Annotated in this window: 57 protein-coding genes (2 of these 57 only partly in view); 38 read left to right on the plus strand and 19 right to left on the minus strand. The window is 57.3% G+C overall.

Annotation, left to right across the window (positions count from 1 at the left end; translation table 11 throughout):
• From BHD07_RS15350 to hutU, 5 genes are all read left to right on the plus strand, one after another.
• Nucleotides 1-578, plus strand: partial view of an MFS transporter gene (locus BHD07_RS15350; RefSeq protein ID WP_100670162.1) — the end only. It extends 607 nt beyond the left edge of the window; only the last 578 of its 1,185 coding nucleotides appear in the window; its start codon lies off the left edge, out of view; it ends in the stop codon at nt 576-578.
• A gap of 233 nt (nt 579-811) precedes the next feature.
• Nucleotides 812-2,059 carry an imidazolonepropionase gene (hutI, locus tag BHD07_RS15355; RefSeq protein WP_338281371.1) on the plus strand — a complete coding sequence of 416 codons (1,248 nt, stop codon included), beginning with the start codon at nt 812-814 and terminating at the stop codon, nt 2,057-2,059.
• The gene (gene hutH, locus BHD07_RS15360; RefSeq protein WP_338281373.1) at nt 2,056-3,591 is read left to right on the plus strand and encodes a histidine ammonia-lyase; all 1,536 of its coding nucleotides are present in this window, start codon (nt 2,056-2,058) and stop codon (nt 3,589-3,591) included. The genes hutI and hutH overlap by 4 nt, the downstream gene beginning before the upstream one ends.
• A 1-nt stretch (nt 3,592) precedes the next feature.
• Nucleotides 3,593-4,408: an N-formylglutamate deformylase gene (gene hutG, locus BHD07_RS15365; protein WP_338281375.1), complete on the plus strand. Its 816-nt coding sequence runs from the start codon at nt 3,593-3,595 to the stop codon at nt 4,406-4,408.
• 2 nt (nt 4,409-4,410) lie between these two features.
• Entirely contained in the window at nt 4,411-6,084 is a 1,674-nt protein-coding gene (gene hutU / locus BHD07_RS15370; RefSeq protein WP_338282290.1) for a urocanate hydratase, read from the plus strand.
• A gap of 42 nt (nt 6,085-6,126) precedes the next feature.
• Here hutU and BHD07_RS15375 read toward each other — a convergent pair whose 3' ends face one another.
• The 6 genes from BHD07_RS15375 to BHD07_RS15400 form a co-directional block, all read right to left on the minus strand.
• Entirely contained in the window at nt 6,127-7,341 is a 1,215-nt protein-coding gene (locus BHD07_RS15375; protein ID WP_338281377.1) for an MFS transporter, read from the minus strand.
• Between the two features lie 71 nt (nt 7,342-7,412).
• Nucleotides 7,413-8,846, minus strand: coding sequence for a M81 family metallopeptidase (locus BHD07_RS15380; protein WP_338281378.1), 1,434 nt, complete (start codon nt 8,844-8,846; stop codon nt 7,413-7,415).
• 8 nt (nt 8,847-8,854) lie between these two features.
• Nucleotides 8,855-10,774 carry a beta-N-acetylhexosaminidase gene (locus BHD07_RS15385; RefSeq protein WP_338281380.1) on the minus strand — a complete coding sequence of 640 codons (1,920 nt, stop codon included), beginning with the start codon at nt 10,772-10,774 and terminating at the stop codon, nt 8,855-8,857.
• Nucleotides 10,775-10,798: 24 nt separating this feature from the next.
• Nucleotides 10,799-11,575 (minus strand): SDR family oxidoreductase, encoded by a 777-nt coding sequence (locus tag BHD07_RS15390; protein ID WP_338281382.1) that lies wholly within the window; start codon nt 11,573-11,575, stop codon nt 10,799-10,801.
• A gap of 19 nt (nt 11,576-11,594) precedes the next feature.
• Complete coding sequence (locus BHD07_RS15395; RefSeq protein ID WP_275599217.1) at nt 11,595-12,458, minus strand: MurR/RpiR family transcriptional regulator; 864 nt, start codon at nt 12,456-12,458, stop codon at nt 11,595-11,597.
• Between the two features lie 20 nt (nt 12,459-12,478).
• Entirely contained in the window at nt 12,479-12,868 is a 390-nt protein-coding gene (locus BHD07_RS15400; RefSeq protein ID WP_003534336.1) for a RidA family protein, read from the minus strand.
• Nucleotides 12,869-12,984: 116 nt separating this feature from the next.
• Here BHD07_RS15400 and BHD07_RS15405 point away from each other — a divergent pair, with 116 nt between their 5' ends.
• The 11 genes from BHD07_RS15405 to exoP all read left to right on the plus strand — a co-directional run bounded on the left by BHD07_RS15405 (nt 12,985) and on the right by exoP (nt 25,001).
• Nucleotides 12,985-13,476: a hypothetical protein gene (locus tag BHD07_RS15405; protein ID WP_338281384.1), complete on the plus strand. Its 492-nt coding sequence runs from the start codon at nt 12,985-12,987 to the stop codon at nt 13,474-13,476.
• A gap of 22 nt (nt 13,477-13,498) precedes the next feature.
• Entirely contained in the window at nt 13,499-14,971 is a 1,473-nt protein-coding gene (locus BHD07_RS15410) for a M81 family metallopeptidase (protein ID WP_338281386.1), read from the plus strand.
• A 40-nt stretch (nt 14,972-15,011) separates the two neighbouring features.
• Nucleotides 15,012-15,416 carry a hypothetical protein gene (locus BHD07_RS15415; RefSeq protein WP_338281387.1) on the plus strand — a complete coding sequence of 135 codons (405 nt, stop codon included), beginning with the start codon at nt 15,012-15,014 and terminating at the stop codon, nt 15,414-15,416.
• Nucleotides 15,417-15,481: 65 nt separating this feature from the next.
• Nucleotides 15,482-16,594 carry a succinoglycan biosynthesis protein ExoH gene (gene exoH, locus BHD07_RS15420; protein ID WP_338282293.1) on the plus strand — a complete coding sequence of 371 codons (1,113 nt, stop codon included), beginning with the start codon at nt 15,482-15,484 and terminating at the stop codon, nt 16,592-16,594.
• 5 nt (nt 16,595-16,599) lie between these two features.
• Nucleotides 16,600-17,409 (plus strand): endo-1,3-1,4-beta-glycanase ExoK, encoded by an 810-nt coding sequence (gene exoK / locus BHD07_RS15425; protein WP_275599220.1) that lies wholly within the window; start codon nt 16,600-16,602, stop codon nt 17,407-17,409.
• Between the two features lie 95 nt (nt 17,410-17,504).
• Complete coding sequence (gene exoL, locus BHD07_RS15430) at nt 17,505-18,716, plus strand: succinoglycan biosynthesis glycosyltransferase ExoL (RefSeq protein WP_338281389.1); 1,212 nt, start codon at nt 17,505-17,507, stop codon at nt 18,714-18,716.
• Entirely contained in the window at nt 18,713-19,705 is a 993-nt protein-coding gene (gene exoA / locus BHD07_RS15435) for a succinoglycan biosynthesis glycosyltransferase ExoA (RefSeq protein WP_324763611.1), read from the plus strand. The genes exoL and exoA overlap by 4 nt, the downstream gene beginning before the upstream one ends.
• Nucleotides 19,705-20,634, plus strand: a complete 930-nt coding sequence (exoM, locus tag BHD07_RS15440) for a succinoglycan biosynthesis glycosyltransferase ExoM (RefSeq protein ID WP_338281393.1) — start codon at nt 19,705-19,707, stop codon at nt 20,632-20,634. The genes exoA and exoM overlap by 1 nt, the downstream gene beginning before the upstream one ends.
• Complete coding sequence (exoO, locus tag BHD07_RS15445; protein WP_338281395.1) at nt 20,631-21,665, plus strand: succinoglycan biosynthesis glycosyltransferase ExoO; 1,035 nt, start codon at nt 20,631-20,633, stop codon at nt 21,663-21,665. Before exoM ends, exoO begins: the two co-directional genes overlap by 4 nt.
• Before the next feature lie 15 nt (nt 21,666-21,680).
• Entirely contained in the window at nt 21,681-22,586 is a 906-nt protein-coding gene (locus BHD07_RS15450) for a UTP--glucose-1-phosphate uridylyltransferase (RefSeq protein WP_004434891.1), read from the plus strand.
• A gap of 54 nt (nt 22,587-22,640) precedes the next feature.
• Nucleotides 22,641-25,001: a succinoglycan biosynthesis transport protein ExoP gene (exoP, locus tag BHD07_RS15455; protein WP_100670144.1), complete on the plus strand. Its 2,361-nt coding sequence runs from the start codon at nt 22,641-22,643 to the stop codon at nt 24,999-25,001.
• A gap of 48 nt (nt 25,002-25,049) precedes the next feature.
• On the opposite strand, the gene BHD07_RS15460 is transcribed toward exoP, so the two are convergent.
• Entirely contained in the window at nt 25,050-25,256 is a 207-nt protein-coding gene (locus BHD07_RS15460) for a hypothetical protein (protein ID WP_338281397.1), read from the minus strand.
• Between the two features lie 104 nt (nt 25,257-25,360).
• Nucleotides 25,361-26,161 carry a bifunctional hydroxymethylpyrimidine kinase/phosphomethylpyrimidine kinase gene (gene thiD, locus BHD07_RS15465; RefSeq protein ID WP_275599227.1) on the minus strand — a complete coding sequence of 267 codons (801 nt, stop codon included), beginning with the start codon at nt 26,159-26,161 and terminating at the stop codon, nt 25,361-25,363.
• Nucleotides 26,162-26,527: 366 nt separating this feature from the next.
• On the opposite strand from thiD, the gene BHD07_RS15470 reads away from it, so the two are divergent.
• Both BHD07_RS15470 and BHD07_RS15475 read left to right on the plus strand, forming a co-directional pair.
• On the plus strand, nt 26,528-27,865 hold the full coding sequence (locus BHD07_RS15470) for a DUF6538 domain-containing protein (protein WP_338281399.1): 1,338 nt from the start codon (nt 26,528-26,530) through the stop codon (nt 27,863-27,865).
• 279 nt (nt 27,866-28,144) lie between these two features.
• Nucleotides 28,145-28,570 carry a hypothetical protein gene (locus BHD07_RS15475; protein ID WP_128171576.1) on the plus strand — a complete coding sequence of 142 codons (426 nt, stop codon included), beginning with the start codon at nt 28,145-28,147 and terminating at the stop codon, nt 28,568-28,570.
• A gap of 49 nt (nt 28,571-28,619) precedes the next feature.
• On the opposite strand, the gene BHD07_RS15480 is transcribed toward BHD07_RS15475, so the two are convergent.
• The 3 genes from BHD07_RS15480 to BHD07_RS15490 all read right to left on the minus strand — a co-directional run bounded on the left by BHD07_RS15480 (nt 28,620) and on the right by BHD07_RS15490 (nt 29,405).
• Nucleotides 28,620-28,898, minus strand: coding sequence for a hypothetical protein (locus BHD07_RS15480; RefSeq protein WP_318940240.1), 279 nt, complete (start codon nt 28,896-28,898; stop codon nt 28,620-28,622).
• A gap of 82 nt (nt 28,899-28,980) precedes the next feature.
• Nucleotides 28,981-29,187: a hypothetical protein gene (locus BHD07_RS15485; RefSeq protein ID WP_338281404.1), complete on the minus strand. Its 207-nt coding sequence runs from the start codon at nt 29,185-29,187 to the stop codon at nt 28,981-28,983.
• 11 nt (nt 29,188-29,198) lie between these two features.
• The gene (locus BHD07_RS15490) at nt 29,199-29,405 is read right to left on the minus strand and encodes a hypothetical protein (RefSeq protein ID WP_338281405.1); all 207 of its coding nucleotides are present in this window, start codon (nt 29,403-29,405) and stop codon (nt 29,199-29,201) included.
• Between the two features lie 259 nt (nt 29,406-29,664).
• On the opposite strand from BHD07_RS15490, the gene BHD07_RS15495 reads away from it, so the two are divergent.
• Nucleotides 29,665-30,048 carry a hypothetical protein gene (locus BHD07_RS15495; RefSeq protein ID WP_338281407.1) on the plus strand — a complete coding sequence of 128 codons (384 nt, stop codon included), beginning with the start codon at nt 29,665-29,667 and terminating at the stop codon, nt 30,046-30,048.
• Nucleotides 30,049-30,102: 54 nt separating this feature from the next.
• Here the strand turns inward: BHD07_RS15495 and BHD07_RS15500 are convergent, their stop codons facing one another.
• The 6 genes from BHD07_RS15500 to BHD07_RS15525 all read right to left on the minus strand — a co-directional run bounded on the left by BHD07_RS15500 (nt 30,103) and on the right by BHD07_RS15525 (nt 35,241).
• Nucleotides 30,103-30,387: a hypothetical protein gene (locus BHD07_RS15500; protein WP_338281409.1), complete on the minus strand. Its 285-nt coding sequence runs from the start codon at nt 30,385-30,387 to the stop codon at nt 30,103-30,105.
• A 50-nt stretch (nt 30,388-30,437) separates the two neighbouring features.
• The gene (locus BHD07_RS15505) at nt 30,438-30,656 is read right to left on the minus strand and encodes an Acb2/Tad1 domain-containing protein (protein ID WP_338281411.1); all 219 of its coding nucleotides are present in this window, start codon (nt 30,654-30,656) and stop codon (nt 30,438-30,440) included.
• Between the two features lie 5 nt (nt 30,657-30,661).
• Nucleotides 30,662-31,132, minus strand: a complete 471-nt coding sequence (locus BHD07_RS15510; protein WP_338281413.1) for a hypothetical protein — start codon at nt 31,130-31,132, stop codon at nt 30,662-30,664.
• 26 nt (nt 31,133-31,158) lie between these two features.
• Nucleotides 31,159-31,803 carry a GIY-YIG nuclease family protein gene (locus tag BHD07_RS15515; protein ID WP_338281414.1) on the minus strand — a complete coding sequence of 215 codons (645 nt, stop codon included), beginning with the start codon at nt 31,801-31,803 and terminating at the stop codon, nt 31,159-31,161.
• Nucleotides 31,804-31,839: 36 nt separating this feature from the next.
• Nucleotides 31,840-34,188 (minus strand): hypothetical protein, encoded by a 2,349-nt coding sequence (locus BHD07_RS15520; RefSeq protein WP_338281417.1) that lies wholly within the window; start codon nt 34,186-34,188, stop codon nt 31,840-31,842.
• An 870-nt stretch (nt 34,189-35,058) separates the two neighbouring features.
• Complete coding sequence (locus BHD07_RS15525; RefSeq protein WP_338281419.1) at nt 35,059-35,241, minus strand: hypothetical protein; 183 nt, start codon at nt 35,239-35,241, stop codon at nt 35,059-35,061.
• A gap of 358 nt (nt 35,242-35,599) precedes the next feature.
• Here BHD07_RS15525 and BHD07_RS15530 point away from each other — a divergent pair, with 358 nt between their 5' ends.
• On the plus strand, nt 35,600-36,253 hold the full coding sequence (locus tag BHD07_RS15530) for a recombinase family protein (RefSeq protein ID WP_338281421.1): 654 nt from the start codon (nt 35,600-35,602) through the stop codon (nt 36,251-36,253).
• Nucleotides 36,254-36,450: 197 nt separating this feature from the next.
• Here the strand turns inward: BHD07_RS15530 and BHD07_RS15535 are convergent, their stop codons facing one another.
• A complete protein-coding gene (locus BHD07_RS15535) occupies nt 36,451-36,774 on the minus strand; it encodes a hypothetical protein (protein ID WP_318940224.1) in 324 nt (107 codons plus the stop codon).
• A 68-nt stretch (nt 36,775-36,842) separates the two neighbouring features.
• Between BHD07_RS15535 and BHD07_RS15540 the strand changes: the two genes are divergently transcribed.
• From BHD07_RS15540 to BHD07_RS15625, 18 genes are all read left to right on the plus strand, one after another.
• The gene (locus BHD07_RS15540) at nt 36,843-37,073 is read left to right on the plus strand and encodes a hypothetical protein (protein ID WP_088198522.1); all 231 of its coding nucleotides are present in this window, start codon (nt 36,843-36,845) and stop codon (nt 37,071-37,073) included.
• Nucleotides 37,066-37,548, plus strand: coding sequence for a hypothetical protein (locus BHD07_RS15545; RefSeq protein WP_127640840.1), 483 nt, complete (start codon nt 37,066-37,068; stop codon nt 37,546-37,548). Before BHD07_RS15540 ends, BHD07_RS15545 begins: the two co-directional genes overlap by 8 nt.
• Nucleotides 37,541-37,909, plus strand: coding sequence for a hypothetical protein (locus tag BHD07_RS15550; protein ID WP_338281428.1), 369 nt, complete (start codon nt 37,541-37,543; stop codon nt 37,907-37,909). Before BHD07_RS15545 ends, BHD07_RS15550 begins: the two co-directional genes overlap by 8 nt.
• Nucleotides 37,910-37,938: 29 nt before the next feature.
• Nucleotides 37,939-39,369 carry a hypothetical protein gene (locus BHD07_RS15555; protein ID WP_338281430.1) on the plus strand — a complete coding sequence of 477 codons (1,431 nt, stop codon included), beginning with the start codon at nt 37,939-37,941 and terminating at the stop codon, nt 39,367-39,369.
• Nucleotides 39,370-39,420: 51 nt separating this feature from the next.
• Nucleotides 39,421-41,466 (plus strand): portal protein, encoded by a 2,046-nt coding sequence (locus BHD07_RS15560; protein WP_338281432.1) that lies wholly within the window; start codon nt 39,421-39,423, stop codon nt 41,464-41,466.
• A complete protein-coding gene (locus tag BHD07_RS15565) occupies nt 41,463-41,717 on the plus strand; it encodes a hypothetical protein (protein ID WP_318940214.1) in 255 nt (84 codons plus the stop codon). Before BHD07_RS15560 ends, BHD07_RS15565 begins: the two co-directional genes overlap by 4 nt.
• Before the next feature lie 73 nt (nt 41,718-41,790).
• Nucleotides 41,791-42,711: a hypothetical protein gene (locus BHD07_RS15570; protein ID WP_338281434.1), complete on the plus strand. Its 921-nt coding sequence runs from the start codon at nt 41,791-41,793 to the stop codon at nt 42,709-42,711.
• Nucleotides 42,712-42,756: 45 nt separating this feature from the next.
• A complete protein-coding gene (locus BHD07_RS15575) occupies nt 42,757-43,683 on the plus strand; it encodes an SU10 major capsid protein (protein WP_338281436.1) in 927 nt (308 codons plus the stop codon).
• 152 nt (nt 43,684-43,835) lie between these two features.
• On the plus strand, nt 43,836-44,183 hold the full coding sequence (locus tag BHD07_RS15580; RefSeq protein WP_338281438.1) for a hypothetical protein: 348 nt from the start codon (nt 43,836-43,838) through the stop codon (nt 44,181-44,183).
• Between the two features lie 2 nt (nt 44,184-44,185).
• Nucleotides 44,186-44,764, plus strand: coding sequence for a phage adaptor protein (locus BHD07_RS15585; protein WP_338281440.1), 579 nt, complete (start codon nt 44,186-44,188; stop codon nt 44,762-44,764).
• Nucleotides 44,755-46,272: a hypothetical protein gene (locus BHD07_RS15590; RefSeq protein ID WP_338281441.1), complete on the plus strand. Its 1,518-nt coding sequence runs from the start codon at nt 44,755-44,757 to the stop codon at nt 46,270-46,272. The genes BHD07_RS15585 and BHD07_RS15590 overlap by 10 nt, the downstream gene beginning before the upstream one ends.
• Nucleotides 46,273-46,591: 319 nt before the next feature.
• Entirely contained in the window at nt 46,592-46,984 is a 393-nt protein-coding gene (locus BHD07_RS15595) for a hypothetical protein (RefSeq protein ID WP_338281443.1), read from the plus strand.
• Nucleotides 46,984-48,768: a hypothetical protein gene (locus BHD07_RS15600; protein WP_338281445.1), complete on the plus strand. Its 1,785-nt coding sequence runs from the start codon at nt 46,984-46,986 to the stop codon at nt 48,766-48,768. Before BHD07_RS15595 ends, BHD07_RS15600 begins: the two co-directional genes overlap by 1 nt.
• Before the next feature lies 1 nt (nt 48,769).
• A complete protein-coding gene (locus BHD07_RS15605) occupies nt 48,770-50,134 on the plus strand; it encodes a hypothetical protein (protein WP_338281447.1) in 1,365 nt (454 codons plus the stop codon).
• Between the two features lie 5 nt (nt 50,135-50,139).
• Complete coding sequence (locus tag BHD07_RS15610; RefSeq protein WP_338281448.1) at nt 50,140-51,009, plus strand: hypothetical protein; 870 nt, start codon at nt 50,140-50,142, stop codon at nt 51,007-51,009.
• Between the two features lies 1 nt (nt 51,010).
• Nucleotides 51,011-53,167 carry a hypothetical protein gene (locus tag BHD07_RS15615; RefSeq protein WP_338281450.1) on the plus strand — a complete coding sequence of 719 codons (2,157 nt, stop codon included), beginning with the start codon at nt 51,011-51,013 and terminating at the stop codon, nt 53,165-53,167.
• Nucleotides 53,168-53,212: 45 nt separating this feature from the next.
• Nucleotides 53,213-55,000: a hypothetical protein gene (locus tag BHD07_RS15620; protein WP_338281452.1), complete on the plus strand. Its 1,788-nt coding sequence runs from the start codon at nt 53,213-53,215 to the stop codon at nt 54,998-55,000.
• Entirely contained in the window at nt 55,000-55,443 is a 444-nt protein-coding gene (locus BHD07_RS15625; protein ID WP_234843608.1) for a hypothetical protein, read from the plus strand. The genes BHD07_RS15620 and BHD07_RS15625 overlap by 1 nt, the downstream gene beginning before the upstream one ends.
• An 81-nt stretch (nt 55,444-55,524) precedes the next feature.
• Here BHD07_RS15625 and BHD07_RS15630 read toward each other — a convergent pair whose 3' ends face one another.
• Nucleotides 55,525-57,130 carry the 3' portion of a hypothetical protein gene (locus BHD07_RS15630; protein ID WP_338281455.1) on the minus strand. Its footprint extends 8 nt past the window's final position, so the window shows 1,606 of its 1,614 coding nt (coding positions 9-1,614); its start codon lies off the right edge, out of view; its stop codon occupies nt 55,525-55,527.

Here is a 57,130-nt window from a genome sequence, read left to right on the forward strand (position 1 = left end):
CGTCGCTCATGGTGACGTTTCTCTATCTTACCGGCGGCTTCATAATCATTTCCTATCTCGCGCCGCTGGCGATCGACGGAGCCGGGCTTTCGCAGTTGGCGCTGCCGGGGCTGCTGCTCGCCTTCGGGGTCGGCGCGGTGATCGGCAATCTCTCCAGCGGCTATCTGGCCGACCGGCTCGGCGCCACGCGCGTGGTGACAGCTTCGCTCATCGCCGCGCTCGCGGTCTCGCTGATGATCGCCTTCGGCCTGCACTTCCTCACGCGCGATCTCGCCGGCCTGCTGCTGATCGGCATAATGGTGCCATGGGGGATCGTAGGGTGGGCGTTCCCGCCGGCCCAGGCGAGCCGTATCGTCGGCTTCGCGCCGGAGGTCGCCCATCTGACCCTGTCGCTCAACGCCTCGGCGATCTATCTCGGCATCGCGACCGGCACGGCGATCGGCGGACGGGTGCTCGAGAATACGGCTGCCGCCGATCTCGGCTTCTTCGCGGCACTGTTTCCGGTGGCTTCGCTCGCCGTCCTGTATGCGGGGCTAAGATCCCATCGGCGCCGCCTGGCGACTGCGGCGGCGGAATAGACGCACATGGTACGCGGGCCCGCCGCGAAACAGCTTCCCGCTTCCGCATAGTCGCCGACGCGGGCCAGCCTCAGTTCTCTCGATAGGCCCCGGACGGAAGTTTCGGGGCTTTTCTGCGCTTCTTTCCATGCTTCTGGCCGGCAGCTCCCACCGCGTTATCTCACGGACCATATTCCCACTTGTCATCGCCGGTATTATGTATATACATTAACAGCGAAGAAAGGGCGGTATAGATGGACGGAAACGACAACCCAAATTCTGCCGGAACCAGTCTCTGGCACAATGCACGCCTTGCCACACTTCGCGAGGACCTGGGGCCACTCGGGGTCATCGAAAACGGCGCAATCGCCGTGCGCGGCGAGCGGATCGTCTATGCCGGCCCCGAAGCCGGTCTGCCATCGGAGCTTGCGCGCGCCGACCAGGTCTTCGATTGCGAAGGCCGCTGGGTCACCCCGGCGCTGATCGACTGCCACACGCATATCGTTCATGGCGGCAACCGCGCTCGGGAGTTCCAGCTCCGCCTTGAAGGCGCGACCTATGAGGAGATCGCCCGTGCCGGGGGCGGCATCGCTTCGACCGTAGCGGCAACCAACGCCCTTTCCGTCGACGCACTCGTGGAGGCCGCACTTCCACGGCTCGACGCCCTTCTCGCCGAAGGCGTGTCCACTGTCGAGGTCAAGTCGGGCTATGGCCTCAACGTCGAGGCCGAACTCAAGATGCTGCGCGCCGCCCGCCGGCTGGAAAGCCTGCGCCCGGTGCGCATCGTCACCACTTATCTCGCAGCCCATGCGACCCCGCCGGAATATCGCGGACGCAACGGCGACTACATCGCCGAGGTCGTCCTGCCGGGCCTGGTTGCGGCTCACGCCGAAGGGCTAGCCGACGCCGTCGACGGCTTCTGTGAAGGCATAGCCTTTTCGCCGGCAGAGATCGCTTCGGTCTTCGACAAGGCGAAGTCGCTCGGCCTCCCCGTGAAGCTTCACGCCGAACAGCTTTCGGATCTTGGCGGCGCGAAGCTCGCTGCTTCCTATGGCGCTCTGTCGGCCGACCACCTCGAATATCTCGACGCTGCGGGAGCCGCCGCCATGGCAAAGGCCGGCACGGTCGCCGTCCTCCTACCCGGGGCTTTCTACACCCTCCGAGAAAAACAGCTTCCGCCTGTCGAAGCACTCCGAGAAAACGCAACGCGCATCGCCATCGCCACCGATTGCAATCCCGGCACTTCGCCGCTGACCTCGCTGCTCCTCACCTTGAATATGTCCGCGACGCTTTTCCGCCTGACGCTGGAGGAATGCCTCGCTGGCGTTACCCGCGAAGCCGCCCGTGCGCTCGGCATCCTCGAAGAGACCGGCACGATTGAATCCGGCAAGTCTGCGGATCTTGCCATCTGGAACATCGATCAGCCGGCGGAATTGATCTACCGCATCGGTTTCAATCCCCTTCGGGAGCGGATCTTCAAGGGTGAAAGGATTCTCCGATGACCGTTATTCTCAGTCCCGGCTCCGTTTCGCTCAACGACCTCGAAACGATCTACTGGACCGGCGCGCCGGCGCGCCTCGACCCCGCCTTCGATGCCGGCATTGCCAAGGCCGCAGCGCGGATCGCGGAGATCGTGGCGGGTAATGCGCCCGTCTACGGCATCAATACCGGCTTCGGCAAACTGGCCTCGATCAAGATCGACAGCGCCGACGTGGCGACGTTGCAGCGCAATCTGATCCTCTCGCATTGCTGCGGCGTGGGCCAGCCGCTCACGGAAAACATCGTGCGCCTGATCATGGCGCTTAAGCTGATCTCGCTCGGCCGCGGCGCCTCCGGCGTGCGGCTGGAGCTCGTCCGGCTGGTCGAAGCGATGCTGGATAAGGGCGTGATCCCGCTCATTCCCGAAAAAGGCTCGGTCGGCGCTTCCGGCGACCTGGCGCCGCTTGCCCATATGGCTGCGGTCATGATGGGCCATGGCGAAGCCTTCTTTGCAGGCGAGCGCATGAAAGGCGACGCTGCCTTGAAGGCGGCGGGGCTCTCGCCGGTAACGCTTGCCGCCAAGGAAGGCCTGGCGCTGATCAACGGCACGCAGGTCTCTACGGCTCTCGCGCTTGCCGGACTCTTCCGCGCGCACCGCGCCGGCCAGGCCGCTCTCATCACCGGCGCCCTTTCGACCGATGCGGCCATGGGCTCTTCCGCCCCCTTCCATCCGGATATTCACACGCTGCGCGGCCATAAGGGCCAGATCGACACGGCCGCCGCCTTACGGCAGCTGCTGACCGGCTCCCCAATTCGCCAGAGCCATATCGAGGGCGACGAGCGGGTTCAGGACCCCTATTGCATTCGCTGCCAGCCGCAGGTCGACGGCGCCTGCCTCGATCTCCTGCGCTCCGTCGCAGCCACGTTGACGATCGAAGCCAATGCCGTCACCGACAATCCGCTGGTGCTTTCGGACAATTCCGTTGTTTCCGGGGGCAACTTCCATGCCGAGCCGGTCGCATTTGCCGCCGACCAGATCGCGCTCGCGGTGTGCGAAATCGGCGCCATCTCCCAGCGCCGCATCGCCCTTCTGGTCGACCCCGCGCTCAGCTACGGCCTGCCGGCCTTTCTGGCCAGGAAGCCGGGCCTCAACTCCGGACTGATGATCGCCGAGGTCACTTCGGCGGCACTGATGTCGGAAAACAAGCAGCTTTCCCATCCGGCCTCCGTCGACTCGACGCCGACCTCGGCGAACCAGGAGGACCACGTGTCCATGGCCTGCCACGGTGCGCGCCGGCTGCTCCAGATGACGGAAAACCTCTTTTCGATCATCGGCATCGAGGCGCTTGCCGCGGTGCAGGGCATCGAATTCCGCGCCCCGCTCACCACCAGCCCGGAACTTCAGAAGGCCGCCGCAGCCGTGCGCAGCGTCTCCTCCAGTATCGAGGAAGACCGCTACATGGCCGACGACCTCAAGGCCGCGGGCGATCTCGTCGCGTCGGGCCGGCTGGCTGCCGCCGTCTCCGCCGGCATTCTTCCGAAACTGGAGAACTGACATGGCCGTCTTCGAAGTCCGGCAGGGCAGCTCGCCCGTCATTCTGGGCTTTCCGCACACGGGCACCGACGTGCCTGCCTCCATCCGGGAACGCCTCAACGACAACGGCCGCGTCCTCGCCGACACGGACTGGCACATCCACGATCTCTACGAAGGCCTTCTGCCGGACGCGACGACGGTTCGCGCGACCTTTCACCGCTACGTCATAGACGCCAATCGCGACCCTGCAGGCGTCAGCCTCTATCCCGGCCAGAACACCACCGGGCTCGTGCCCGAAACCGACTTCGACGGTCAGCCTATCTGGAAGGAAGGCGAAGGACCGACGGAGGCCGACATCGCGGAGCGCCTGCGCGCGTTCCATGCGCCCTATCACGCGGCGCTCGCCGCAGAGATCGCCCGTGTCAAGGCGATCCACGGCGTGGCGGTGCTCTACGATTGCCATTCTATCCGCTCGCATATTCCCTTCCTCTTCGAAGGCCGCCTGCCGGACTTCAATATCGGCACCGATACGGGAAAGACCTGCGCTCCTGAAATTGAGCAGGTAACCGCAGAAATCGCAGCCGGGGCAGACGGTTACAGCCATATTCTCAACGGCCGCTTCAAAGGTGGCTGGACGACCCGTCACTACGGCCGCCCGGAACAGGGCGTGCACGCGATCCAGATGGAACTGGCGCAATCGACGCATCTGGCGACGGAAGCACCGCCCTTCGCTTTGGACAAGGCGAAAGCCGACAGGCTTCGCCGTCCGCTGAAGACCATTCTGGAACGCATCGAAACAGTCGCTAACGAGCTCAAAAGGACAGGGAGCGAGGCATGAACATGAACAATCCGCGCCACAATATTCGCGAAGTGCGCAGCCCGCGCGGCACCGAGATCAGTGCCAGGAGCTGGCTGACGGAAGCGCCGCTTCGCATGCTGATGAACAATCTCGACCCTGATGTCGCCGAAAACCCGCACGAACTCGTCGTCTATGGCGGCATCGGCCGCGCAGCCCGAACCTGGGCCGATTTCGACCGCATCGTCGCGTCGCTGAAAGACCTCAATGAAGACGAGACCCTCCTCGTCCAGTCCGGCAAGCCGGTGGGCGTCTTCCGCACGCACAAGGATGCTCCGCGTGTGCTGATCGCCAACTCCAATCTCGTGCCGCACTGGGCGACCTGGGATCATTTCAACGAGCTGGATAAGAAGGGTCTCGCCATGTACGGCCAGATGACCGCCGGCTCGTGGATCTATATCGGTACGCAAGGCATCGTCCAGGGCACCTATGAGACCTTCGTCGAGGCCGGCCGCCAGCATTATGGCGGCAACCTGAAAGGCAAGTGGATCCTGACGGGCGGTCTCGGCGGCATGGGTGGAGCCCAGCCGCTTGCGGCCGTCATGGCCGGCGCCTGCTGCCTTGCCGTCGAATGCAACCCCGACTCGATCGATTTCCGCCTGCGCACGCGCTACCTCGACGAGAAGGCCGAGACGCTCGAAGAAGCCATGGAAATGATCGAACGCTGGACCAAGGCCGGCGAGGCGAAATCGGTCGGCCTTTTGGGCAATGCGGCGGAAATCCTCCCAGAAATGGTCCGTCGCGGTATCCGCCCCGACATGGTCACGGATCAGACCTCGGCCCACGACCCGATCAACGGCTATCTGCCCAAGGGCTGGACGATGGCCGAATGGAAAGCCAAGCGCGAGAGCGACCCGAAGGGGGTCGAAAAGGCCGCCCGCGCCTCGATGCGCGACCATGTCGAGGCGATGCTCGCCTTCTGGGATTCCGGCGTCCCGACCCTCGACTACGGCAACAACATCCGCCAGGTGGCCAAGGACGAAGGCCTCGAGCGCGCCTTCGATTTCCCCGGCTTCGTGCCGGCCTATATCCGTCCGCTGTTCTGCAGGGGCATCGGCCCGTTCCGTTGGGCGGCGCTCTCCGGCGATCCGGAAGACATCTACAAGACCGACCGGAAGGTGAAGGAGCTGCTGCCGGACAACAAGCACCTGCACAACTGGCTCGACATGGCGCGCGAGCGCATCGCTTTCCAGGGCCTGCCCGCACGCATCTGCTGGGTCGGCCTCGGCGATCGTCACCGCCTCGGCCTCGCCTTCAACGAAATGGTGCGCAGCGGCGAACTGAAGGCCCCCATCGTCATCGGCCGCGACCATCTCGACTCCGGCTCGGTCGCCTCGCCGAACCGCGAGACCGAGTCGATGAAGGACGGGTCCGACGCCGTCTCCGACTGGCCGCTCCTGAACGCGCTTCTCAACACCGCCTCAGGCGCAACCTGGGTGTCGCTGCACCATGGCGGTGGCGTCGGCATGGGCTTCTCGCAGCATTCCGGCATGGTGATCTGCTGCGACGGTACGGACGATGCGGCGCGCCGCATCGAGCGAGTCCTGTGGAACGACCCGGCAACGGGCGTCATGCGGCACGCCGATGCGGGCTATGACATTGCGCTCGACTGCGCTCGTGAAAAGGGCCTGCGCCTGCCGGGCATATTGGGCGAATAAAAAGCGGACAGGTCGCCACGGCATCCTTCTGCCGCGTCTTCTTCAGGACGCAGACGCTTTTCCTCGGCCGTCGCCGTCGAGGAAAAGCAACAGCAAGAGCCCGGCGACGCCCGCAAGGGAGCTTAGAAGCGCGGTTCCCGAATAATCGCTGATGCGCGTTCCGAGCGCGAAAAGAACGGCGCCGAACCCCGCGCCCAGGAAGACGTTCACCGAGATCAGCGAACTGCCCAGACCGGGCCGGTCCGCGATCAGTTCCTGCAGGTAGCTGATCGGAATGCTGATCAGCGCCGCTGCGCCGAAAGCGCTGATCAGCGTCAGCGCATAAATGTGCCAACGCTCGGTCGAAAGCCCGAGCAGGGCCATGTTGACGACATAGATCGCCGTGCCGAGCGCGAGCGCATAGATATGGCTGAGCCGGTACTGGATACGTCCCCAGACCACGATGAACACCACCTCCAGCAATGCGACGATACCGACGATGATGCCGATGTCGCTCACCTGGCCGCCGGCTGCACCGGTGACGATCAGCGGCAGCACCGCCGCATTGACGTGCAGCATTGACGAGATCAGGGCGATGGCGAGAAGCCGCGCCAGAACGCGCAGCGACAATATCTCGCCGAGGGACGCAAGAAACGAGAGGCGTTTGCCCAAAGCACCGTCCGCGCCCGCCTTCTCCGGCAGCAGCCGCAAGACGATCACGAAATTGGCGAGGCAGCCGAGGCTTGCCAGAAGATAGGCCGGCAGCATGCTGCCGCGTGCCGACAGCACCAATCCGACCAGTCCGGGAACCAATACCCAGGAAAGCGATATGGCCGCGCGAATGCCGGAATTGACGGCAGCCGCATGCCTGCCGCCCATGTCTTTCGCAGCCGTGCGGACATAGGCGAAGAGCAGCGGATTGAGTGCGCCGTGAACGGGCAACAGCATGAGGGCCGCAACCACGAAGCTCCCCTTCGTCGGCAGCAGATAAACCGCCCCGTAACCCACGACCCCGCAGAGAATGACCGCCAGCATCAGTGTCCGGTAATTGCCGACGCGGTCGGCGACGATGCCGATCGTCACGCTGACCGCAACATTGACCAGCGCCGCTGCGAAGATCAGCGCCGAGTAGAACCCGTCGCTCAATCCCAGTTCGGTGATGCCGACGACCGACTGGTAGGGCGACGTCGCGGCCCCGGAAAAGCCGAACAGAACGATGGCGATCATGCTTGTCCGGATGACCGGATGGCGCATGGCGATCGACAGCGGGAAAGACATGAGGGGCAAAGTCCGCGGAAGGGAACGTCTTGATGAAACCCGCCCGGACCAGCCGGAACGGGTTTACTATCTCAGGTCCAGCGGGCTGACAGGCTGGCGCTGGGGTGAAACTCGAAATCGCGGTCGAAGGGGAAGATCGGCCGCTGCCGGCGCAGGCCTTCCAGCTTCTCGATATCCTGATTGACGACGCCGTTCGTCAGCGCCATCAGGTTCGGATTGGCGATCGGCGCAAGCTCCGGCGAGAGATAACCGGACTTGACGACGAGCAGCCGCACGGTCTTCGGGTCGAGACCGAGGAGAGCAAAATCCTCGATGTTATGATAGGGGCGGCGGCGCGCCGACAACACGACCACTATGCCCCCGACCTGAACCACCGCCTGCCGCTCGGCAACCGGTCCCGGATCATTCAGATGCACCACTTTGGCCTCGACCTCTGCGGACGGGCTGGACGGGTCGAGACTGCCGCCGATCCGCAACGCCAGCGTCCTACCCGCGCCGGTCGCGAAACAGGCATTAACGGCCGGCCGATCGGCGATGCCGGCGATCAACGCATCGCGCCAGCCGCGCTCGAGAAGCGCGACCAACACATCCGCCCGGTCGCCGACCCCGCCACCCGTGGGGTTGTCGCCGGAATCGGCGAGAACTACCGGCGCCGTGGTTGCCCGCTCGGCGATGTCGAGCATGTCGGCAAGCGAGCCGGTGAGCGATCCGAAACGAAAATTTTCCCTCTGGTGCCAATAGTTTGCAGCAATTTCCTCAGCCGCCTTCGAAGCGGCGGCCTGGTCCGAGCCGGTGACGACGGCGCAGGCGGTCGCTCTCGGTTCATCGGCCCAGACGTAGCCCACCATCAGATTGGCGTCGAGGATGCCGGGCCGCCTGTCGAATTCAGGCAGGACGCGATAGAGGCTCGCCGCCGGCTCGTCCTCCGTCGAAGTGCGTTCCCCGGGAAGGAGAAGCGGTACAGGTGCCCAGGCGACACCGGGCCTCTTCCCGGAACGAAGCGTTTCCACCAGCATCGACCATGCCCGCACCATGGTCTCGCGCGTATCGATATGCGGCGCGGTCCGGTAGGCCGCGAAGATATCGACCTGGTCGATGATCCGCTGACTGACATTGCCATGGAGATCGTAGCTCACTGCAAGCGGGCAATCGGGGCCGATGACGGCGCGGGCGGCGGTGATCCAGTCGCCCTCGGCGTCGTCCATTCCATCGATCTTGATCGCGCCGTGCATGGCGAGATAGAGCCCGTCGAGAGGGAGCGCCGCTTTCAGGCGCTCCAGGAACTCGGTCTTGAAGGCGTCATAGGCCGGGCGCGAAACCGGTCCGCCGGGGACGGCCCGCGCATGCAGGAGCGGAAAGTGGCTTATCCCTTCGGCGCTGAGGAAGCCGAAATAATCCGACCGCAAGAGGTCCTCTCCCCTCAACACCCGGAAATCTTCGGCCGCCATCAGGACGGGCGAATAGGTACTGCATTCCGTATGAATTCCACCGACCGCGATCCGCATGGCTCAACTCACAGAATGGGGCTCAATGGCGCGATCGCTGCAAAGCGCAGCCAATCCTTCTTGTCCTTCGGGGTCCAGGCGGCCTCGGCGATTGCCGGCAGCCTTGGAAAAACGAGGCGGTTGAAATATCCGCGCGACAGGAAATGCTCGGACCAGATGCAGGCCTGGACTCCCTTCATCCGGCTTTTCAGCTCTTCCGGGAACTCTCCTTCCGCCTCGTAGGCATAGGTGTGCGCCGGCGTCGCCGTGCCGGCCCAGCTCGCGCCGGGTTCCTGCCAGGCATCCGCCTGGGCCATGTCGAGATAATAGGCCTGGCCAGGGGTCATGACGACGTCGTAGCCTTCGCGCGCGAGCTCGATGCCGACTTTCGGGTTCTCCCAGGCCATCAGCAGCGTGCCCTCGGTTCCGACGCCGCCGCCATGCGCGACCTCGTTCCAGCCGACGAGTTTGCGCCCGCGCGCCGTCAGCATCTGCTTCACCTTCTTGAGGAAATAGGACTGCAGCGCGAAGGTGCCGGAAATCCCTTCCTGCTCCATGAGTTTTCGCGCCAGCGGTGACGCGAGCCACGAGCCGTCGGCCACCTCGTCGCCGCCAACATGGATATATCGGCTGGGGAAGAGCTCGACCATTTCGTCGAACACCTTCTCGAGGAACTCGTAGGTGAGCGGGATGGCCGGGTTGAGGGCATTGTTCGGGTAGCCCTGGACCGAGTGGTAGCTTTCCGGCGCCTCCTGACCGTCGGAGAGTTCGGGAAGCGCAACGAGCGCGGCAGTGCTGTGGCCGGGTATGTCGATCTCCGGGACAACTTCGATGCTGAGTGCCGTGGCATGCGCGACGATCGCCTTCACGTCCGCGTGGCTATAGAAGCCGCCGACCGGTTCGGCGCCGTTGCCGAGTTGAGGCAGCATGGGCTCGTCCGGGCCGCGCATGACGCCGAGCGTCGTCAGCGTCGGATAGGCCTTGATCTCCAGCCGCCAGGCTTCGTCGTCGGTCAGGTGCCAGTGGAAGATGTTGAGCTTGAACCAGGCGAGAATATCGATGAGCCGTACGATGTCGGCGGTGGGGTAGAATTGCCGCGAGACGTCGAGATGACAGCCGCGCCAGCCATAGCGTGGCCGATCCGCGATTGCGCCGGCGGCGGGAAACCTGAATTCGCCTCCGTGGTTTCGCGCGCCGTCGATCAACTGCGCAAGCGTCGTCAGGGCATATTGCCTGCCGGCCGCCGCTCCATATTCAAGCCGTATCTCCCCCTCGGAAAAGGCAAGCCTGTAGGCCTCGCCTTCGAGCTCCGCTTTCTTCGTGAAGACGATCGGCCGCCCTTGCGAGGATGGCGCGAGACTGAAGGGAGCATGTCCGGCCGAAAACAGCCTATGGAAGAGCGCAAGGACGTTGGAAACGGCATCGATCTCGCCCGCATTGCTGCCCGCTGCGGGATAGAGGACGTCCGGGACCGCGTCCCCGGGCGCCGCGTCGATCTCGGCAGGCCAGGGCTGCAGTGCGAAAGGAAGTTCGAGCCAGCCTTCCGGAAGACGCACCGGCGGCGGTTCGCTCATGGCGCCTTCGAGACGCAGATCGGAGACCGCCACAGGAACATGTCTGCCATCGGCGAGCGTCAGATAGGCCGATTTCGCCCCGTCGGTGCAATGCTTCGCCTCGCGGTGCAGACCGCTGACGGTGAACGTCCAGTGTTCGCCATGGGCGAGCGTCAGTCCGTCGGGTGGCGCGAATTCATGGAAATTGGCGTTGCGGCGCAGGAAGATCGCGTTTTCGCAGGCGGCCCCGTCGATGACGCGGGTGAGCGAAGTGTAAACCAGCCGGAAGGCACTGAGCGGCCCGCCCGAGAGATTGAAGAGGCTGAAGGTGAAGCGCCCGAACGGGCCGCCATCCGGTTGCCAGGCAGATTCAAGGCGATAGAGAACCGGCAGCATGAACATCCTCCCAAGCTGGGTTTGTCAGTAATGGATCGATTGCGAGAAGGTCCGCGCGACTTCCGCCTGTCCTGCGGTCAACCCGCAGTCGACCGGCAGGCAGATGCCGGAAATGGCTCCGGCGGCGGGGCTGGCAAGGAAATGCACCGCTTCGGCGACGTCCTTCGGCTCGACGATACGCTGCAAGGGATACCAGCGCTTCGCCTCCTCGAAGACCTGCGCATTGGCGGCCGCGCGTGCCTCCCAGGCCTGCGTGCGCACCGTCGCCGGCGCCACCGCATTCGCGCGGATGCCGAACTTGCCGTATTCGACGGCGATCAGTCGCGTCAGGTGCAGAAGGCCCGCCTTGGCGGCGCTATAGGCCGGATGGCCGAAGACATTCATGCCGTTCACGGAGGCGATGTTGACGACCGAGCCCCTGCTCTCTTTCAGCATTTCCTCGACTGCCCGGAAACAGAGAAAGGCCGCTTCGAGGTTGAGTGCATTGTCCATGCGCCAGATGTCCTGCGTGGTGTCGTGCAGGCTGACCGCGCGGGCGGCACCCGCATTGTTCACGAGGGTGCGCACGGTACCGACGGATGCGGCAGCCTCCGCCATTGCGGCCACGCTTGCGGCGTCCGTCACATCGCAGGAAACGGACAGGAAGCGCTCCGTTCCGCCGAGATCACGCGCCGTCCTCTTTACCGCCTCACTGTTGATGTCGGCTAGGAGAACGGCATCGTGTCCGTCGCCCAGGCGCGCGGCAATGGCGCGGCCGATGTCGCCGGCAGCTCCTGTGACGATCGCTACGGATTTCGGCATGGGCCTTCCTTCTGACACGTCAGTCTCCGAGAAGCTGTCGGTCGTCGCCATCCCTGTGCACCACCAGCTGCTGCTTGATGCGCCTGAGCGTCACCGTCGCCTGCGGCTGGACGCGATAGGCGACGAGGCTCGCGACGATATCGAGCACTGCGATATAGGCGATACGGGTGGAGGTCGGACGATAGATGTTGTTTCCTTCCGGCAGGTCGACCGGCACGGTGATATCGGCGGCCTGCGCGACCGGACTGCCGCTCTGGGTAAGGGCGATCGTCGGCACCTCGGCCTCGCGCGCAAGCGTGAAGGCGCGCACCATCTCCGCATTGCGTCCCGAAAAGGAGGAACCGACAATGACGTCGGCCGGCCGCGCGGCCGCCGCCATCATCATCTGCATGCTGTGATCGGAACTCGCGGTGATGCGCAATCCCAATCGGAAAAGACGGTTCTGGAACTCCCCGGCGATCATCGAGGAGTTGCCGCCAGAGCCGAAGGCATAGATCATTTCCGCTTGCGCGAGCCGGTCGGCTGCGCGCTCGATCGCTGGAAGGTCGAGCGAACGGTGCAGCAGAAAGAGCGCATTCTGCGCCTTGGTGATGATGTCCTGCGCCACATCGCCGGGCTCCTGGCTCTTCGGCTCGGGCTTCAGGTAGCGCATGCCGACATAGGGGGTGCGTGCCAGCTGCACCTTGAAATCGGAAAAGCTCTCGCAGCCGAGGCGTCGGCAGAATCGCGTGACCGTCGGCGGCGAAACGTCGGCCTTGCCGGCAAGCTCGATGATGGAAGCGTTCACCGCAAACTCGAAATCATTGAGCAGGATATCGGCAATGCGGTTTTCCGATTGGGATAACCGCCCCTTCTCCTCCTGCAGTGTCGCGAAAATATCCATCGAACGGCGCCCTTCCCTGTTCAGGCGTCCTTCGGCTTGTAGGCGACGCAATCGATCTCCACCTTGCAATCGACCATCATGGAGGACTGTACGCAGGCGCGCGCCGGCGGATGAGCTCCGAAATATTCCTGATAGATCCGGTTGAAGCTCCAGAAATCGCGCGGATCGTCCAGCCAGACGCCAACTCTCACCACGTGCTCGACACCGTAACCGGCCTCTTTCAAGATGGCCAGAAGATTGCCGATCGCCTTGTGAGTCTGGGCGACGATGTTGCCGCCGATGATCTCGCCGTTTTCCATGGCCACCTGACCCGAGACGTGAAGCCAGCCGCCCGCCTCGACGGCACGTGCGAAAGGCAATGTTTTTCCGCCTGCGCCAACCTGTTCGGCACCATAGCGCTTGATCGACATCGAGGACCCGTTCTGCAAATTATTTTCTTTAACCGTTGACAAATGACCATAGAATACGGAATTTGACCAGTGAAAATCATCATTTATGAAAAGAATTTCAATCCAGGCGAAAATACATGCGGAATCCCTTCCAGAATCCGTTTCCAGATAGCGACACGGCCCGCCACTCCATATGGGAGATGCTGGTCACCCGCGATATCGACGCATTCCTGGCCGCCGATTGGTCGATGGTAGCCGACGATTTCGTCGAGGAGAGCTTCATCGGCATCGACGGACGGCGGGAGACGAACCCGGACAAATGGCGGCTCACCTTTCCCTCGCTCGCCGTCTATCGGGACGAATGGCTGCGTCAGGCGCGGGACTTCGCCGGGCAGTCCTTTGCCGAGGATCCGCGGGAAGCGATCTTCGCCACTACGACCCTGGAAGACATCGAGGTCGACGGAGAGCTTGCCCTTGCGCGCAAGAAATTCGACGGGGGGCTGAAGAAAGCGGACGGCACGTTCGATATAATGAAGTGGCAGACGGTTTACTATTGCCGCCTCCACCGGGGCCGGTGGAAAATCTGCGGCTTCACCGGCTATCTCCCCAATCCGATGGGATCGAACTGAGTTGAGGGACAAGGCGAAGCCATTGCGCATCTTCACGGCGGCGCTCGCGACCGAGACGAATACTTTCTCTCCCATCTGCATCGACAGGCGCGCATTCGAGGCATCGCTTTACGCTCCGCCAGGAAAGCACCCCGAAACACCGACGCTCTGCACGGCGCCGATCACGGTCGGGCGCCGCGTGACCGCGCAAAAAGGCTGGAAATTGATCGAAGGCACCGCCGCCTGGGCTGATCCTGCCGGTCTCGTCAATCGGCAGACCTATGAGGATCTGCGTGACGAGATTCTCGGACAATTGCGTGCCGCCCTGCCCGTCGATGCGGTCGTTCTCGGCCTGCATGGGGCAATGGTCGCGGACGGCTGCGAGGATACCGAAGGCGACCTGCTTCAGCGCGTGCGCGAAATCGTCGGTCCGGACGTGCTCGTCTGCGCCGAACTCGACCCGCACAGCCACCTCACTGCAAGGAGAGCGGCGGCCGCGGATTTCTTCGTCTTCTTCAAGGAGTTCCCGCACACCGATTTCGTCGAGCGCGCCGAAGACCTCTGGCGGATCGCGATCGATAAGCTCGAGGGCCGCGTAGAGCCGGTAATGTCCATCTTCGACTGCCGGATGATAGACGTCTTCCCCACCTCGCGCGAGCCCATGCGCAGCTTCGTCGACAAGCTGATACAGATCGAACGGGACGATGCCGATGTGCTGTCATTGTCCGTCGTGCATGGCTTCATGGCCGGCGACGTGGCGGAAATGGGCACCAAGATGCTGGTCGTGACCAACGGCAAGGCGGAGAAAGGCGAGGCACTCGCCCGTGAGCTGGGTCTGGAGCTCTTCTCCCGGCGCGGCACCTATCGCATGCCGGAGATCGACGAGCGCCAGGCGGTGGCACAGGCGCTGGCGGCTCCGGCCGGGCCTGTGGTGATTGCCGACATGTGGGATAATCCAGGCGGCGGCACGGCGGGCGATGCGACGGTCGTGCTGGAGGAACTTATAGCGCAGGACGCCACCGACACGGCGATCGGCACGATCTGGGATCCAATGGCCGTGCAGATCTGCATGGCGGCCGGCGAAGGCGCCGAGATCCCCTTGCGCTTCGGCGCGAAATCCGCGCCCGGCACGGGGCGGCCGATCGATGGCATCGTCAAGGTCGTCAAGCTGGTGCGCAATGCTGAAATGCGCTTCGGCGAGAGCTTCGCTCCCTTCGGCGACGCCGTTCACATACGCGTCCACGGCATCGACATCATCCTGAACACGACGCGCGCCCAGAGCTTCGACCCGAGCCTTTTCTCCGTGATGGGCATCGACCCGACGTCGAAAAAGATCCTCGTGATCAAATCCACGAACCACTTCTTCGCCTCATTCTCCAGGATCGCATCCGAGATCCTCTATTGCTCTGCCGGAACACCCTACCCCAACGACCCGGCGAGGACTCCCTATCGGCGCGCAAGGCGCGACATCTGGCCGATGGTCACCGACCCGCACGGGTTGGAAACGACGGCCTGAGCCGAGCGCCATCACTGGAGCGGGATTCAGCCCCGGGGACATGGTCTGGCTGGTGGACGAGCACAGCGATGAGGACATCAAACAAGCCGCGGCGGGTATCTTCGAATCTCAACGGGCCTCAGCCCCCCAACATGCGCCCCAACCTTGCCGCATTTCGCCCGGTGCCTGCCTCAATCGCGGTCCATCCTCCAAGAAAACGCGACCAACTTTGAAAATTCACAGTTGCGTCGCTCAACCGGCGATTGCCCCAAAATATTGCGGGGCGCAATTTCTGCAACATGCCGCGAATCCGGGATTTTTCAAGAATGCGGCCCCCCTGCCGGCGGCTATCTTCTTTGCGCGAGCTCGCGGCTTAGGTGCACTGCAGCATGATTCTGTTCGCTTTTCTGCTGCAACGCCATATTTTTTCTTCGGGAGTGCCCTAGTTTCTCATCCTGCGGGCTGAGGTCTGCTCTGTTGAAACGGCTGCCGCGAGGCGCTGCCCGATAGGGAGTGACTGATATCGTGAGTATGGACGCGAATGTCTCGGCGCGCATCAACCTGATGCGCATTCTGCTGATCTCCGGCATCGTATTCGTGCACGTCCCGTACAATCCGCAGTGGAGTCCCTTTCTGGGCAACTACGGCATGTTGGACTGGATTCGCGTCTTTCTCGGCGAAAGCCTGTTTCGGATCGGTGTGCCCTGCCTCAGCGCGATCTCCGGTTATCTTCTCTTTCGCAGGGGCCTTGCCGATTTCGACTATTGGAAGACGCTGAAGACCAAGGCGCGGACCGTTCTCCTGCCGTTCCTTATCTGGAGCGTCTCCTTCTTTGTGGTGGTCTACGCCATCCAGCGCCAGGGCCTCGGCTTCGGCTATCTGCCCGACACGATCAATGCGACCCCGCGCCAGTGGCTGAGCATGGCCTTCGCGATCGAGGCAACGCCCGTCAATCTGCCCCTGTATTTCCTGCGCGACCTGATGCTCTGCATCCTGCTGTCGCCGCTTCTGGCATTGCTGGTGAGCCGTTATCCGCGCGTGACGCTCCTTGCACTGCTCGCCTATGCGATACTGCCGCTGCCAAACGGAATATTTCTCAAGAAATCCATCCTGTTCGGCTTCTCGGCTGGAATCTGTGCGAGCCTGCATGGCGTGAACATCAAAATGCTTGATCGCTTCGCTGCACCGATCGCGGCCGGGTTCCTGGCAATCGCAGTCGTGATCGCCGTCGGCCTGTATTACACCGGCCCGGATTTCCCGCTTTGGCTCGACATGGCACTTCGCCTGACGTCGATTGCGGGAATCATCGGCTCCTGGGCGATCTCGGAGCTGCTCGTGCGCACCCGCTTCGGTGAAAGATTTGGCCGCGGGAGTGGACTGAGTTTCTGGATCTTCTGCGGCCACTATCCGCTGCTCGTGTTGTTCTGGATGATCTGGAACCGCACCGGGCTCAGCTATTACCCGCTCTTCTATTTCACCGCGCCGTTCATCGCCATTGCGATCCTCGTCGCGTCCCACAATCTCGTAGGGCGTTTGGCGCCGGATCTGCTTGGAGTGCTTACCGGCAGCCGAACAGGTACGAAACGAATGGCCACGCAGCCGCCGCAAGGCGCGCAGGCAGGCTATTCGCCCCAGCAAAGGTAACGACCATGACAATCGATCGCTACAGACGCTTTGCCCGTCTCGCTTTCATCGCAACGCTCCCTCTCGCCGGCCTTGCAGACGCTGCGGCCGCGCAGGAAGGCGCCAGCGGCACCTCCTTCAAGGACGACTTCGACACTCTCGACACCCGCGTCTGGTTCGTCTCGGACGGATGGAACAATGGCGGGCATCAGAATTGCACCTGGTCGAAGAAGCAGGTGAAGACCGTCGACGGCATTCTGGAACTGACCTTCGAGGAGAAGAAGGTAAAGGAGCGCAACTTCGCCTGCGGGGAAATTCAGACGCGCAAGCGCTTCGGCTACGGCACCTACGAGGCGCGGATAAAGGCGGCCGACGGTTCCGGGCTGAACTCGGCCTTCTTCACCTATATCGGTCCGACCGACAAGAAGCCGCATGACGAGATCGATTTCGAGGTTCTCGGAAAGAACACGGCGAAGGTCCAGATCAACCAGTATGTATCGGCAAAGGGCGGCAACGAATTTCTCGCCGACGTTCCGGGCGGCGCCAACCAGGGTTTCAACGACTACGCCTTCGTCTGGGAAAAGAATCGCATCCGCTACTACGTCAACGGCGAACTGGTTCACGAAGTGACCGATCCGGCGAAGATCCCGGTAAACGCCCAGAAGATCTTCTTCAGCCTGTGGGGGACTGACACGCTCACCGACTGGATGGGCACCTTCTCCTACAAGGAGCCGACAAAGCTCCAGGTCGATCGGGTCGCCTTCACTGCTGCCGGCGACGAGTGCCAGTTCGCCGAGTCGGTAGCGTGCCAGCTGGAGCGGGCGCAATCCGAGTGAATGGCGGGTAACTGAGTAATTTATCCATTTTGTTGCAGTGCACAAAGAATTGAACTAAGCTCAGCCCCGGGCTGGGCAGGAAAACGGACGTTTTCATGCTGCAGATACTCTATCTGGCACAGGATCTTGCCGATCCCGCAGTGCGCCGGAGAACCCTAACGCTCGTCGCCGGCGGCGCACGCGTGACGCTCGCCGGATTCCGCCGCGGCGACAATCCTCTGGCCGCCATCGACGGCGTCGAGCCGATCGAACTCGGAACCACCGCCGACGGCCGTTTCGCCCAGCGGATCGGTGCCGTCGCTCGCGCCTGCCTGTCGCTGCAACGCCAGCTCGGCCATGTCCGCAAGCCGGATGTGATCATCGCGCGCAATCTGGAGATGCTTGCCGTGGCGAGGAGAGCGGTCGCGTTCTTCGGCGGTACGGTTCCTATCGTCTACGAATGCCTCGATATCCACCGCCTCATGCTGCGCAAGGATATCGTCGGGCGGATGCTGCGCGGAGCCGAAAGCCAACTCGGCAAGGATGCGCGCCTGTTGATCACCAGCTCCCCCGCCTTCATCGAGCATTACTTCCGGCCCCTTTCCGGCATCGGCGCTCCGCCGATGCTTCTGGAAAACAAGGTGCTCGAAATCGACGGCACGGTCGAGCGGCGGACGGCCTCACCGGCCGAATGCCCGCCGCCCGGCGCACCCTGGAAGATCGGCTGGTTCGGAGCGCTGCGCTGCCGCAGGTCGCTCGCCCTTCTCGCGGAATTCTCGCGAAAGATGGAGGGCCGCTTCGAGATCGTTCTGCGCGGCAGGCCCGCCTATTCCGAATTCGACGATTTCGACGGCTTCGTTCGCAACGAGCCCTTCATGCGGTTCGAAGGCGCCTATCGCAATCCTGAAGACCTGGCGGAAATCTATGGCGAGGTCCACTTCACCTGGGCGATCGACTTCTTCGAGGAGGGCCAGAATTCTGCCTGGCTGCTGCCGAACAGGCTTTATGAAGGCTGCCGCCACGGCCGAATTCCGATCGCCATGAAGGGGACGGAGACCGCTCGTTTCCTGTCCGTGCGGAGCATCGGCTTCGTTCTCGAGGGAGCCGATGCCGGGAGCCTCGCCACAACTCTCGGCTCGCTGACGCCAAAACGCTATGCCGACGCCGCAGAGCGTATCAGCCGCTGCAATCCGGGATCCTGGGTGTTCGACCGGGCGGATTGCGAAACCCTGGTGCGGCAGCTGGCAGCGCTCACGCTCCAGGCGCCGCAGACCGTTCCCGTAGTCGCGATGGCCGGTTCCAGCCACAACGAAGGTGGATTTCTATGAGCTCCGATGAACTGACGTCCACGTCGAGCCTTATCGTCATACCCTGCCTCAACGAGGCCTCGCATATCGAGGCGCTGATCGAAAAGCTGCGTCCGTCGCTCACGCCTTTGAACGCGCGGGTGGTCATTGCCGACGGCGGCAGCACGGACGGAACGCGGGAGATCGCCCGTCGCCTTGCCACTGAGGATCCGCGGGTGCTCTTCCTCGACAATCCGAAGCGCATACAAAGCGCGGCGGTCAATCGCGCCGTCGCCGAACTCGGCGCCGGCAGCGACTACCTGATCCGCATCGACGCCCACGGGACCTATCCGGACGATTATTGCGAGCGGCTTGTCGAGGACGCGCTGGCGACCGGCGCGGATTCGGTCGTGGTCGCCATGCAGACCGTCGGTTTCAGCACCTTCCAGAAGGCAACGGCCTTCGCGCAGAACTCCAAGCTCGGCAATGGCGGCTCGAAGCACCGCACCGGTGCCGTCGGGCACTGGGCCGAGCACGGTCATCATGCATTGATGCGCATCGAAGCCTTCGAGGCTGTCGGAGGCTATGACGAGAGCTTCAGCCACAACGAGGACGCCGAACTCGACTATCGCCTCGGAAAAGCGGGCTACCGGATCTGGATGACCGACAAGACGAGCATGGTCTACTATCCCCGTGCCAAGCTCGTCCCGCTGTTTTGGCAGTATTTCGGCTACGGCCGTGGCCGGGCAAAGAACTTCCTCAAGCACCGGGCAATGCCGGGGCTCAGGCAGATGTTGCCGCTTGCGGTGGCACCCATCGCTTTCGGCGCGCTTCTCGCGATCGTCAACTGGATGGCCGTGGTGCCGGTGGGGGTTTGGGCTGCCGCGTGCCTCGGCTATGGCGTCTGGATGGCGCTCGGCCAGCGTAATCCTTACGGACCGCTTGCAGCCGTTGCAGCCATGGTCATGCACCTTGCCTGGTCCGCCGGGTTCTGGCGGGAACTCCTCGACTTCCGCCGCAGGGTGGCCTGATGCCGAACAAAACGCTTCACATCGACATCGGCGTCTGCACGTACCGCCGGCCGGAGCTTGCCGAAACGCTTCGCTCGCTGGCTGCGATGAACGTGCCGGAGCGCGCCAGCTTGCGCGTCATCGTCGCCGACAACGACGCGGAACCGAGCGCCAGGGCTCTCGTCGAAGGGCTTCGGCCGCAGATGCCGTTCGACATCCTCTACGTTCACTGCCCGCACTCGAATATCTCGATCGCCCGCAATTGCTGCCTCGACAACAGCACCGGCGACTTCCTTGCCTTCCTCGATGACGACGAGACCGTTTCCGGCGACTGGCTGATCCGGCTCCTGGAAACGGCGCGCATCACGGGAGCCGCCGCCGTGCTCGGTCCCGTCAGGGCGCATTACGGGCCTACGGCTCCCGGCTGGATGCGCAACGGCGATTTCCACTCGACACTGCCGGTCTGGGTAAAGGGAGAAATCCGGACCGGATACACCTGCAATGCGCTGCTCAGGCGCGATGCGGCCTCGCTCCATGGCCGGCGCTTCAAGCTTTCGCTCGGCAAGAGCGGCGGCGAAGACACGGATTTCTTCACCGGAATGCACAGCGCCGGCGGAATGATCGCCTTTTCGCCGGAAGCCTGGGTGCATGAGCCGGTACCGGAAAACAGGGCCTCGCTTGCCTGGCTCGCGAAGCGCCGTTTCCGCTCCGGACAGACCCATGGACGCCTTCTCGCCGAGAAAGCCAATGGCTTGCGTCAGGCCTGGAATGTCGCCCTTGCCGGCGCAAAGTCCGGCTTTTGCGCAACTGCCGCGGTCCTCTGCTTTCCTTCGGCCGCAAGGCGGAACCGCTTTGCGCTACGCGCCGTACTGCATGCCGGCGTCATCAGCGGCCTGCTGGGGCTGAAGGAAATCGAACAATACGGAACCCGCGAGGTGACCTCCGCATGACCCGTCCGGCGATCGATAAGGTCCCCGACGTCACATTCGTCGTGGCCGCCTATAATTCCGCGGATACGATCGTGCGCGCGATCGAAAGCGCACTGGCGCAGAAAGGCGTGACCGTCGAGGTCGTCGTCGTCGACGATCGCTCGGCAGATGCGACGCCCGCGCTCGTGGCGGCGATCCCGGATCCCCGGGTCCGCCTGATCGCCCTCGATCGCAACCGCGGTCCGGGCGGCGCGCGCAATGCCGGCATCGACGCGGCGCGCGGCCGGTGGATCGCCGTTCTCGATTCGGACGACACGGTCCGGGCGGACCGGCTCAGGCGGATGATCGAACGAGCGGACACGGCCGGGGCGCAGATCGCCGTCGACAATCTCGACGTCGTGTCGCTGGACGGGCGCAGTCTCAGGATGTTCTCCGAAGCCGACCTCGCCCGGCTGCCGCAGCTCACGCTTCCCGCCTTCATCGAATCCAACGTGCTCTTTCGATCCGAGCACAATTTCGGCTACATGAAACCGATCTTCGAGCGCCGTTTTCTGGAAAACCAGCTGCTTCGCTTCGACGAGACGCTGCGCATCGGCGAGGACTACATCCTGCTGGCATCGGCCCTTGCCTCTGGCGGGCGCTGCGCGGTCGAGCCGTCCGCCGGCTATATCTATCATATCCGCGAGGGTTCCATCTCGCGTGTGTTGAGGCTCGATCATATAGACGCGATGATCGCCGCCGACGAAGCCTTCCTGCGCCGCTACGCGCTCGACGGCCCGGCGCAGAAAATGCAGCGCAGGCGCATGCGCGGCTTCCGTGAAGCTCGCTCGTTTCTGGTCCTCGTCGAGCAGTTGAAAAAGAGATCGTTGGCCGGCGCGCTCAAGACCGCGCTGGCCGACCCACTTGCGCTCCGGCATCTCAGCATGCCGATCGCTGCCCGATTGCGCCGCCTTGCCGCGCGATTCGTGCATCCCTCCTCCCATTCGGCCCCCCGTGCCGCCCCCATGACGGCGGCGGCTGAACGATCCCCGCTGGGCAACGACCCCCAATAAGCAAAGGATGATAAAATGGACCGTGTCAGGACCGTCAGAAAAGCAGTAATCCCGGTTGCCGGAAACGGAACGAGGTTCCTCCCGGCGACAAAGGCAGTGCCCAAGGAGATGTTGACGATCGTCGACCGGCCAGTCGTTCAATATGCCGTGGATGAGGCCCGCCAGGCCGGAATCGAGCATATCGTCTTCGTCACCAGCCGGAACAAGCAGGTGATCGAGGACCATTTCGACGACGCGCCGGAACTCATCTCGTCGCTTTCACGCTCTGGCAAAAGCGCGCAGATTTCCGAACTCGAGGCCATGTTGCCGGCAGCCGGCTCGGTCAGCTTTACCCGCCAGCAGGCCCCCCTCGGCCTCGGGCACGCGGTATGGTGTGCGCGTGACCTGATCGGCGACGAGCCCTTCGCGCTTCTGCTGCCCGACATGGTCTCCTTCGGCGCGCGCGGTTGCATGGCCGGCCTCATGGATCTCTATCACGAGGTTGGGGGCAACGTCGTCGGCGTCGAGCAATGCGCCCCCGAGGAAGCATCGAAATACGGCATCGTCGGCAAGGGCGAGACGGTCCGGCACGGTTTCTCCGTGACCGAGATGGTCGAAAAGCCCGCCGCAGGAAAGGCGCCGTCCAACTACTATCTCAACGGTCGCTACATCCTTCAGCCGGAAATCTTCTCGATCCTGGCCCACCAGACGCGCGGCGCCGGCAATGAGATCCAGTTGACCGATGGGATGCTCACGCTTTCGCAATCCCAGTCCTTCCACGCGCATCCCTATGAGGGCCGCACCTTCGACTGCGGTTCGAAGCAGGGCTTCATCGAAGCCAATGTCGCCTTCGCGCTTGCTCGTGCGGACATCGGCGATATCGTTTTCGAATCCGTCCGCGACATGGTTCTGTCTCACGAAAGCCGCATCCGGGCGGCATAAGCGGCGGCTTCCGGCAGTCCTTCGGGACTGCCGGAACAAGGACCGGAGAAGAAGATGAACAGAACGGCCCCCATGAAACAAAGAAGCGTTCCATTGAGCAGCATCATGCCCAGCGAAGAACAGTCAGACGGCTTTATCGACCTCGACCGGCTTGTCGCCGCAGTCTTTCGTCGTGCCCGGCTCGTGGCCGCATTCGTCCTGCTCTTCATTGCGCTGGGGGTCGCTTATCTCCTGTTTGCCACGCCCTATTACACGTCGATGACGCAGATCCTTCTCGACGAAAACCTGTCCAAATATGCCGAGGAGGAGCCTACCCCGGTTAACAGCCAGATGCTCGACACGCAGATTGCAAGTGCGGTCGAGATACTGAAGTCCGGCGAACTCGCATTGCGCGTCGTCGACAAGCTCAAACTCGACGAAAACGATACGATACTCAATCCGCCGCAGTCGCCCGTTGCCGTCGTCAAGGACTGGTTGAAATCGGCAACCGGGCTTTTTTCCGGCGGTCCCGACGTTACGGAAGAACAGGCGCGCAACGGACGGCGGCAGAAGGCAGCCGCGATCATACAGCAATCGCTCGCGGTCGAGCGTGTTTCGCGCAGCTCGGTCGTGGCCGTTGCCTTTCGCTCAAGCGACCCCTTGCTTGCGGCAACCATCGCGCGCGGATACGCAAGTGCCTATCTGACCGATCAGTTGAACGCCAATTTCGAGGCGACCGAGCGCGCATCCGTCTGGCTGCAGGAACGGCTTACGGATCTTCAGCAGCGCTCGCAGGCAGCCGCGCTCGAAGTCGCGCATTTCAGGGCCGAGAACGGTCTGACGGCTGCACGGGGCGAACTGATGTCCGAGCAGCAGATGGCCGATCTCAACAGCCAGCTCATCGTCGCCCAGGCCGATACGGCAAGTGCGTCGGCCCGTTACAACCAGTACAAGTCGATCGTCGATCAGGGACCGGAGAACGCGGTCAAGAACGCCACCATTTCCTCAAAGGAGGGTGACAATTCGGTGATCCGTGACCTTAGGACCCGCTATCTCACCGTCGGCAAGCGTGAGCGGGAAGTCTCGGATAATTTCGGCGCCGACCACCCGCAGGCGGTATCGCTCCGCGCCGAGCAGGAGGATGTCGCGCGGCAGATCTACCAGGAACTGCAGCAGCTCACTGCAAGCTACAAGAACGAATACGAGGTCGCGCAATCGCGCGAGGCATCGCTCAGGAAGAGCATCCAGGGCATTGCCGGCAAGACCTCCGACGCCAGCGAGCAACTCGTTCAATTAAGGGAGCTCGAACAGAAGGCAGCGGCTCTGAAGACGCTCTACGAATCCTATCTCGGCCGCTACGAACAGGCGACGCAGCAGCAATCCTTCCCGATCGCCAAGGCGCGCGTCATCTCCGAGGCCGGCGTGCCCGTGTCACCGTCGAGCCCCAAGAAAACGATGACTCTCGCGCTCTCGGCCGTGCTCGGCATGATGGTCGGCGGGGCTTACGCGGCCTTCCTCGAATTCCGCGAACGGACTTTCCGCCTGGAAGGCGACATACGCTCGATCCTCGGCCATCGCTCGCTTGGCTACGTCCCGCTGCTCGGAACGCGCATGAAGAAGAAGGCACAACTGGTCCATGCGCATTTCGGCTCGGTGAAAAGACATGACGAAGCTGTCGACGACACGATGCCGTTCCAACGACTTTCGCGCATCGTCGTCGATGCGCCGCGTTCGACCTTTGCGGAGACCTTCCGCAACGCCAAGCTTGCCTGCGACCAGATGCTCGCCGGCAGCGAAAGCCGCGTGATCGCCATTGCATCGGCCCTTCCGGACGAGGGAAAGTCGATTATTGCCGCGAACTTCGCCGCGCTTCTGGCGGCGAGCGGCAAGCGGACCCTGCTCATCGACGCCGATATACGCAAGCCGGGACTGACTCAGATGATCACGCCCGCCCCGCGCACCGGGCTCGTCGAAACGCTGACCGGAGAAGCCACCTGGCCCGCCGGAATCAAGGTGGACCAGCGCACCAAGCTCGCAATCCTTCCGGCCGGCGGCGCATCGCATCAGCGGCATCAGAGCAATGAACTGCTCGCCTCCCCGGCCATGGCGAACCTCATCGAGAACGCCCGCAACGCCTTCGACTACGTCGTCGTCGATCTTGCCGCACTCGCCCCCGTCGTCGACGCCAAGGCTTTCGCGCCGCTTGCCGACGGTATTCTCTTCGTGGTCGAGTGGGGAAGGACGCCTTCGCGGCTCGTACGCGATCTCCTCAACTCGGAACCATTGATCAACTCGAAGGTGCTTGGCGTCATCCTCAACAAGACGGACATGAACGAACTCGGCAAATACAGCGACTTCGACGGGGCGGAGAAATACCGCCACCGCTACGGCAAATATTACGTCGAGAATACGATTACGGAAAACAACGCCGCTTGAGGCGACCGCGGCCGCGCCACCTGTGCGCGGCCTTTTCGCCCTTCGCCGTCAGGCCTTGCGGCGATCGACGATCCAAGCGGCTGCCATTAGCGCGATGACCGCCGCAAGGGCAACGAGTGCCAGCGCATAGAAAAGCGAATATTCGACCAGCGACGGCAGCATCGAAAGACAACGCCGCACCCTTCCAGGCGACCGCCGCCAATCCGGCAGGTCGTCACGGTTGAAAGCCTCCAGCCGGCGGGTAAGAAAATGCATATCGCGAGAACCGATCGCCAATCGAAGCCATGGACGCGGTCATGCTGCTGAACAACAGTGGCGATAGCGAGGCACTTCAGCTCCCCCGAGCCGTCACCCGGCAGTCAATCTTCCCACCACCGGTGGAAATGATGGACCGGGCCGCGCCCCTGACCTATCTCCAGGCGGTCGGCCGCGGAGATTGCGGCATGCAGATAGGACTTGGCGGCACTCACCGCTTCGACCAGCGGCAAGCCTTTCGCAAGGCCGGCGGCAATGGCTGCCGACAGGGTGCAGCCGGTGCCGTGGTCGTTGCGCGTCTCGATCCGCGCGGCGGGAAGGCGGACAAGAGTGTCGCCGTCGAAGAAGAGGTCTGTGGCCTCCTGGCCCTTCAAGTGCCCGCCCTTTACCAGAACCGCATATGCGCCGGTCCGCATGATCGCTTCCGCCTGGCGCGCCATCTCCGCCTCGTCCTCGGCGATTGCGCGCCCGGTCATGAGCGCGGCCTCGGCAAGATTGGGCGTGGCGACGAGCGCCAGCGGCAACAGCTCTTCGATGAGCGCCGTAACGGCATCCGGCCGAAGCAACGCGTCGCCGGAGGTCGCAACCATGACCGGATCCACGACCGCCCGTTTTCCGGACCGGCGCAATCCATCGGCAATGGCGGCGATTGTTTCCCGACGCGAGACCATGCCGATCTTGACGGCCGTCACGTCGAGATCGGAGAAGACGGCGTCCATCTGCGCCGACACGATTTCAGCGGAGACATCCTCGACGGCCGTCACACCCCTGGTGTTCTGGGCCGTGATCGCAGTGATGACGCTGGCGCCGTAAACGCCGAGCGCCGAAAACGTCTTGAGGTCCGCCTGAATACCGGCGCCGCCGCCCGAGTCCGAGCCGGCGATGGTGAGAGCAATCGCCGTCATGCCCAGTCCTCCTTCGCACGAGGGCGGATGATGCTTGCGAGCGGTACGGCAGTGGACGTCATCGATCGATCTCCAGACGGAACATCACGGAGATCCAGGAAAGGCGATGAAAAGGCGAACTTGCCGCTGGCGGCCTTCTTTCCGTTCCTACGCCGGCATGACCCGGATCAGGTTTACTCAATGGCACGTAAACCATTGAAAAACAAGGGGTTGGTGGTCATGTGCTACATAACTGCTACATAACTGCTACCTTTTGTACTGCCCCGGTGAAAGTTCAAATCATTCCAAATTCTGGAAAAGTTTGAATGCCAACTACAGAATGCTTGACTCCAAGCGTTTAACCATGTAGCTGCGCAGGGATAGACTATGACTATGAAAAAATTCCATATGAAAACAAATTATATATTCCAACGAAGCGGCATTTTTTACTTCAGAATAGCGGTTCCACTTCACCTTCGCGACACCTTTGGCGGCAAAGCTCAAATTTGGGAAAGCCTGAAGACTCGAGACCCGAAGGAAGCGCAGGAAAGAGCCGCGCCACTCACTGACAAGTACAAGCGGTTGTTCCGGGGTGACGAGACGCCAGACACGACGAACATGACATTCGATCTTTTCCGGGAATTGATCGAACGACTTGGCGTGCCGGGACACTCTGTCGCCGAACTACAGGCGGCACCCGTCCAAGATCGTGTGGCGATGCTGTCCCCAAGCTTGGAAGTCCGAAAGACGATCAAGCGCCCGACAAAGGCTGAAATCGACGTCCTTGGCGGCGCTATCGAGAAACCGGCTCTGACATTCAGACAGGCATTCGCCAAGTTCAAGCAGTTGATGCCCGATCTTGTAAAGGGCAAAGACCCCAAGGACACCAAGAGGTTTTGGCGGCGGTACGAAGAGGCGGTAGAGGATTTTGTCGAAGAAATTGGCGACATGGATTGCCTGAAAATCGATATCGTCAAGGCAAGCGAATATCGTTCAAATCTCGCAGAGAGACTTGTCGAAGGCGAATTCAAGGCTGATGCTGCCAACAAGAAAATGATGTGGTTGAAGATCATCCTTGATGAAGTCTTCAAGGTCTATCATCCCGGCACCAAAAACCCCTTCAAGGAACTGAAAAAGTTCAAGGAAGACGACAAGGAAAAACGTCCGCCATTCACGAAGGATGAAATCAAGCTGGTGCGCGAACGTCTCCGGGCATCGGGCATGAGCGATGAAGCAAAGGCTATCTGCATCATCGGCGAATGCACGGGCGCTGGTGCCAAGGAACTGGCATGGATGACGAGTGCCGATATCCATCTCGACGCGAACATTCCCTACATTTCGATTGTTCCAAACAGCCTTCGAAAGAAGGTCAAGACGGGTGGTGCGAGACACCGGCAAATTCCATTGGTCGGCGATGCGTTGGAGCAAATGCGGAAATTTCCAAACGGATTTGAGCGCTTCCACACGCCGGATGGTCCGCAACAGATTAACCGTGCGATGTCCGAATTCTTCCGGAAGACCGTGCCGGGGAAAGGACATTACAGCTACCGCCATACGATGGACGACTGGCTTAAGCGTTCAGGCTGCGACCTTGGCATAAAGACAGCGATTACAGGTCATAGTCTGAAGGGACATGCGGGATATTACGGCACGGATTACGATATGATTCAGAAACAGGAGGCGCTGACTAAGGCACTGGAATACGCGAAACACAACGAATACTGAACGACGATTAATAACAATATGGCTGAAGCGAAACGACATTATATTATGAACGAAGCCATCCAATTAGGATGGATGAATTTTGGAGAAGGAACCACGTTACACGTTCGACAGACTGGCAATTGACCAAAAGGCACGAGCCGACTTTTTCGAACTATACGACGACATAATCAGCGACCTGAAACGTGAAGGACGCATAAAAACAGCAATGGCGCACATCAAAATGCGTCGGGAAATTGCGAATGAATTGGCACTATTTGATTGAAACAGGGAGAACCAGACATGCGCACACTCGTACCGCTTTTCTTTCTATTAGGAACCGCTTGGTTCGCGGTTCAGCTTTTAGGATACACTGGCGTCCTGTTGATGGCTGTCGGTCTGGCGGCGCTATGGCTGGTCGTACAGATCGGCGGTTTAGCCGTACTCGCCTATTTCCGATGGGAGGACTTCTTTAAGCGGCTTGCCGTCGCAATTGGCTACGCGTTCGCCTATGCGGTCGCGGGAACCATCGTCTCATTCTATCTAACGATGTTCTTGGGCATTGCGGGATGGGGTCCAGCGCTCTGGTTTCTGAACAACCCTGCCGGTGATGCGATCATGTACGGTTGGTTCGGCGCTATTTTCGCCGGATCATTCGTCATCACGTGGATTCGGAAGGATGGGAAGCAAGCGCCTGATTTCGAGACGGGGAACCAACCGACCGTTTGACGTGGCATGATCAGCGAACATGATAAGCTCCCGGTTCGGGGGCTTTTGTTTATTCCGTGACCAGCGCAACCAATTTGCGCTCAACCACGCAAGCTTCAATGGGGCTTGTTTCTTCGTTCAGAATGCGAAGCAACGTTTGCTGATCGGGTATCCTCACCGAACACCGGTAGATTGCCATGGCTTGTAGCTCGTCGTCGGGTTCACTCTCTTTTATTTCTCGACGTTCCTCCAACGCGGCGGCTTGGCATTCCTCAAGCGTTTCCCCAAAGTAGAGCAAATGATCATTCGGCGGTGAAATCTGATAGGCGTACAAGCTTACTTCTTGCATGGGCGAAACCTCCTTCAGAACCACGAGCGAAGTTAACGTCCGGGTGCGGCGATTGGAAGTTGTCGAATCCTACAAACGCGCTTCAATTCCAGAGTTCCGGGAAGACGTTCCGACTATGCATTTCCAGCGCCTTGCCTATATCGTCCAGCCGGTCTTTGAGACTTCGTTCCAATAGCGCGACCAGTCCCGCCACAAGCACGACACCATATGTCACCGAACCGTACTCGCACACGAACCAAGTCAAGCCCATAATGAGCGAGACAAAAGCCATTCTCCATATTTCTTTCATATGGTTAGCCCCTATTCTTCCTTCATCACGTGACGTAACCGCCACGACAGGTCTTCCAAGCGCTTATCAAGCTCTGCCGCCTTGCGCTCATGGTGGAATGAGTTGGCAACACCAACCGCCCCGACGAAGGCGGCAGCAATCACCGGACCGGCGCTTTCCCCGACAAACCAAACGAAGGCCCCAAATAGAAGCGCCGCAATCCAAATTTTTATGGACATCTGTTCCCCCAAAGCGGATGACTGCCGATCTACTCGCAGAAATAGCGGCGAATCGACTTACCGTATAGTGATTGAAGCGGCACATTCATTTCAATCTTTTGAAAATGCCACGCTGAACACCCTGAGATACAAGGCGTTGCGGACGGCTGATTTCGCGAATTTGCGTTAAATGTGCCGGATGGTGTCTCGGTATGGTAGCGCTCAATAAAAGTGCGCGTTTATCTCAGGGAAAATTTCGGCATCCGCGCATACATAGTAGATGCTCAATCAGTTCAACCTGTACATCATCCTCGCGCTTATTCTCGCACTGGTCGCCACATCGGGCGGCTTCCTCCTGTACAGGCGGATTACCCTTGCTGAAATAGCCGCTCTTGAACAGCGAAACACAACGCTGACACTTGCCGTCGATCAGCAGACCAAGACGATTGAACAGATGGTGAAGGATGCCGAAGCGCTCGCCAACGCCAACAAATTCTTGTCTGATCGGATGACCGCAACAGAAGCCGCATTCGTGGACGAATGGAGCGCGATAGAAGCGCTTGATTTGACGTCGGGTACTGGTGAGCCGGGAGAACTGGAAAAGCGCGTCAATGACGAATTTCGGCGGTCTCTCGACGCGATACGGAATGCTACCGCCAGATAAACGAAACCCGCCGAAGTGGCGGGTTCTTTCGTTCGTGCTATGTCTGGTGTGGGATTACTCGACGCGCTTTGCTTCTTCGGAAAGGTGGTAGGAATTCTTAAGCTGGAAGCGAATAGCCTCAAGCCGAACCGGATTGGCTATAGCCTCGTCGCGCACGATTTCCCGAAGCGACGACAGCGCTTCATTGAACAACTCGGCTTCGGTGACGGTAGCGGGCTTGGCGGCTTCCGGCAGTGTCGAAGGATCGATGAAAAACATGCTCGTGTTTTTCAAGCCGCTCGCTTCTGCCATCTTCGTAAGGGTCGCATAGATTTCCGCTTTGGTAGTCTCTTTATTCATTTTTGAAATTTCTCCTGTTTGATAATTGATTTACGCGGTATTTAGCGATTTCACTTCGTGATGTGCTTCACTGCCCACATGACCGCTTCTTCGGTCTTCGTCCGGGCAATGGACAGTTCGCGGCTTGCGCCCTGCCCTTCGATCAGATCAAGCAGTTCAGCGCCCTTGTCCTTGATCGCTTTCATGCTTGCCTTCTCCGCATCGGAAAGAACGCGGTATTCATGGCGCATGACGTTGTTGGTGGTGCGGTTATCGTCGGTGCTGTTCATGACGATCACTTCCGGTTCAAACGACGGACGAACCGCGCATGCTTTGCTTCATCATGTTGCCGGTCAACGAATGCTTTGATGTGCGAGTGAACGGTTTCGCTGTAACCGCTGGTGTTAGCCAAGGCAACGATTTCATCAATCGTCTTCGCCAGCTTATCGAACAGTTCTTCGGCAGTGGGTTTCGGGGTTTCAGTTGCGGAAAGCTTCATGAGGCCATTAAGGGCAGAAATTGTCGCCTTGGCTTCCTTCGTGAAAATCAGGTCGCAAACATCAAACTCAATAAGGGCTTCGGATGCTTCCCGGCGAAGATGAAACGGAGAGTCTTTATCTTTCATCACGGCGCATGCAAGCTTCGCCATTTTAAGAAGGGTGCTGTTGGTGTTATTTTGATTATCCATGTTTGTAATTTCTCCTGTTTTGAAAATGAATGTGTTCCGGCGCTGATCGCGGGGTGTGCCGCATTGGATGATGTCCACCCTTTCAGCACCGGAACTGATTTTATTTATTGTTCTAACGCTTTTGAGGATGCCGGTTCGAAACCAAATCCGATTTCCGCATATGTGCGACCGATCATGGTTTCATTGTAGGTGGTTTGAAGATATGCGGAATGCTTGTAGGCCCCCGCATCGATTTGTTCATGTGAAAGCTCACACGCCAAGCGTACCCATTTGTCTGACATGAAAAGGACGGGACAGGCGGTTGCGGCTTTCTTCGGATCGCTGAATTTTCCCCATGGTGTGCGATAGATGCCTTCGGCTCGCTTTGGCAGCACTTTACCTTTGACCGGGGAAGGTCGATGGTTCTTGACTGCTTTTGGCTTGCTCTTTGGAGTGCGAAGACATCGCGCCGATTTCGAGATATTCAGCGTGTAGGCCCCGCTGTCGATATATCGCTGTTCGACATCAAATCGCTCGTCAATGTCTTCGATTTCGGCAAGTAGACGAACGCGGAAGACCCCTCTCCCATACTTGTCGTAGAGGCCCTGCATGCGGTGATTACAGTGCTTGCCTTCCGCAAGTTGTGTAAAGTGCGCATTGAAGCGGTTCAGCATGTTTTCAGAGGAACCCACGTATTGGGTTCCTGTCTTGGTACAGATGATGGAGTAGACGCCGGGTAGTGGTGATCCGTTGCTATATTTGTCGTTCATGTCCTTTCGTGCTCAAATGAAAGTTTGAATTACTGATTAAACCGCCGAAGGGGAGCGGTTCCCCTTCCATGCGTATACGTTTCTTACAGTCGTTTTAGCGTCACGGTCGGTGCCTTCACCAAAACGATTGCGCTCGCATGCCGTGGACAGGAATGCGTTGGTCTCATATTCAGTCCAGCCGTTCTTCTTCAGTTCGATGGCACATCGAAACAGATGCTCATTCCCCTTGCCTTCTCCGGGCTTCGTTTCCCATTTGGCAAGGACAGTTTCGGGGTCCAGTCGTTCGGCAGTAGCCTTTGGTGCCGGGGCATTCTCAAATGTTGCGGCTGCTTCAGGGTCGAAGACCTGATTACGGCTAAGGAACCATTTCACGTCAAGAAACTTGGCTTCGAAAGCCATACCACCAGACATAATGTGGCGTTTGATGAAGAAACCATGTCCGCTATCAGGAACGGTAGGGCTAAAGAACCGGGAATTGATAGACAATTTGCTTCGGTCGATGGGATAGTCTTTCGGGCGCTTATCCAGTTCAAAATAGGTGGCAATGTCAGCAACCACCAACTCGATAATGCGCCTGTAATTTTCGGCATTGACTGCTTCGGAAAGTCCAATGACAACGCGAAAGCTGTAAAGGTCCGCCGTGTTGGAGCGTGACGCATAGATGAAATGAGACCAACCACAATCGTAAAGGAAATCAGATAGCGGCTTGGGCGGCAACCTCGCTTCGTCAATATCGAGGATCGCAAGCTTTGTGGATTTGATGTTTCCCTTGAGCTTGTGGTTATTGAGGTCGCTTAGATCGCCTTCCCTGAATTGCGGGCGGGGTGCGTTCGCTGGCAGGACCAGATTGTTCGCGTCTTCCTCGCACTTCGAAGTGAGCTTCCACCAGTCCATTGGGTTTTGCCGGAGGAACTTGGATTCCTTCTTCTCCCAATGAATGATCTTGAAGCCGTCGTATTGCTCGGTAAGCGCGTGGTCGTCTCGAATGGCTTTCGCACGCGCGCGGCTGTTCTTTGACCGTTCGGTAGATGTCGCGGCTTCGACCTGAACTCCCCACAACTCAGGAATGCCGATATCAAGCGGCTTGGGGTCGGCGCATTTAAACTTCCGCTGAAGCGCGTTCGCGGCGGCACGATCCAAGACAACACAATGTACCTCTGCATCGCTCGCATAGTCACGAATGCTGGTGCGCGCCATGAACTGGTACTGTCCTTCGTAAGGGATCGACTCCTTCACGTCTTCGCTTGTCTGCCCATAACGGTCACGCTTGTGATTGAAGATCGCCGGGGGCGGATTTACCGGGGCAAGGTGTAAAGCAATGTTGATGTGCTTGAATCCGTCGATACCCTTCACATTGGAAGGGAGGCGGATGCCGGGAAGACCTTTGCCTTCATATTTCCAATGATAGGGATCGCCGTTTTCGTCCGCCTTGCGGGTACAGAAGATGTAAGGCGCATTACCGAGTTCCGGATGGGCGGCAACCGCATCAGCCACACAATCGAGGAAATATTGATAACCGAGTTGGTTCAGCCTGTACAAAGTGCCATGCTCTTCCGACAGGAACCAAATCTTGATCAGATGGGACTTCAGTTCGGAAACATCCTTGCGAAGATTCTCGCAAAGCGGATGGTCCTCAAAATCTGCCACGTCCTGCCACTGATGAAAGAAATCAGCATTGTGGATGTTAGCAGCGGCGATGGTCGCGGATCGGTATCCCGAAATGATCGACGGCTTAAACGACTGATAGAAGGTGACGTACGGGGTCTCACCAGCCTTCCACTGAAGGATTTCCGATGCCCGGACTTCAACACGAACATCCTGACTGCTGGTGATTGCGTAGCAAAGATTGATAAACTTCTTGTTGTAGGAAATGACCGAGTCTTCGTCTTCGTTGCGGTACTCCTTCAAGATCGCTTCGATTTCCAAGGCGACTTGCGGTGTCAAACGAAGCTCGTAATAGCTGCTTTCCGCCGTGATCTGGTGATCAAACAGGATGTTCATCACTTCCTGTATCCGCTTGGGCATCTTCTTAAACCGAACAGTCTTTTCGATGGTCGGAACCTCGTCAATAAAGAGGTCGTATTGTTCGGTGCCGGGATATCTACCAAGCACAACCGAATGATCGGCGAAGATGATACGGTACTTTCCGGAAGCGACAGCCGTGCGGAACTTTGCCCGGCATTTCTTGTCTGTCTTGGTCGAGATGACCAAAATTTCGTCTTCGCTCGCGCCATTGACGATAAGCCGTTCTTTAATTTCGAGGGAGAGTTTGTGCTGTTGCGTGCCGATGATGGCTTTGGTGTCTGTCGTGGCAAGGTGCTCAACAATCTGATGTGTCTTGCCTCTCGCTACACCGGCATCCATAAGAAAAATTTTCTGCTTCATTAATCGAGTTTCCGTGAAAAAGTTAAAGTACAAATGAAAAAGGTCTCTGTGCTGTCCGGGCAGGAACACAGAGACCTTTCAATAGACTTCTTTCACGTACTATTTTATCAGGAAACTCGATGCAAAGCCGTTCAACAATGACCCGTTGATAACAGAGTCATTTGCCCGGACTTTGCATCAACTGTAGTATATAGTAATCTCGACACCTACAGAGACACACAAAAACGTGCGTTATTTCAAAAAAATTGACGATGTCTTGATTTATTTTCGGCTCAGGTGGATGTACCCGACACAATATGTCTCTTGAACCGTGTTTCGAATTTTATAATTTTTCCATAGTACTTTCAAGCACAAAGTGAAATTCCGTAGACGAATTAACTTCATTTGATTCCGAATTTCGACTGGCTTCGTCTTCGCTCCTTCGTCGCTCAGTGTAACAGGTCTGTTCAGTACACCTAATTCGGGATCACGAGACGGGAGTCTGTTACTATGAGTCTAAGAGAGGCATATTTGAGTCGATTTTTAAGCGCAGCGATTCTCTATAGATGGTCTGTCTTTAGAAAAACGTTGCATATAAAAATCGACTGAATAATGAATCAAAGTAATACTTCTCTTAGACTATCAATAACAGACTCGCGCGAAGCCCTTGTCCAACACATCATCCAAGCACCTGTTACACTGAGCGCGAGGAACGACGCGCGAAGACGAAGCCAGCCAATCCATAGCCATCAGCAACGTTCTCGATTTGCCATGTAATAGTGTAACATATGAGCAAAATATGAACTTGTATATACAAATACTTCTGCTGTTGATCACATTACGGGCGCCCCCGCCGCGTGACCGCCCGGAAACTCTCCAAAACCCGCCTGATCACAACAGCCCTGCCGCTTGGACAACCGTGTGTCCGAACAACAGCAGCGTGGCAAACACGACCGTCCGCAGCACGGCGAGCACGACGCTACAGACGACGGAGAAGCGCCCTACCGCATCGGACTCGTAGCCGCGAAATTTCAGCTTCAGTTGTTCGGGAATTTTCAAACTGGTCTTTGGCAATCGTCTCTCCTGTCTTAACTTCGGTTGCATATGAAAATACTTGAATCGCGCGGAATTCCTAAATCGGTTTGGCGTTGACCGGTGTTTTTGTCGCTCCTGCTGTTGTCGAACCTACAGACAGCTAACGGCGTCCGTTCTCAAGTGACCAGTGTTTTTGTGAAACATTTCGCATGGTGCCCTATTCGGCGATGGGTTTTGCCCGTTGTCCGACTGATCCACAGGCGACAGGCAGCAAGGTTGTGACCGGCAGATCGCCGCAACCTTCCTATTCCTTCATTTATCACGCACAACGTCTGTTGCCATTTGACATTCAACTGTTGTGGATGCTAAATACTGCTTTAACAGGAGTACATTTTCCATGAAGCAGTACATTACCTACATCCGAGTTTCGACAGCCGAACAAGGCAAGAGCGGTCTTGGTCTTGAGGCACAGACGCGCGATATCTCGCTTTACCTTGAGCAATATTCCGAAGTTCCATACGAGATAATCGGCGAATTCAAAGACATCCAATCGGGTGGCGACGATGATCGCCCGCAACTGATCGAAGCGCTTGCCCTTGCCCGCAAGACTGGCGCTGAATTGCTCGTAGCCAAGCTGGACAGGCTGTCTCGTAAGGTGTCGTTCATCGCTACCATTATGGACGATCCGAAGGTTAAGCTTCGCGTTGCGTCGATGCCGCATGCCGATAAGTTTTCTCTCCACATCTATGCCGCCTTGGCAGAGCAAGAGCGCGATTTCATCAGCACCCGGACGAAGGCAGCGCTTCAGGCGGCAAAGGCACGTGGCGTGAAGCTCGGCGGCATGCGCGATAAGACCATGAAGCGCAATGAAGCAGCCAAGGCTAAGGCGGATAGGTTCGCTGCTTCGGTGCTGCCGTTGGTTCAGAAGCTCCGGGATGCGGGCGAAACACTACAGGCTATCGCCGACGCACTGAACGATGCGGGCAAGCAATCGCCACGAGGCGGACAGTGGACAGCGACCAGCGTCAAGCGAGTGATCGCACGCGCCTGAACGAAGGCGATTGGGGGGGCGGTATAGGGTGGCCCTACCCCCTTGTGCGCCCCTACTTCCTTATATGGTCACGCGCAAAATTTTTAAGAATTTTGAAAAATCCGGACCAAACGAAAAGGCTGCTCCGAAGAACAGCCTTCAATCGCACGGCATTCGCTGGTGGACTCTTAGCTGTTAGCCCGCAGGGTCGGCGTGCGTCAACGCTTCGCCTTCGGCTGCGATGCCTTCTTGTATGCTGCCTCGATTAGCTCGCGGAACTCTACATCATTCCCGCGTGCGGCGTCCGCTGCCTTATCGAGAAAAATTTCAACGTCCGCTTTATCAGGAAGGCGATAGGTCTTTTCGAGCTTTCCAAGCTTTACCAAGTAACCAGCGCCATCCTTCTTGACCCAAGAGCGGTTGTTGAACTCGCTGTTCGCGAACGCCTCTTTCTGCTTCACCAAAGCAGTCACGAACGCGTTAATCTCATCACTCGTCTTCAATTCGTAATTCGCCGCGTATTCAAGGAATTCCGATGCCATTCCATTTTCCTTTCAAAGGGCTTCCGTTCCTAAATAAGGGAAAAACTAATTCGCAGAGAAAAGCAAGCGTGAAAATCAAATTTGAATTCCCAAATGGCTACAAAGCCGAAATGCAAAAGGCGCGTGACGACAACGATTTTGACGCGTGGGTGATCCGCAAGTTCACCCGTCCAATTCGCCCGCTTATCAGTGAGCCATTCGACATACAAATTGATGCCTCTCATTTCATCATCGATTTTGCGACCGATGAAGACGCGGAAGTTTTTCTTACGCTAATCGGAGGACGAGTCGTTGAGTGACGAAATCGATAATGAGACCGGCAATGAAATCAAGCTGGACGTAATTCCGGAACTGCCGCGCAAGAAGGGGCGGCGCAAACGCACTGTTACCGATCAAGAGCGCGAACGGAAGCAATCGCCTGAATGGCAAGAGCACCTGAAGAAGATCGGTTTCCAGAAGGGACGCGAAAAGACCGGTGGTCGCGTGGCTACTCCCAAAGAAACAAAGGAATGGCTTGCCGGTAAGTCTCAGGACGTCGCTGAACTTCTGTACAACATGGCGTTTGATGACACGATTCCCGCCAAGGAACGCATGAAAGCGGCTATGTGGGTTGCTGAAATGACGATGGCGAAGGCACCGACTGAACAGAAGGTGGAAGTCAACCACACGCACGATATCGGCGCGATGCTGCTTGAAGCGCAGCGCATGGCAACATCCAAACTGATCGATGTCACTCCGAAACCAAAGGTTATTGAGGATGACTCGGATGTTTAGCACTATTGCCGCTTGGCTCGCTGCCATTGGCGTCCAGCCAAGTCACCTTGTCGCTGGATTGGCAGGGGGCATCATTCGCGCTCTGGTAAACAAGAATGGTTCGATTTGGGAACGAATGATAGCTGGTGCTGTCGGTGCCTTGTGCGCAGCGTTTCTTACACCCTTCGTAATCATGTTGTTCGCAGTGACAGCGCCACAGATTGGGGGCGCAATCGGCTTCTTGCTCGGTGTCGTTGGCATGTCGTTGGCTGAAGCTCTAATCGCGATCGGTAAGGACTACGCGAACAATCCGGGGAAACTGAAGGACGATATCGGTTCGTTTCTGTTGCGGGTGTTCAACAAGGATAGCGACGACAAGTAGCGGAGAAACCCGGTTCTCTAAATACCGGCATGTCCACTACAGAAAACAAACGTAAAGAATCCGAAGAACTTGCCGCGCTAATCGCCCTCTATCGCGAAGACATGGAAGTTTTCGTGAAGCAGGTTTTTAACTCCACTCTCAGCCCGAAGCAGAAAGAGTTTTGCGAAGCATTCCGGACCAAGCGCCGCATTACCTTCAAGGGCGGTACTGGTTTCGGCAAAACGTTCGTTCTGGCGGTTTGCTTTTGGTGGGCACTCATCTGCCATGAGGAAGTCCAGGTCTCCATCCTTGGTCCTTCGGAACCGAACCTGAAAGCGACTTCATGGAAGGAAATTCTGAAGTTCCATGACCGAATGGCTTCGCCCTTCAACAAAGCCTTTGACATTGCCGCGACCCGCATTGCTCACAAACGAAATCCCGCCTCGTGCTTCGGCGAATACCGTCTTGCCAGCAAGGACAACGTTTCGTCCATTCGCGGTATCCACATGCGCAACAACTTCGTGTTTGTGGACGAGTCGACCGGTGTTGACGATGAAGTTTTCATCGAAGGTCTTGGCGGTATCTTCGCCGACCCCAATCCTAAGCTCTGCATAATTTCCAACCCTTCCCGTGCGTCCGGCTACTTCTGGCGTACTTGGTGCGACCCCGACCTTTCGTCCATCTGGACGCATGTCCACGGCACCTTTTGGGATAGTCCGAATTACGATCCGGAGACCTTTGAAGAGACAGCCAAATCGTTTGGCGGTCCGACGTCGCGTGACTATCGCGTGATGATCGAAGGCGATTTCCCATTGACCGACGTGGACGGGCTTATTCCACGCGAATTGATCGATGCGGCTGTTCTCAACGAAGATGCCATTCCCGCCGACAACGTCCCGATCCTTTGGGGTCTCGATCCGGCATCCGCTGGTAAGGACTCGTCCGTGCTCGCAATCAGGCACGATAACAAGGTGCTTGAATTCAAGCAGTGGCAGGGACTTAACCCCACACAACTCTCAGAGAAGGTTAGAGACCTTTACCAGCAGACACCGAAGCACCTTCGACCGGCTGTCATAGCGGTTGATGGAACGGGCTTGGGTAATGGCGTTTGGTCAAATCTCAGAGATTGGGGACTTCCGACCTATAACGCGGTTTACAAAGGCAAACCGACACGGAACCCCGAAAAATACGTCTCATTCAAGGATCAAATTTATTGGGAAACCCGCGATTGGTTCGCATCGGAAAATGTCTCGATTCCAAATGAAGCGAAGCTGATCGAAGAACTTGCGTCCGTCCAGTACGACGACACCAGCGGCAAAATCAAAATTGAAGAAAAGAAAGCAACCAAGAAGCGGATTGGACGTTCTCCCGACCATTTCGACGCTCTTGCTTTGACGTTCTCGGTTTCGAAAACGCGTTATGCCAGCAAATTCAACTGGTCAAAGCCAATCGAATACGACTGGCTTCGGTGTTACGAGTGAACGTGTTAATTTCCCTAAATAGTCGTAAATTCCTCTCAGCAGAGACAGTTTATGACTAACGAAGAAGAAGCCATTCTAAGGACGATTACGCCGCAACTCAAAAGCGCGGTCACTTGGTCGAACAGCCACATCGCCAACAAGCAGGAGCAAGCGCTTAAACACTACAAGAGGGAAGCCCTTCTAGATGATGAAAAGCTAAAGGGCAAATCGAAGTGGGTTAGTCCAAAGGTCCAGCAGCATGTTGACTGGCTTTCCGGGCAGCTTATCCGAATTTTCGATGCTCCGGAAAACGTCGTTGAATTTTGCGGTGTTGGTCCGGAAGACGAAGCGATTGCTCGCCAGCAAACCCAAGTCGTCAACTGGATTCTGAAGACGAAGAACAGCCACGGTGCTTATCTTCAGCCGTGGATTCAGAATGGTCTTCTTACTGGTCTTGGCGTCATCACCGCCGAATTCGAGACGCACACCGAAGAGTCCCTTCCCCGTGTTCTGAAGAACGTTCCCAACGAAATGCTGGTCGCCCTGAACCAACAGGAAGAGGCCGGTCAAATCATCATCGAAGAAGTTGGAAAGGCGCAGACGCAACCCGGACCTATGGGCATTATCGAGACACGCGATATCAAGATTCGCACCGTCAAGCGCGTTCCGTGCTTCAGCATCTTGTCTGTTCGCCCCGAGGACTTTCTGATTAGTAAGGAAGCGTCCTTCGACCCCGAAACGGGCGGTATCGCCGCTAAGATTCAGGGGCACCGCAAGCTGATTTCCAAGGGCGATCTTTTGGAAATGGGTTTCGATGCAGAGAAGGTCAACGCTCTTCCGGCTGCATCCGACAAAACGGACGGAATTGCTCTTGAGCGCTCAAAAGACCTTGCCGGTGAACGCGGTGTTGGTCCTGATGATGTCGAAGTCTTTACGGTCTACACGAAAGCCAAGATTGGCAAGGACAAGAAGGCTCGGCACTATCGTCTGACAATCGGTGGAGATATCGAAAGCAGCCCTGTATTGCTCGATTACACCGAAGTTAGCCGCTTCTACCCTTATGCGGCTTTCACCCCCTTCCCCATCGCCGACACACTGTTTTCGCTTGGCGTTGCGGACAGGCTTGCCGACGATCACATTTTGATTACGCGGATGTACCGCAACGTGCTCGACAATCTTAGCGAACATGTGAACCCGATTAAGATCGTCAATCAGGACAATGTGAACATTGACGACCTGCTTAGCCCGCATGCGGGCAAAGTGGTCCGCGTCACAAGCGGCAGTGTTAGTGAAGGAATCTCATTTAACGCCGTTCCGTTCGTTGGTGCCGATGCAATCCCGGTAATCGACCAGCTTTCGCAGTCCTTGGAATTCTCCACCGGCACTGGTCCGACCATGATCGGTGTGAACGCGGAAGACTTTCAACGCACGTCCGCTACTGCCGCAAACCTTCGTTCGAACGCGTCTCAGCTTCTTATCGAGATGATCAGCCGTTTTTTTGCCGACACTGGCTATAAGTATCTCGTCAAGATCGTTGTCGATCTACTCATTCAGAACCCGGAAGAAGCCGCCGAACTGACTTCCCGGTTGACGAACCAAGCCATTCCGCTGGACGAATTCAGCACTGATTATGACGTGGCAACGTCCGTCGCCTTCGGGGTGATGAGCCGTGACCAGTCAGCCGCTCAGCTTACGAACATCCTGAACCACCAAATGCAACTGATGCAAGCCGGTTCGCCTATCGTCTCGCAGCAGCAAGTCTATGCGACACATCAGAAGCTTGCCGAAACAGCCGGATTCAAGAACACGAGCATGTTCTTCACTGATCCGTCTACCCTGCCGCCCCCGCCACCGCCCCCGCCGCCCGTCGATCCGAACGCCGGATTGATCGAAATGGAGAAGGTGAAGGCGCAACTGAAGGCGCAACAGGACCAAGCCGACCGTGAATTCCAGATGACGAAACTTGGCGCTCAACAGGATTTCGAGCGCGATCAGATGGCGCAAGACCTTGAACTGAAGAAAGCAGAGATAGAAGCCAAATACGCCGCACAAGTCGAAGTCGAACGGCTGAAGCTTGAACAGCGCATGCCGCGCGACCCGATGGGGAATATCCAATGAAAAACGTAACTGTAATCGATAAAGCCAAAGCCGCGAAACGCCTTCAGGAAAACGAAGATTTCAAGCTGATTATGAGTAGCATTGAAGACGACATATTTGCGTCATTCAAGGCGGTGAGCATTGGCGACAATGAGAAGCTATCGAACGTTCATGCGCTGTCGCACGGCTTCAAACTCGTAAATGATCGAATTGCTAAATATATCGAACTGGCAATCTTTGAGGCCCGTAAGGAAGAAATTTCTGAAGAATAAAAGCAGAAATATCCTTATCCGTCATCTTTTTTTGCTCAACAACCAATTTTAAGCTTAGGAATTTTATAAATAGATGGAAGACGAACTTAGCAACAACTCCGAAATGGAGACTGCTACACTTAGCAATGAAGACATTTTGGCTCAATTCGAAGCCACACTGGACATGCCGGAAGCCTCTGATAATTCGGAACAAGCAGACGAACATGTTGAAGAACCGGATGCGGATGAAAACGCTTCCGAGACACCATCAGATACCGACGAACCGGTTTTCGAAATTGACGGGGAACGACTCCCGCTTTCGGAAGTCCGCAATCGGATGATGAGACAAGCTGATTACACTCGTAAGACGCAAGAACTCGCCGAACAGCGTAAGGTTTACCAAGAAGCGCAGTTCGATAAAAACCAGTTGCGAATGGAGGCCCTTCAAGGAATTGAAGCGCTGAAGCAGCAAATGGCTATCGAATTCCGACAAATGGAACAGCCTGATTGGGATTATCTCGTTGAGAATGATCCGGCTGAATTTCAGCGACAGCAGTTCATTTGGGGCAAGCGTGAAGCTGCCGTACGCCAGATGTACGAAGCTGAACAGGCTCTTAAGCAGCAAGCCGACGCCTACGAAAAGGAACAGCGTCAGATTGCGCTTCAGGAATCGCAAAAGCGTCTTTTGGAGAAGTACCCGGAACTTCGGGACCGATCCACGGCAACGAACGCACTTGGCGAAATGTCGGAACTCTTGTCGAGTTACGGTTTCACTCAAGAAGACGTCAACGACTTGCATGATGATCGCGTTATTAGCTTGATTTACGATTTTCAGAAGATGCTTCGAACACAGAAAGCAATTCCGGAAGTCGTCGCAAAGATGGAGCAAAAGCCTGTCATTTCGCAGAAGAACACGTCTGCTAAGACAAGTGATGCTTATACCCGTGACTTCAACAAATTCAACAAAACCCGTAGTGGGAATGACGCAATCGCACTCATTTCCCGTTTGCTTTAACGCTCAGAAAGAGCACCGTTCTAACTAAAAGAGGTTTTAAAACCCATGCCTACGCTTACCACTACTAACGCAACTAACGTCCGTGAAGACCTTGGCAACATCATTTCGATGATTTCGCCGGAAGAAACCCCGTTTATCTCTGCTATTGGCAAGACCAAAGCTACACAGAAGACGCACGAATGGCTTCAGGACGAACTTGCTGCTGCCAACAAGGACAACGCTGCTGCTGAAGGTGCTGATGCTGCCGATGCTACGCTGTCCGTTCCGGTTCGTCTCTCGAATCAGGCTCAGATTTTCACCAAGTCCGTTCAGGTTTCCGACACGTTCGAAGCCACGAACACCGCTGGTGCGAAGTCGGAACTCGCTCGCCAACTCATGAAGGCTGGCAAGGAAATCAAGCGCGACATCGAAGCCGCTCTTGTTTCGGCTAACCCGTCCGTATCTGCCGGTACGCGCAAGCTCGGCGGTGCTGAAGCTTGGATCGCTACCAACGCCCTTCACGGCACTGATGGTGCTACCGCTGGCTACTCCGGTGGTGCTGTCGGCGCTGTAACGCCCGGTACGGGTCGTCCCTTCACCGAAGCAATGTTCCAAGAAGCCCTTCAGGGTGCCTATGACGAAGGCGGCAACGTGACGAAGGTCATTGCTCCCCCGTCGCTTAAGGCGAAGATCGGCACCTTCACTGGTGGCGCGACCAAGCAGCAGTTGGCTGACAAGAAGACGGTTTCTGCCGGTGTTGACATCTATGACGGTGACTTCGGTGTTTATGACATCCTGCCGCACCGCTTCATGTCGAGCACGACTGTAATCGCCTTCGACCCCGACCTTTGGAATCAGGCTGTCCTTCGTAGCATCAAGAAGAACGAACTCGCCAAGACCGGCGACTCGTCCAAGTACCAGCTTGTTGCCGAACTCACCCTTGAGTGCCTGAACGAAGCCGGTAACGCAAAGATCGCTGATCTTAACGGCTAATGAGATAAGACCTTAGAGCCGATAAGAATCAATAATAAAAGGCACAAGGTCATTTGAAGGAGGCTCTTCGGAGCCTCTTTTCTTTTGCGCGCTTTTCACCGCTTCGGCGCGCGCCATTCCCCTAAATACATCAAAAACATAATGGGGAATTAATGGACAACCTCAATTTGACAGCGGGCGATTTGCTCACGCACGGCACCATTCTTTGGGAAGAAACGCCGGAATATCGCGTTTGGATCACTCGTGACGGCGACAAAATGTATTTCACCACGGAATACAACAGCGACATTCTTCAGGCGCTATTCGATCAAAACCAGCGTGAGGCAAACGCGTTCAATAAGAGCGGTTCGCGCGGCGAAATGGTCAAGGTCGCAAGCGTTCCTATTGGTCTCTATCACGAGTGGGCACGACAGGGCATTACCGACGACCGGGAAGCTATCCGCCGTCGCCTGAACGATGCCGATTTCAGTAAATTCCGCACCAATGATTGGAGGCTCTAATCATGACTTATGATGAGCTTCTTGAAACAATCACTTCCTACACGATCCGCGACGACATCCCGGTAACGACGATGATTCGGCTTGCTGAAGCTACGCTTCGCCCGATTGCCAAGCATTATCTTTCTGAAAAAACTGAAACGCTTTTCGTTGTCGATAGTGTCGCCGAACTGCCGTCCGATTTTCTGGAAATGCGTGCGATCACCGGAGAAAGTGGACAGACGTACAAACCGATTGCTCCCGCCAATTCGGACATTTTTGACGGGCAGGTTGGCTATTACCGAGTTGGTCAAAGCCTCACCTTCGTTCCAAGCGCATCGGGTGAAGTAGACGACCAAGTAAGCATTGCCTATTGGACATCGTTCCCGGCTCTTACTGACATCCGATCCAATTGGCTGTTTGACCGCTTCCCGAACATCTATCTTCGGGCAGTGCTCAAAGAGTCGTTCCGTTGGCTGAAAGACCCTGAAGGCGTTGCTATCGAAGATGCCGCCCTGAAGGAAGAACTCTCCATTCTTGCCGAAGATGACCGTCGCGGACGCCACACCGGCCCCATCATTTGGGAGTCTCGGACTTGGCAGTAATCGACATCCCGTTCACGAGCTTCACGCCCGATCTTCCCGCCCTTAACAATCCCGGTCTCGTCAAGGCGCACAACTGTAGCCCCGGTCTTGGTGCCGGTGCTGGTGCGGTGACGCTGTTTCCGCTCAAGTCCGCCTCTCTCTACAGCAATACGGCAATGGACAGCCGTCCGCTTGGTTCCGCAATCGGGCAGGACCAGAACGGCAACGCGAAGGTCTACGGGGCGAACGCGACCAAGCTCTACAAGCTCAATCCGGCAGACCGGCAATGGACCAACATCAGCCGCGTTGGTGGATACAGCACGACTGATAGCGAATCTTGGGAATTCGTAGAGTTCGGTTCTCTTAGTATTGGAACCAACTACTCGGACGAAGTTCAGTACATCGACATGAATGTTGACACGCAATTTGCCAACCTCACGACGTTGGTGAAAGGCAGACACATCGCCACACATAAGGGCTTTGTCATTATCGGAAATACGTGGGATGCGATAGACGGCGGTGTTCCATATCGTGTTCGCTGGTCCGGACTGGAATTGCCTTCCGACTGGACATTTTCAGCGGCAACCATGGCTGATTTCAACGATGTACATGGGTTTGGAGCAATCCAAGGCATTGTGACTGATGACAGTTGCTATGTGATCCTTCAGCGTGGCATCGTTCAAATGTCGTTCGTCGGCGCACCGTATGTCTTCCAATTCACGGACCGAGTCGTTGGCAAAGGTTGCTCTGTTCCCGAATCCATTATCACCGTAGAAGGCAAACACTATTTCCTGTCCGATGATGGTTTCTACAAGCTTGAACAAGGCAATTTGACCCCGATTGGTATCGGTAAAATCGACTCTTGGTTCCTCGACACTGCCGACCTAAGCCAAGCGAAATTGATGACGGTTGCCGCCGATCCGCGCCGAACGCTGATCTATTGGCAATTCGCGTCCAAGGACGCTGTCTCTGGTACGCCAGACAAGGTGCTTATATTCAACTACGTCACTGGCGAATGGACGACAGCAGAATCTTCAACGGCTTTCCTTTTCAACAGCGTTAGTTTGCCGTGGACCATCGATCAGTTGGACGCCTTCGTATCGATCGACAACGTCCCTGCTTCGTTTGACGATCCCATTTGGGCAGGTGGTCAAAACATGTTGTGGGGCATGAACGCTACCGGAGCGGTCTATTCATTCGGTGGTCCTACAATGGAAGCATCAATTGAAACGCGCGAAATCCAGATAACGGACAACATCCCAAACGAAACGGGCGCGGATACAGCCATTGTTAATGCGGTTTGTCCGATCTTTGAAGGCGGCGGCGGAACCGCGCGAATTCAAGTCGGCACTAAAATGCTTCCGAACGAAGATATGACGTGGTCTTCATTGAAGGAATGTAACTCGGAAACAGGCTTCGCCTATGTCCGATCCCGCTCCCGATATCAGCGGTTCCGTATCAATATCTCTGGTGAATGGACGAAGGCTTCTTCGCTCAAAATTGACGCTCAGCCAGCGGGAAAACGCTAAGGCAAACGCGTATTTTCCCTAAATAGAACCAAATGGAAAGCGTTTATAATCATGCGGATTCCCGCCAAGTAGCACGAGTATTGAACGACGTCGTCCGGCAGTTTGATAACACCGGCACGGTGACGCTTGCCAACTCGACAACCACGACAACGGTTAGCAATCCGAAGGTAGCTTCAACAAGCAAGATTTTCCTTCAGCCAAGGACTTCGGCGGCTGCTTCCGAGAACGCTTATATCTCATCGATTTCCGCCGGTACATTCGTTATTACGCATGCGTCCGCGACCACCACCCGAACATTTGACTACGTGGTGTTTGCGGTATGATCAAGCAGTTCGGTTTCAGCGAAGATGAATACGCAAGGGTTCGTGGTTGGCTTCTCTCGGCATTGGAGATTGCCCCCGGTCCTTTTGATGAAGCTGAATTGCTCGTCAAATTGCGCGCTGAAGCATGGCATTTGATCACTACGGATCATGCCGCATCTGTCGTGGAACTGGTCCGCATTGACGGTGCATTGATCGGCAATGTTCTGTTGATCGGTGGTGAGAAGGGCAAGGCTCTTCGGGAAATCATCGCGGCACAAAAGCAATTCTGTGAATTCCTCAAACACGAGGGCTTCACAAAACTGGTGGGAACTCCCCGCAAGGAATTTCATAACATCCTTAAAGCCCAAGGCTTTGAGCAAGAACACAAAGAACTCGTTAAGAGGCTATAATGACAAGCACTCCAAAGGAAAGTACCACCAAAGTTGAGCCGTGGGATGGGGCGAAGCCGTACCTTCTCGAAAACTACAAGAAATTCGATGAACTAATTAAATCAGGTGCGCCAAAGCAGTTCGAAGGCAGCACAGTTGCCAATCAGTCGAACGCAACGCTTGACGCCCTTTCCGGTACTGAATCGCTTGCCAGAAATGGTAACACGTCGGCACTCACCAACGCGACCAATGCCGTGAATGGAGTAATGACGCAAGGGACAAATACCCAAGCGAATTCGACGCTGTCTCAGCTTCAGCAACAGATGAATTTCGGCACCAATCCTACTGATGCGATTGCCAAGGGTATCGCGAACGGTTCGACGGTTGGGCAGAACTACAGCAATGGTGCTGCTGGCACTGCCGCTGGTCTACAGAACTACAGCAATGGTGCCATTTCTCAGTTTCAGGGTATGGCGAACTATCTGAATCCGGCGCTCGCACAATCGCAAGGTTACGGCGGCTACACGAATGCGGCGGCTGGTCTTCAGACCAATCAGGCGAACAGCCTTGCTCAAGGCAACAACCCCGCAATGGACTTCCTGAAGAACACGGCTTCCGGTGCGAACATCGGTAACAACCCGTACCTTGACCGCATGGTCAATCAGCAACAGGACAACATTGCCGAAAAGCTGAAGAACGTCACCAATCCGGGAATTGATAGCCAAGCAGCCGCCATGGGTCGCATGGGATCGGGTGCGTATGCTCGCCAACGGAACAACGCCGAAACCGTCGCCGCGAACGAAATGTCCAAGGTGGCAACCGATATGTACGGAAACCAGTACAATCAGGACACGGCGAACCAATTGTCCGCCGCTGGTCAATACGGCAACTTCGCTAACCAAGATGTTGCTAACAGGCTTCAGGCTAACCAAGCGCTTGCCGGTACGGACGCACAACAGCAGCAGTTGCGACAGGCTGGCACGTCCCTGTACGGCAATCTCGCCGACGCTCAACAATCGCAAAGGTTTAATGCGGCTAACTCGCTGTCGAGTGCCTATGACTCTCAGCAAGCGGCAAGGCTTGGCGCGAACGCGAACTATGCGGGTATTCTGGATAGCCAGCAATCCGCACGGCAGAATGCGCTTAATTCGAACCGTGATTTCCAGTTGGCTGGCGCAAATCTCGCATCGAACAACTATCAGAACTCGATTGCTAATATGCTTAGCGGTAATAGCCAGCGATTGAACGCCGCGAACGCTGCCAACAATCAGCAGAACGCGGTTGCCGATCAGCGGCTTAATGCGGCTGGTATGGCTGGTCAAACCTACGCCAACCAATATCTGCCTTATCAGCAGCTTGCCGGTGTTGGCGAAGCTCGTGACACGCGCGCTCAAGACGTTCTTAACGCCGAAATTGCGAAATGGGATTACGATCAGCAGCTTCCGATGCAGAACATTGCGAACTTCACGAATCTGCTTAACGGCGGTGGCTATTCGAACACAACGACTCCGGTTTATTCGAACACGACAGGTCAAGTGCTTGGCGGTCTTTCGTCGCTTGCCGGTCTCCTTTCGCTCTGCGATGTACGGACGAAGGTCTTTCATGAATTCCTTGGTTACATGCCCGCTATCAACGGTGAACGTGTCGGAATGTACCGCTTTTCCTACAAGGACGACCCGACCGGTGAACGCCACGTTGGTCCGATTGCTCAAGAAATTGAAGCGAAGATTGGCGGCGATACTGTCGTTGAAATCGATGACATTAAATACGTCAACATCGAAGCAATGATTAAAGAGGTTGCCTAATATGGCTGGCATTTGGGATTTCCTAAACCCTAATAAAAAGAAGAAGCCGACCGATCAGGTTAACGCTCTTGAGGCGGTGGTTTCCCCGAAGCCGCAAAACTTCCTGTCGCAATTCCTGCCGGAAGACCCTGACAAGCGTGAAGCACTGTCCAAAGCCTTGATCATGGGCGGTGCTTCGGCAATGGCTGCTGGTGGTCCGTCCGACAAGCCGACAAACCTCTTGTCGGTGCTCGGTTCCGGTCTTGCCGGTGGTGTTGGCGGCTACGATGAAAGCCTTACTAATGCGGCAGACGCGGCATACAAGGGTGCGGCTGTATCGGCGAATGCGCTCAAGATGCAGCAATCCGCGCTTGGGCAGAACCTTCAGGAAGAGTTCTTCAAGAAGTGGGGTTCTCCCGGACCGGGAGGCTATCCGCCCGAAGCGCTGTACGATTTACAGAAGATGCAGCTTGCGACCGGCGACGAAGAGTCGGCTCGTGCCACACAGAAGCAGATTCAGCAGCTTCAGCAGAGCGGTGCGGAAAAAGGCTTCATCATTGGCGAAAGCGGCTTCCAGCTTGCCCCCGGCTTCGGTGAAGGTCTCTTCGAAACCGAAAGGCATAAGGGTCTTGGTTCAGCAATCGGCAAGAATGCCGAACTCACGGCTGATGCGAAGAACTACCAATACGGTAACGAGAACCCGGACTTCCGCACTTACGAGGATCAACAAGCCAAGAGCAAACAGACGGTCGTCAATATCGGTGATCCGAAGAGCGGCGATGTCTGGAAAGCGATGAACACTGATCGTGAAAGCGTCGTCTCGGCACAGAATGCCCTGTCGTCTATCGGAAACGCCCGACAGGCCCTTGCTGGTGCGACCACTGGTTTTGGCGCTGATTACGTCCTTGCTGCCCGTAAGGCAGCGGCGGCGCTTGGCGTTGGCGACACAGATAGTATCACCGACACTGAAACCCTTCGCGCAGCAGTCGCCCCGCTGGTTGCGACGATCCTCAAGGACACCGCTGGTACGGCGAACTTGTCTGATGCCGACCGTGCGTTTGCGGAAAAGGCTGCTGGTGGTTCCATCGAACTCGACGCGACGTCTATCGCCCGAATTCTCGATATTCAGGAAAAGGTTCAGCGCTCGAAAATCGAACGGTTCAAGTCGAAGGTCGATGCGGTTTACCCGGACATTGACGGTAACCAGCAGAACCGGAGCTACTTCCTTTCCGGCATCGAAACGCCCGCCCCTGCCGCTGATCCGGCTGAAACGTCGTCCGTATCGAGTACCGCACCGAAGACCGGTCGCGCGAATATCGTCCGTGGCGGGTGGGAATATTTCATCGGTAAGGACGGCAAGAAATACAAGAGACCTGTCGGGAACTGATAGAAATGGCAAATTTCATCACATATCGAAACCAAGGCGCGACCCGCAATCGTCCGCTTGATGAAGACCTTATCAAGCGGCTCGCCTACCTTCAGGACTTGGGAATTCAAATGGAAGTCTTCTCCGGTGGACAGCCGGGGAAAGACGAAGGCGGTGCTCGTGTTGGTTCTACCCGCCACGACCATGGGCATGCTGCCGACGCCTTCTTCTACAAGGACGGTCGCAAGCTCGATTGGGCAAATGAACAAGATCGTCCGATCTTCGAAGAAATCGTTCGTCGCGGCAAACAGGCTGGCGTCACCGGCTTTGGGGCTGGTGATGGCTACATGCAAGCGGGTTCGATGCACATCGGTATGGGCAACCCCGGTGTTTGGGGCGCTGGTGGTAAAGGCGACAACGCTCCCGATTGGCTTCGTGCCGCATACAACGGCGCTGCCGGTGGCAAACCCGATGTCGTCGCCGAAGTCGTTGCTGCTGCCAACAAGCCTGAACCTGCTTCGCCACAGATGCCCATTCTTGGGCAAGCACAAGCGAGCGCGCAACCGCAACCGAAGCCCGAAGAGCCGAAATCCAACAACGGAATTTTGGTTCAGGCATTCAACAAGCTAACGGGTTCGAACGTCCAAGTTCCCGACAAGATTTTCGGCGCTGAAATTGACGACATCAATAAAGGCTTTGCCGGTCTTGGCGACTTTGCGAAGACCATCACTGAAAACGATCAATCCATAAATAACCAGATACAGGCATCCGCACGGGCTGCTTCGGGAAACCGAAACGTTACGCCGGTCGAACTCCAAATGTTGAGTAGCTTTCAGCCGATGTCGAAAAAGAAAAGGAAAGGAGCACTCTCCGGTTTAGGGGGTTATTTCGTCTAAAATGGGTCCAAATAATAAGAAGAACAATGATTGGCTGAATGGCGCAATCCCCGTATCGGATGACGAATGGTTTTCAAATGCGGTTCCGGTCACCGATGAAGAGTGGAACCAGATTGCGAATTCCGGTCCTAACGTCGATCTTGTCGATTCATCGGAAGATGCCCCTGCCCTGATCCGTGCTGAAGTCGGCGCGCTCACCAAGGGTGAAGACCGTCTTGCCGCACTTCGCAAGCATTATCCCGACGCAATTCCTGATCCGAACGACCCCGAAAACTTCATCTACACCGATCAGAATGGCGCTGTTCGCCGCTACAATAATCCGAACTGGTCGCCCTTCAATGCGGGTGATTGGTCGTCCATCGCTCCCGAAATCGGCGAAGGCATCGGCGCTATTCTTGGTGCTGGTGGCGGCGCTATCGGCGGTGGGTTTGTCGGTTCAGCCGTTCCGGTCGTCGGCACGGGTGCTGGCGCAATAACGGGCGGTGTCGCTGGTGCTGGCACTGGCGCGGTTGCTGGTCGAGAAGCCACACAGATGGGTCTCAATTGGTTGTTCGGCAACGACGACACACGCACCACGGGTGAACGCGTCAAGGATGGTGCCACTACGTTTGCTATGGGCGCTGCTGGTGAAGCTGTCGGACCGCTCTTGCTTCGACCCGCCGCCAAATTGGGCAAGTATGCCCTTGCTGGTGGTAAAGTCGTAGATGCTCCGGAAAAGGCTGTTCAACGCCTTGAAGACGCACGCGCTATTGGTTTCGAACCTACTGGCGGCATGGTGACCGGTTCAGAGCGGCAAGCCCGTATCGAGCATGGTCTTATCAACACAATCGGTGGTGAGAAAATCCAGTCGCGCATCAATGACGCGTTCGACGCGACCGGCAATAAGTTTTTTGAGACTACTGCCAACATGCGCGGCAGTTCTCCTTACATGACCAATGCCGATATTGGCGCTGCCCTGAAGGAGCAAGCGCAAGCGGTCAAGAAAGCTGCCTACGACGAATCCAATCAGCTTTATGACGAAGTCGGCGCAAAGGTAACCGCTCCTGCTTCGGTCAACAGCACTGCGAAATACGTTGCCGATCTACAGGCAGAAAAGGCAAGCCTGTCCGAAGTCGGCAAGCAGAACCATTCCGGGAATATTGATCGCGTCATTGAAGAAGCCACACCGCTTCTTAAAGACTTCGAAGCTGGTCGCGCGAACTTCAATGATATGAAGGAGCTTCGAACCCGCATCGGTCGAGTTAAGGAAGACGCCTCTACCGATCCCGCGCAGAGACAACGCCTGAATGGCTTCTATGACGCTCTAACCAGAGACCTTGAACAAGTCGCTCTTTCGTCTGGTGACGAAGCCGCGCAAGCATGGCGCAAGGCTAACGACAACTATCGCGCTCTTGCTCAGCAATATGGCAAGGGCAGCATCGCCGCGAAGTTGGTTGATCCGAACACCAATCCGGACACGGTCCGCAATCTCGTATTTGGTCAAGTCGGCAAGGGTTCGAACAATCTTGCCGTTGCTCGCCGCGCAATCGTTCGTGGTGAAGACGGGCAAGCGGTTTGGGATAACGTCGCATCTTCCTTCATCGAAAGCCTTGGCAAGAAGGTTGTCGAAGGCAATGAGGTTTTTGATCCAAGCGCATTTGTGAAGGTTTGGAACGACGAAAAGAAATTGAGCAAGGAAGCCAAGGACGTTCTGTTCAAGGGTACAAACATGCAGGAATACCGCGAAAATGTCGAGCGGGTTGCGCGTGTTGCCGACAACATGAAGCGCTACGGCAAATATCGGAACCACTCCGGTACAGCCTCCCAAATGACCGCAATGGGTTCGTTGAATCCGCTCAGCAAAGAAAACCTCTATGCTGCTGCCCTTGGTGGCATTTTCAGCGGCGGCGACATCATGACCGGTCTTGCGACGGGTGCGGGTAAGGTCGCGTTGACCGGTGCCAGCATCGCAAACAACAAGTACAAAGCGCACCTTCTCACATCGCCCGAATTTGTGAATTGGTTGGCAAATGTGCCGAAGGCAGAAATGCAAAAAGGCGGAATGAAAGCGCATCTGAAAAGGCTCTTCAGCATCCGCGATACTGCTGGCAATCGGGCGGCTGCTGCCATCAATGGCTACATGCGCGACTTGGGAATCCAAGAAGACGAAAATCAATAAATAGACCGACTACAAGCATAACAATAAGAGAGGGCATAAGCCTCCATGACCGACTATTCTCAGTCCAATTGGGCAGAGCTTGATTCTGACAATGACAGTGTTGCGCCGAACGGGGTTCAGGGCGGCTACGCGCCGTCTGCCATTGCGCCGATCATCCGTGCGATTATGGGTGCCGCCAAGCGAAATTACAATCGATCCAATGCGATCTACACCACGACGGGCACGGGCAATGCCTATGTTCTGACATACGAAGGTGCGCCGCTTGCCTATGTGAAAGGCGAGATTTACCGCTTCTTCGTTGATCGTGCGAACACTGGCGCGGCTACGCTGAACATCAACGGTCTTGGTGCGAAAGCTATCATCATGCCCGATGGATCGGCGCTGACTGCTTCCCAAATCAAAGCCGGTCGCATTCTTGAAGTCGTCTACAATGGCTCGTCGTTCGTAATGAATGGCTACGTCGATCAGAACTTGAAGCTTGGCGATATCTCGGCAAATACGCTGACTCTCACGTCTGCCTTGACTATTCCTGAAGGTGGTACTGGTTCGACTACTGCGGCGGCTGCGCGCACTGCGCTTGGAACCGACAACGCAAACAATATTACGCTCGGTACGCTCGCACTTTCTCGTGGTGGAACAGGCGCAAATGACGCCGCTACCGCCCGTACAAACCTTGGACTCGTAGCGGTTTCTGCTTCCGGTTCTGCTACCGATTTGACGACCGGTACACTTTCGGATGCTCGCTTGCCGACGTCGATGGCTGGTAAGACATTCACTTCGAACACGACGATTGACCATGCTACGTCGGCTGAACTTCGGTTGGAAATGGCTGGCGTTCTGTCTGGTCGCCTTTACCGCGATAGCGGCGGCGGGCTTGTCATGCGCCGATATAACTCTTCGACTGGTGCGGCTGAAGGCTATATCCAAATCACTGGCAATGGTGTTGACGACGTCAAGTATAACGGCAACGTCATGTGGCACGCCGGGAACGATGGCGCGGGTTCCGGTCTTGATGCCGATTTGCTCGACGGTCAAAGCAGCGCGTATTATCTCAGCGCATCCAACCTGAATGCGGGTACTGTTCCGAACGCTCGCATTTCCGGCGCGTATTCCGGCATCACGACGCTTTCCACAACTGGTTTGCTGACTGTTACCAATGCGGGCGAAGCGCTTCGTGTGGCTGGTCCTAACGCTGCCGACGATCCGTACATCACCTTCTATGCTGGTGGTGCGCGACAGGCATATATTCAACACACCGATGGAACCGGCACGGGCGCTGGCTTCAGGTTATTCAACGACGTCACCGACGATTATCTTTACTTGTCGAACGTCAATTCCACCGATGCTCTGAAGTTCTACGATTCGTCCGTTGCTACTCATCAAACCGTTTGGCACACGGGTAATTTGACCCTTGCCGATCTTGGCGGCGCATCGTCTTCAACCAGCATCACGGCGGGTAACGGTCTGACTGGTGGTGGTACTCTTGCTGCTACCCGTACGCTCACGCTCGGCACTCCCGGCACGCTGACGTCTGGCACGACGAACTCGGTAACTTCGACCAGCCACACACACGAAATAGACGAAGACAGCATTGTTTCAGTTGGCATGGCGGCGCTTGGTGCTGGCGCTGTCGGTACATACATGTTCGCTCAGCGTGTCGGTAACACCAATGGATATGCGTTTGGGGCTACTATTGGCGGCGCGAACCTCGAAAGCGCCAGTTCGTCCAGCGGTGACGGAACCGTACAATCCGGCACTTGGCGCTGTATGGGCAACATCGGCGCTGGATCGACGGCGGGCGGCTCGCTTTCACTATTCTTGAGGATATCTTAATGGAATTTCGAAACGCTTTTTATAGCCGACAAGATGGTTCGGCGATTGACATGGAAGTAAACCATCCAACATTTGGGTGGATTCCCTTTACGGCGACCGCACAAGACCCGGAGGCACACGGCAGAGAACTATTTGCTTTGGCGAGTGCTGGCACTGTTGCGCCATATGTATCGCCGACCATTGAAGAAGTTCGGGCAAATATGCCTACCCTTACCGCGCGCCAGCTTCGGCTTGGTCTTGTCGGGAACGGCTATTCCATGTCTCAAGTGTCGGCAGTAATCGATGCGATGCCGGAAGGTGCTGACAAGGAAACAGCGCGCATTGAATGGGAATATGCGACCACATTTGAACGCACACATCCCTTGATCGCTGCCGTTGGTGCGGCTCTCAGCATCAGCGAAGAGCAAACGGATACGATGTGGACAGCCGCCGCAAGCCTGTAACGCCCCTCACCTGAAATGGAAAATGCCACAAATCCGATTTCCGATTTGTGGCATTTTTTTGCGCAGTTGTTAGATTTGGCTTCAGGAAAGCCATTCGGTGATTTTGTCACCCATGGCTTTGTTCAAGACGGCTTGACCGCCGAATGAACCGCCCGCCACGCGCGGGTGCGTGCCGTCATCCGAGCAATAGCTTGTGCCGGGGATCGCGATCAACGTGTCACCAACTACCATCGTGTTTGGTGCGGCGGAAGACATGGTAATGTCACCATTGGTGTTACCGTTGCCCGTCCGCGATACACCGACGTTCGCGCCGGTTCGGAACTGAACGAAACCGTTCGGGATGGTCGAGGAACCACGATTGTAGTTCGAATTGAACCGCGACGTCGTAATGACGGAACTGATCGTGATTTCTTGTGGAGCCGGGATCAGCGGGTTTTCACCACCAATTACCCATCGACCCGCATCGCGCGAAGGTTCGAACGGATCAGCCCATTCAACATAATCGTCAAAATATGCGCCGCTACGAACAGCCGCATTGAATTGACCACGCTGCGAATCCGGACCCGGATCGTAGTGAGAAGACCACGGCGCTTGCCATTGGATGGTATTTGTCGCCTTCCAAGCATCAAGAACCGGCGAACCGGTTGCCGTAGGTGTTGCCGATCCTGCGAACAACAGTTGAACTGTATTTGCTCCGGTATCGACCGCCGTACAAACAAAGCTGCCGTTGTATTCAGTTTGGGTTGCGCCCGTGAGGCGATACGCCATGCCGACGACATATTTGCTTGCGTCCGGAACAGTTGCCGTGATCGTATTGCCAGACGAAGTTGCCGTGACCGCAACCGCCGCCGCATCGGATGTACGGGGAAGCATTGTCGCTTGCGTGAATTTGATGTTTTCCGCATTGGCGCGCGACCGCATCGCAGTGAGATAACCGAGCAACGTATCTTTAGACGTGCTTGCGCCAAAATCGTTCGTACCGAAGTTTGAAACAAACCGAGTGATACCGAGCTTCTTGGCAAGATCGACCTGCTTCACGAAGTTTGCTGCGCTGGACCCGCCATAAGTCGCCGCTGTCGTGCCGGTGATGCTGGCTTGATATGCCGGACATTTACCGTTCACCGCGTTGTAGACCGCTCCATTGTTATTTGTCATGATTGAATCACCAACAGCGTACAGAGCTTCTTTCTTGAGAAGCGAACTTAGCTTATGGGTTCGGAGACCGGCAAAACCAAGGTTGGCGATGTAGGTTTGTCCAGAAGCAACCGTCGAACTGAAGTTTACTCGGAACGATCCACCAACCGGAATCTCTGCTAATGGAATCAGAGTGTCGCCTTCGACATTTCCACCAGCCGTGACAACGACAGAACCAATGTCTGCCACGACAGTACCAACCGGATATTCAATCGTGCCGGTGACCGTGTAGCTGGCGCTGGCATCGGTCGTGCCTGTCGTGCGAAGTGTCCACCCCTGAAACACCAGAGACAGTTCCGTTATCGCCGCGCCACTTTCGTTGACGAACGTCGCCGCATAGGTCTTTGCCGTACCATCGCCGGTAGATGGTGCCGAACCGGAATTGTGACCCGGACCATAGAGACGATGTGCCAATCTTTTTACGATTGCATCGACCGGAGCACCGCCGCCGCGATTGAATGTCGGGCGCTTGCCGAACCCGATCCCAAAACCG

The sequence above is a fragment of the Sinorhizobium sp. KGO-5 genome, assembly GCF_036245905.1.
GTDB lineage: Bacteria > Pseudomonadota > Alphaproteobacteria > Rhizobiales > Rhizobiaceae > Sinorhizobium > Sinorhizobium meliloti_A.

Coding starts and splice junctions, on each gene's coding strand:
- BHD07_RS15600 (WP_338281445.1), top strand. CDS start 46,984: ATGACAAGCACTCCAAAGGAAAGTACCACCAAAGTTGAGCCGTGGGAT.
- BHD07_RS15615 (WP_338281450.1), top strand. CDS start 51,011: ATGGGTCCAAATAATAAGAAGAACAATGATTGGCTGAATGGCGCAATC.
- hutU (WP_338282290.1), top strand. CDS start 4,411: ATGAACAATCCGCGCCACAATATTCGCGAAGTGCGCAGCCCGCGCGGC.
- BHD07_RS15610 (WP_338281448.1), top strand. CDS start 50,140: ATGGCAAATTTCATCACATATCGAAACCAAGGCGCGACCCGCAATCGT.
- BHD07_RS15490 (WP_338281405.1), bottom strand. CDS start 29,405: ATGTCCATAAAAATTTGGATTGCGGCGCTTCTATTTGGGGCCTTCGTT.
- exoH (WP_338282293.1), top strand. CDS start 15,482: ATGGACGCGAATGTCTCGGCGCGCATCAACCTGATGCGCATTCTGCTG.
- exoA (WP_324763611.1), top strand. CDS start 18,713: ATGAGCTCCGATGAACTGACGTCCACGTCGAGCCTTATCGTCATACCC.
- BHD07_RS15580 (WP_338281438.1), top strand. CDS start 43,836: ATGGACAACCTCAATTTGACAGCGGGCGATTTGCTCACGCACGGCACC.
- exoL (WP_338281389.1), top strand. CDS start 17,505: ATGCTGCAGATACTCTATCTGGCACAGGATCTTGCCGATCCCGCAGTG.
- BHD07_RS15460 (WP_338281397.1), bottom strand. CDS start 25,256: ATGCATTTTCTTACCCGCCGGCTGGAGGCTTTCAACCGTGACGACCTG.
- BHD07_RS15550 (WP_338281428.1), top strand. CDS start 37,541: ATGTTTAGCACTATTGCCGCTTGGCTCGCTGCCATTGGCGTCCAGCCA.
- BHD07_RS15395 (WP_275599217.1), bottom strand. CDS start 12,458: ATGGATATTTTCGCGACACTGCAGGAGGAGAAGGGGCGGTTATCCCAA.
- BHD07_RS15405 (WP_338281384.1), top strand. CDS start 12,985: ATGCGGAATCCCTTCCAGAATCCGTTTCCAGATAGCGACACGGCCCGC.
- BHD07_RS15560 (WP_338281432.1), top strand. CDS start 39,421: ATGACTAACGAAGAAGAAGCCATTCTAAGGACGATTACGCCGCAACTC.
- BHD07_RS15475 (WP_128171576.1), top strand. CDS start 28,145: ATGCGCACACTCGTACCGCTTTTCTTTCTATTAGGAACCGCTTGGTTC.
- exoO (WP_338281395.1), top strand. CDS start 20,631: ATGACCCGTCCGGCGATCGATAAGGTCCCCGACGTCACATTCGTCGTG.
- exoP (WP_100670144.1), top strand. CDS start 22,641: ATGAACAGAACGGCCCCCATGAAACAAAGAAGCGTTCCATTGAGCAGC.
- BHD07_RS15390 (WP_338281382.1), bottom strand. CDS start 11,575: ATGCCGAAATCCGTAGCGATCGTCACAGGAGCTGCCGGCGACATCGGC.
- BHD07_RS15515 (WP_338281414.1), bottom strand. CDS start 31,803: ATGAACGACAAATATAGCAACGGATCACCACTACCCGGCGTCTACTCC.
- BHD07_RS15595 (WP_338281443.1), top strand. CDS start 46,592: ATGATCAAGCAGTTCGGTTTCAGCGAAGATGAATACGCAAGGGTTCGT.
- BHD07_RS15585 (WP_338281440.1), top strand. CDS start 44,186: ATGACTTATGATGAGCTTCTTGAAACAATCACTTCCTACACGATCCGC.
- hutH (WP_338281373.1), top strand. CDS start 2,056: ATGACCGTTATTCTCAGTCCCGGCTCCGTTTCGCTCAACGACCTCGAA.
- BHD07_RS15380 (WP_338281378.1), bottom strand. CDS start 8,846: ATGCGGATCGCGGTCGGTGGAATTCATACGGAATGCAGTACCTATTCG.
- BHD07_RS15480 (WP_318940240.1), bottom strand. CDS start 28,898: ATGCAAGAAGTAAGCTTGTACGCCTATCAGATTTCACCGCCGAATGAT.
- BHD07_RS15565 (WP_318940214.1), top strand. CDS start 41,463: ATGAAAAACGTAACTGTAATCGATAAAGCCAAAGCCGCGAAACGCCTT.
- BHD07_RS15620 (WP_338281452.1), top strand. CDS start 53,213: ATGACCGACTATTCTCAGTCCAATTGGGCAGAGCTTGATTCTGACAAT.
- BHD07_RS15470 (WP_338281399.1), top strand. CDS start 26,528: ATGACTATGAAAAAATTCCATATGAAAACAAATTATATATTCCAACGA.
- BHD07_RS15625 (WP_234843608.1), top strand. CDS start 55,000: ATGGAATTTCGAAACGCTTTTTATAGCCGACAAGATGGTTCGGCGATT.
- exoM (WP_338281393.1), top strand. CDS start 19,705: ATGCCGAACAAAACGCTTCACATCGACATCGGCGTCTGCACGTACCGC.
- hutG (WP_338281375.1), top strand. CDS start 3,593: ATGGCCGTCTTCGAAGTCCGGCAGGGCAGCTCGCCCGTCATTCTGGGC.
- BHD07_RS15375 (WP_338281377.1), bottom strand. CDS start 7,341: ATGTCTTTCCCGCTGTCGATCGCCATGCGCCATCCGGTCATCCGGACA.
- BHD07_RS15575 (WP_338281436.1), top strand. CDS start 42,757: ATGCCTACGCTTACCACTACTAACGCAACTAACGTCCGTGAAGACCTT.
- BHD07_RS15400 (WP_003534336.1), bottom strand. CDS start 12,868: ATGTCGATCAAGCGCTATGGTGCCGAACAGGTTGGCGCAGGCGGAAAA.
- BHD07_RS15535 (WP_318940224.1), bottom strand. CDS start 36,774: ATGGCATCGGAATTCCTTGAATACGCGGCGAATTACGAATTGAAGACG.
- BHD07_RS15505 (WP_338281411.1), bottom strand. CDS start 30,656: ATGAACAGCACCGACGATAACCGCACCACCAACAACGTCATGCGCCAT.
- BHD07_RS15385 (WP_338281380.1), bottom strand. CDS start 10,774: ATGCTGCCGGTTCTCTATCGCCTTGAATCTGCCTGGCAACCGGATGGC.
- BHD07_RS15415 (WP_338281387.1), top strand. CDS start 15,012: ATGGTCTGGCTGGTGGACGAGCACAGCGATGAGGACATCAAACAAGCC.
- BHD07_RS15495 (WP_338281407.1), top strand. CDS start 29,665: ATGCTCAATCAGTTCAACCTGTACATCATCCTCGCGCTTATTCTCGCA.
- BHD07_RS15500 (WP_338281409.1), bottom strand. CDS start 30,387: ATGAATAAAGAGACTACCAAAGCGGAAATCTATGCGACCCTTACGAAG.
- BHD07_RS15605 (WP_338281447.1), top strand. CDS start 48,770: ATGGCTGGCATTTGGGATTTCCTAAACCCTAATAAAAAGAAGAAGCCG.
- exoK (WP_275599220.1), top strand. CDS start 16,600: ATGACAATCGATCGCTACAGACGCTTTGCCCGTCTCGCTTTCATCGCA.
- BHD07_RS15450 (WP_004434891.1), top strand. CDS start 21,681: ATGGACCGTGTCAGGACCGTCAGAAAAGCAGTAATCCCGGTTGCCGGA.
- BHD07_RS15530 (WP_338281421.1), top strand. CDS start 35,600: ATGAAGCAGTACATTACCTACATCCGAGTTTCGACAGCCGAACAAGGC.
- BHD07_RS15520 (WP_338281417.1), bottom strand. CDS start 34,188: ATGAAGCAGAAAATTTTTCTTATGGATGCCGGTGTAGCGAGAGGCAAG.
- BHD07_RS15485 (WP_338281404.1), bottom strand. CDS start 29,187: ATGAAAGAAATATGGAGAATGGCTTTTGTCTCGCTCATTATGGGCTTG.
- thiD (WP_275599227.1), bottom strand. CDS start 26,161: ATGACGGCGATTGCTCTCACCATCGCCGGCTCGGACTCGGGCGGCGGC.
- hutI (WP_338281371.1), top strand. CDS start 812: ATGGACGGAAACGACAACCCAAATTCTGCCGGAACCAGTCTCTGGCAC.
- BHD07_RS15570 (WP_338281434.1), top strand. CDS start 41,791: ATGGAAGACGAACTTAGCAACAACTCCGAAATGGAGACTGCTACACTT.
- BHD07_RS15555 (WP_338281430.1), top strand. CDS start 37,939: ATGTCCACTACAGAAAACAAACGTAAAGAATCCGAAGAACTTGCCGCG.